We start from the raw sequence: 57671 nt of genomic DNA on the forward strand, positions 1-57671 counted from the left end.
ATGAATTGAATGTCGTCATCGAAAGCAGGTAGTCGAACTTCAAATGACTGTTGGCTGGAATATCTTCAATAACAGCGCGAACAAATTTTTTATCTTCTGCATTGACGATGATTTCTTTCCCGATCGGATCTTCTTTGCCAAACAGTTTTTCGGCCATATTTCTGCCAAGCACTACGCTATTCATTTCACTCAGTGCTTTGACCGGATCGCCAACGACCGGTTTTAATCCAAACACTGCGATTACAGACGAATCGGCCCAGTAACCTTTCGCTTCCATTTTTTTTTCAGGACCGACATTTACTACAGGTGATCCCGCATCAGCAAGGCGGGCAGTAGATGCTATTTCCGGAAAAAACTTTTGCATCTCGCCCGCAAGCGGTGGGTTCGATTTGGACCATTCGGTGGTCACCATACGAAAGATCCGCTCGTGTCCGGGAACGAATTTTTCATAACTCATTTCTTCTTTGATGTGCATGGACAATAGCAGCCCGCAAGCGATCCCGAGGGCAAGTCCGGTCAGGTTGAGAATACTGTACGTTTTCTGTCGGAATATGCTTCGTAATGCCGTCCGGAAGAAGTTTTTGAGCATAGCAGCCTGGTTTTGTCGAAATGGCGAAATATGGTCCGAAAGATTGAGCGGAAACAGTGCCAGACTTAGAATTCAATACCAGAGCGGGTTTCGGGAGTTGTGACCTGTTCGTACTGTCCGAAAACGGACAGTCAGTGTCCGATTACGGCAAGTTTCGTAGATGCGTGGAAATTTTATGAAACCTGCGCGAATCGTGTAAAAAACCGATGGCTGCCTGTTTTGATAGATTCGGTGACACACCTGGAATCTTTTCGCTCATGGCACTAACCCTTTCTTACCCTTAAATTGCTAAACTCATTTAATTGACATCAAAACTGAAATTTCGAATGGGAATAATGTTTATTCTTAGGATGCCTGTTGCTTGCGAACTTCCTCCGAACGCGAAAATTCACGACTGCATAAAATCTATAATTCTTCATGCGATTTCCGAAGATTTTTCAATTTCATGTGGATCTTTTGAAAAGTTCACTGGCTCATTTATAACGACTGTTACGATTTCTGATATCACCAGCGCAGAGAAATTTGAAAGAATGCTGAGTCAATGTGATCGGAATAATAATTCAGATGAAAATATTGACCCTGGAACTAAATTGACAATCCATTTTAATGGTGATGCAAAGACGGAAATTTGTTTTGACAGGTTCAACAGAATTTTCGAGGAAGGAAAGAGGGTATTCAACTTCGCCTGAACTTTGTCGTTATATCAGACATCTGGTTGATAAAAATATAGAATAATAAGTTGTATCTGTTTCCCTGTATATCTTTTACGCTAATACTTTCCTGGAAAATTAATTGGACACCAGTCGCAAAAAAATTGTTTCACTGTATACAATTTTTTTGCCGGATCCCTTACCTGTTGAAATTCAGCATCACACTGTGGAATCTTATTTACAGTTTCAGACAAAAATGTAGTTTCGGATTTATTTTTTTAACAACTCGTTTTGTTTATTATAAAATCTTATAACTTCATCATAACGCCTATTCATACATCCTTTTAAGTACACCGTTTTTCCGCTTACTTCTTTTAATTGTCCGACCTGTACGTTTGACGGTATTGGTTTTTATTTCTTGTATTTTATCAAAACTAAACGCTTGATGTATGAATGCACTAAAGCCATTGCTATCCTGTTTATTTCTTATTTTTCTTCCTGCTATTTTATTTTCTCAGTCAATCGGTTTTTCTCACCAACGTGGATTTTATGATGCGCCATTTTCACTGACGATATCGGGCGACGCTGGTCAGCAGATCAGATACACCACTAACGGTACTGCGCCAACGATAAACACGGGAACAGTCTACTCGGGCCCGATCAGTATTACCACAACAACAGTACTCCGCGCCATTGCTGTATCCGGAGGATCGGCTTCTGCAGTCCAAACGCAATCCTATATCTTTCTGAACAGTGTAATTCATCAGCCTGCCAATATTGCCGGCTGGCCTAATAAGCCTTATGCTTTGGGAAGCGGAACCGCAACTGCCATTCATGATTATGAAATGGACCCAGCCATTGCAGACAATCCGGCATACAGTGAAGATCTGATAAAGGGCCTGAAAGAAATTCCGACATTATCAATTGTTCTTGATAAGAACAGTTTTCAAACAATGTATGACGGTGACATTGAAGTACTGGCATCTGCAGAAATTATTTATGCCAACAGCCCGGGACTTAATGAGCAGTTTGAAGTAGGAATTGAAGCACATAGTCATCTGCGTTTAAAACGTTCTTTGCGTTTAACATTCGACAATGCTCCTGGTGGCGCAGGAGTTATCTCTAAAATTTTCAGGAATGCACCATTAAACAGTGCAACAGCCACGGATCAGTTCAATAAAGCCAAAGTAGTTTTACGCGCGGGCAATAACCGGTCATGGGCAAGGAACTGGAACCCCGACAGAACAGCGTACACACGGGATCAATGGTACCGGGATGCTCAGATCGCAATGACCGGCTACGGTTCCCACGGAACTTTTGTACATCTCTATGTTGACGGGTTGTATTGGGGACTTTATAATCCTTCGGAAAGGCCCGATGCCGGATTCCAGGCGAAATATTTCGGAGGAAATTTTGAAGATTGGTTGAGTTTCGACTCTGATGGGGTGCGGAGTGGTGATGCAACGCGTTTCAATTATCTGTCAGGTACGCTTGTAAATAAAGACATGTCCATTGCAGCTAACTACAATGAAATGCAGGGATACCTTGATGTAGAAAATTTTATCGACTACCTGATCCTTACCTGGTTTACCGGGATGACGGATTGGCCGCAGAATAATTTCCAGGGAGGTAACAGAAATGTTCCATCACCTACTCCAAATAAATATTTCGCATGGGATTGCGAATGGTCATGGGATGTAACCAACGGAAGTAACAATGGCGCATGGGTTCATCCGGATTTCAGAAGCAATCAAACAACGGGAACAAGTCTCCTGGCGAAACTCTGGCATTCATTGAGAAAGAATCCTCAGTTCATGAGTCTGTTTGCTGACAGGGTATCCAAACATTGTTTTAATAATGGAGCATTAACCGATGCTGCTTCTGTAAGCAGATGGACGACGCTGAATAATTTTATCAGCAATGCAATTATCGCTGAGTCTGCGAGGTGGGGCGATGCGCTGAATGATGGAGTCACCAGGACAAAAAATGATCATTGGACGCCTGAAGTGAACCGTGTGAAGACGCTTATGCAAGGTAATGTTCAGCGATTTGTCAATGCATTGATTGCTGAAGGATATTTTTCACTATTACTTCCTCCGTCGTTCAGTCGCGAAGGCGGAGCTACCGCCACACCCACGACGTTGACTATAACGAACCCAAATGCTGCCGGATCTATTTATTACACAAAAACCGGAAATGATCCGAAAAATGCAAACGGGTCAATTTCCTCAGATGCAGTTAAGTACTCCGGAGCAGTCAGTATTACAGGCGATTTTACTGTGATAAAAGCCAGGGTGTATGATGGCACCAACTGGTCATCGCTACATGAAGGCACGTATTTCTTCCCGCAGCTGAAAATAAATGAATTCCTCGCGAGCAATAGCGAGGGAATTGTTGACGAAAGCGGCGTACATGAAGATTGGATCGAGATTTACAACAAAGGAACGCAGCCAGTGAATATTGGTGGGATGTACATAACGGATCTTTTATCAAATCCGGTTTTGTACCAGATACCGAATACTGATCCTGCGAAAACTACTATTCCACCGAAAGGTTATTTACTTCTTTGGGCAGATAATCAACCAACGGAAGGCGTTTTGCATGTTAATGTAAAACTCAGCGCCAGCGGTGAATCTATTGGTTTGGCGATGATGATCGATGGTACTCCCACATACATTGATCAACTAAGCTTTGGAGCGCAGAGTGCAGATGTTTCTACCGGATCATTTCCTGATGGCTCTACGACTGTCAGGACTTTCACTACACCAACACCGGGAGCTGCCAATCTTATCACACAGATCAGTGGCGTATATATCAATGAAGTTGCAGCACTCAATACAAACGGAATTACTGATGAAAAAGGTGAACATGATCCCTGGATAGAAATATTTAATAAAAATGCATCCCCGGTAAATATTGGCGGACTGTACATCACAAATAATCTGTCGAACCAGCTTCTTTTCCAGATACCTTCAAATTCTCCGGCTTCTACGACAATACCGGCGAATGGTTACATTATTCTGTGGGCAGATAATCAACCGGCACAGGGTCCGTTACACATCGGGTTAACCTTAAATGCTACCGGTGGAAATATTGCATTAGTCAGCAACGATGGCGCCGCGCCATATGTAATAGATCAGCTGCAATATGGAAGCATTGCACCGAATACAAGTTTCGGAAGATATCCGGATGGTTCGACAAATCTAAAGTCGTTTGTAACACCTACACCAGCAAAATTCAATACAATTCCGCTGGTCACCGGGTTGTACATAAATGAATATCTCGCAAGCAACAATGCGAGCAATACTGATGAGTTTGGCGAATTTGAAGATTGGATTGAAATCTATAACTCGACAAGCAATGCAATTGATATTGGTGGATTATTCATCACCGATAATCTTTCAAATCCTGGAAAATGGCAGATACCAACAAACCGTCCGGATCTGACCGTTATTCCGGCAGGTGGATTTAAGCTTTTATATGCTGATGAACAGCCATCGCAGGGCGCGTTGCATGTCAATATTAAACTTGGTGCGGGAGGTGAAGATATCGGGCTGAGTCAGCTACAGGGCGGGGTTAGCTCCCTGATTAATGGTCTCACGTTTGGCGCTCAAACTTCAGACGTATCGGAAGGAAGAGTTCCTGATGGAGGCAATACGATCCAGGCTTTCACTAAGATTACTCCCGGCGCCAGCAATGTTACGATTGCTAATCAAAAACCAATAGCGAATGCTGGTGTTGATCAAACGATAACAAGTCCTGCAAGTAGCGTTAAATTAAATGGATCCGGTACCGATGATGGAAGTATAAAAACTTATACCTGGAGCCAGGCAAGTGGTCCAAACACTGCGGTATTCTCCGGTAAAACAATTGCCGCTCCTACGGTGAGTGGACTTGTGGTTGGAGTATATGTGTTCAATCTGGTTGTAACAGATAACCTTGACCTGGCGAGCGTTGCAGATCAGGTGACCGTTACCGTTAAGGCTGCATCAACGGGTACGCCATTGTTCCGCATTAACGCAGGCGGACCTGCATATACATCTGCAGGCATCGCCTGGCAGGCTGATCAGTATTTCACCGGTGGTGATGTTTACAGCAGCACCGATCCGATAGCCGGAACTACCAACGACCAGTTGTATCAGACTGAGCGTTGGGGTAATGTCAGCTATGCGATACCGGTGCCGAATGGTAAGTACACATTAAGATTGCATTTCGCGGAGATTTTCTGGACCGAAGCTGGTAGTAGGGTATTCTCCGTAAATATCGAAAACGGACAGGCATCTATACCAAACCTGGATATATTCAGTAGTGCAGGTGGAGCAAATACAGCGCTGGCCATTGATCGGGCGATCAATGTAACAGATGGTGTACTCAATTTCAACCTGGTTGCCGGTATTGAGAATCCTAAGCTTTCAGGTATCGAAATTCTTACCTTGGGACCTGTTCCAAATGCACGGCCGGTTGCCAATGCAGGTGTCGATCAGAAAGTTTTCCTGCCTGCAAGCACTTCTAAATTGATTGGTTCCGGTACAGACGATGTTAGCATCAAAGGATACACATGGAGCCAGGTAAGCGGGCCAAACACAGCGACATTTAATAGTAAGACTATTGCTGACCCGACGGTTGGCGGCCTTATTCAGGGTACCTATGTATTCAGCCTGGTGGTGACAGACAATCTTGGTCTGCCGAGTGCAGCTGACCGGGTGATTGTTACCGTCAGCAACCCTGCGCCGGTGGCGAATGCGGGCACAGATCAACAGATCATCGTTCCTGTAAGCACTACTAAGCTCAATGGATCAGGCACTGACAATGGAACTATTAAAACTTACAGCTGGACACAAGTCAGCGGACCAAATACGGCGGTGTTCAATAGTAAAATCATTGCCGCACCGACCGTAAGTGGTCTTGTGCAGGGCGCATATGTATTCAGTCTTATTGTTACCGATAACCTGGATCAACCAAGTGTGGCTGATAGAGTAGTAGTGTCTGTTGTGAATCCGCGACCGCTGGCAAATGCTGGTGCTGATCAGACGATTACAGCTCCGGTAAGTACGGTACAGCTCAATGGGTCCGGAACAGACAATGGTAGTATAAGAAATTATCGCTGGCGCCAGGTATCCGGACCGAATACGGCGGTGTTCAGCAATGCGACAGTACCCGCACCAACAGTCAGTGGACTTATACCGGGTTCATATGCATTCAGCCTTACCGTTGCAGATAACCTGAATGCGGCAAGTCTTCCTGATACAATGACCGTTACCGTTAGTGCAGCGACGGGAGCCATGTCAAGAACCGCGGTGGGCCTGAGCGCGGATGGCTCCGTACCATGGGAAGTAAAAGTGTTGCCGAACCCAAGCACGCATTACTTCAATATCAACGTCAACAGTTCAGCCAAAGATCGACTATGGGTGGGTGCATATGATGGAGATGGTAAGTTGATTGAAAAAATGGAAAGAGTAAATAATGGACAACAGTTAAGAATGGGTCAGAATTACCGGCCTGGTGTATATTATATTAAAGTGATACAGGGTGACAAGGTGAAAGTGCTCAAAGTGATAAAGCAATAATTAAAAAGAGGTGGCTAAGTTAACAGCCACCTCTTTTTTTAATTCCAACACGGCAAAACGATGTCGCGGATGTTCTTTGCGAAAGATTATTTAGGGAACTGTTTTTAAAGGCAAAAACTTTTTAGCTGTGCAAAATACCTGGAATAGCGTTGTTTTGACATTGTTATCGGATAATTCTGATGCTATTTTGTACTACAATAATTCATCGAATATCTTAGTTATCGTGGCTTAATAGTTTGTCAAACAGAATGGAACTGACTAAGCAAGTCTGCTTGCTCGCAGATAAACTTCCGCCTTCAGAAAGATTTAATCTCAAAAATCAAATTTGTCGCGCAGCGAAATATGCGTTAAAGGCACAAATCCGAAGAGCTGCAATTTCTGTCATTTCAAATATTACAGAAGGATCTTCGCGAAAATCGGTCGCCGATCGAAAGAGATTTTATGAAATAGCAAGGTCGTCGGCCATCGAAATCGACGCACAAATTGAAGCCGCAATTGCTTTGCAATACGTTCAATCCGAAATCACAGTTTCTGCAAAATCTGTTTTAACTGAAGTATTTAAGAGTTTGTCAAAACTTTCTTCATAACTGTTTCATTGGATTAATATTTGCAACCAGGTAATGCAGGTGAATATTTTTTAAAGCGCTGAGTTCCAGTTCAACTTTGACATTGAGGAACCATAAACTCAATACTATCAACTCCTATTGCCTGATTACCATTGCCTGGACTCACTCTGTTCGCAACGACTTCACCGGATTCGCATTCGCTGCGCGAACAGACTGCACTACAATCGTAATCATCGCGATAGCTAACGCTGCAACCGCGCACAACGGAAATATCCACCAGTTGATTTCAGTTCTATAACTGAAATCCTGCAGCCAGCGACTCATAATATACCACGAAGCAGGAGTGGCAAGTGCAATCGCAATGACGATGAGTTTCACGAAATCTTTTGATAAAAGCACGAGAATATCTGCTACAGATGCACCCAGGACTTTTCGTACACCAATCTCTTTCGTGCGTTTTACGGTGGCGAACAATACAAGTCCGAACAAACCAAGGCAAGCCACAAAAATGGCAACACCCGCAAATATGTTGAACACTTTCCCAAACAACTGATCATTTTTATACTGCCAGTTGAACCGATCATTCAGGAAAAAATAATCGAAGTGATTGCCCGGAAACATGGCATCATATTTTGCTTTAATCGCCTCAATCGTACCTTGCAGATTTTGTGTTGTTTTCAGTTTGAGCGATATGTCATTATAAGTTCCGTAAGAAGGAATAAACACAGTTGCTTCCATCGGATAACGAAGAGACTTCTGATGCACATCTTCCAGAACTCCGATAACTGTCCAGCGTCGCGTGCCACGCAGAATGTCTTTTCCAATAGCAGCTTCAGGAGAAGAAAAGCCCAGCAGCTTCACTGCTGATCTGTTGATCAACGTGTTTTTCAATTTTCTGCCATCAGGATCATGATCAGAAGGGTCAAAAGAACGACCTGCAATCACTTTCATTCCATACAGTGGGATAAAATCATGATCTGTCTGCATCACCCGAACAGTATATTTATTTGTAGATGCTGAATCCGCCTGGCGAACATTAAAACTTCTGCCCAGTTCATTTCCGAAAATATTACCTGAAGTAGCTGCGGCTGCAACAGCGGGTATTTGTTTCAGTTCCTGTTTAAGTATGTCTACTTTGTTGATAAAAGAAGAATCATATCCCGTGAGCATCGGTGGCTTCACGATCATCACCTGGTTCATGTCAAAGCCGAGATCTTTCTTGTTAAGAAAATTCAATTGCTTAGTGACAATAACAGCCCCAGCGATTAAAATCGCGGTTATGCAAAACTGTGAGATCACCAGAACTTTGCGGAGAAGTATGCCTTTGCTTCCTGAAGAGAATTGTCCTTTCAATACCTGGATCGGTTTAAAAGAAGATAATACAAATGCAGGATAGAAACCGGAAAGAAGCATACCCGTCACGATCAGCGTGACTAATCCGATCAGCAGTGCATATCCCTTCATTCCCTTGGAGAAAATGTAGGCCATCGACAGTTGCTGTTCAAGTAATTGATTGAAACCCGACTGCAACAGGTATACAAAAAGTACTGCCAGTCCCAGTGCAATCAAATTTACCATGATCGATTCAAAAAGAAACTGAGAAATAAGTTGTCTGCGAACACCACCAACTACTTTGCGTATGCCCACCTCACGGGCGCGTTCAGCCGAGCGAGCTGTTGCCAGGTTGATATAGTTTACCCAGCCAATTACAATAATAAAGATGGCAATAGTCAGCAATCCCCATACTGCTGTGGCACTGCCTGTTCTCCCGATCTCATATTCAAAATCAGAATATAGGTGAGCATTTGAAAGCGGCTGCAAATAAAATTTTTCATCGCTACCGGAAATCTTATTACCCTGGAAATGTTTTTTGGAGAAAGCAGCCATACCTGCATTAATCTTTTTATAATCCGTACCGGGCTTTAGCTGTACATAGTGCCAGAAATCCGATTGTGTGAAATCATAATCAGATTCTTTCCAGAAATGCATAAGGGTAGGGTAAGATACGATCATGGAAAATTCCAGGTGTGAGTTCTCCGGAACATCTTTTAATACCGCATCAACACGGTACGGCATGGAATCACGGTTAAGCACAATCGCTTTTCCGATAATATCTTCGAAATTGTTCCTGGGGAGATCAAATATTTTTTTTGCCAGGGTTTCAGTGATAACAATGGTGAAAGGCTCTTTCAGCATGTCTTTTCTGCTCCCTGCGATGATCGGATAGTCAAACATCTGGAAGAAAATATTCTCTCCGAAAAACACATGATCATCCTCAATTCTTTTTGTACCGTTGCTCAGGATGGTTTCACCAACGGTCGCCACTCTTGCATTCGCAATTACATCATCATAATCATCATTCATCGCTTTGCCCACGCCGGAATAAGTGATTGTTCCATGTTGAATCAGGTTGCCCTGCTGGTAACGATCATTTACCACACGATAAATATCTTTCGCATTTTGGTTGAACTGGTCGTAGCTCAGTTTGAAGCTGACGTACTGCAGAATCAGCAGGCATACCGTCATCCCGATGGCCAATCCGAAAATATTGATCAGGCTGAACATTTTGTGTTTCGCCAGGTTCCGAAATGCGATTTTGATGTAATTCGTGAACATATGAGTGGTAGGTTATAAGTTAATGGTTCAAAGTTTAAGGTTAAACGTATAACGCAGAACGTTAAACGTAAACATCCTGATGTTCAAATTTCCAAATCGGTCACCGCATAATATCTGTTGCCTGCTGCCTATTCCGTCCTCAAACTCTTTACAGGATTCATCATGGCAGCCCGGATAGACTGGAAGCTTACAGTAAGCAAAGCAATCGCGATTGCGGCGCATCCTGAAAAAACAAAAACCCACCATTCTATATCGACATGATACGCATACTCCTGTAACCAGCGATTGATTGCCCACCACGCGACAGGAAAAGCAATTCCATTTGCAATGAGTACCAATTTCAGGAAATCTTTGGATAACAGAGAACTGACATTGAATACAGACGCGCCCAGCACTTTACGCACACCAATTTCTTTTATCCTTTGTTCCGCAGAATAGGTTGCAAGTCCGAAGAGTCCTAAACAGGCAATGAAGATCGAAGCAAAAGCCATCCAGATCAGTAGTGTTTGGCGGCGCGCGTCTTCCGTATAAAACAATGCCAGCTGCTCATCCAGAAAATGATATTCAAACGGCTCTTCCTTGTCATTGCTTACCATGATCGCTTTCAGTTTCTCAAGCGTACCCTGGATATCGCTTCCGTCGATGCGTACGGAATAATAATCGATTAACTGTAATGGATTGTGATTGTAGGTGAGTACTAAAGGTTCGATCTTATCGCGCAGCGACTGAAAATGAAAATCCCTGACAATGCCCACTACAGTCGGCGTAAAGGGAACATTTTCGTTGTTCACGGGAGTGAATGTGCCTCCATACCTGTTGACTTCTGGAATCTCTACCGTCTGACCTGATGCAGTGGTAATCCCGAGCATTTTTGCAGCCGTTTCATTGATCAGGATGGAAGAGGAATCAGCGGGAGAACTGAAATTCCTTCCCTGTATCAATTGCACTTCAAACGTTTTCAGGAAGTCTTTATCGGCGCCGAACATGTAGGAAATCCCGGTCTGCTCTGTGTTCCCCTGTGTTCTTACCTTGATGGTCTGCAGTGTTTTCCATTCGCCGGGAACTCTGGAGGTTACAGACACATTTTTTACTGAAGGGATAGCGGCCATGTCGGATTTGATGGCTTCAAAGTTGGATCTGGCTTTGCTCGTATTTACATCAATTACAACCAACAGATCTTTATTGAAACCAAGATGGGTATTGTTGAGGTAACGCACCTGTTGCACAAGAACAATTGTGCCGATGATCATTACGATAGAAATAGCGAATTGAAAAATCACCAGGCCTTTCCGTAGCGACAAATCACCCTGGCTGCGCAGTTTTATGCCTTTGAGTAAAATTGCAGGCCTGAATCGCGATAACATCAGGGCGGGATAGCTTCCGGCCAACAATCCTGTACCCAAAGCAAATAAAACAGCCAGTAGCCATATCCGGTAGTCGGTGTATACCCCGAGAGAGAGTGCCTTTCCGGTGAATTGATTGAAAGCAGGCAGCAAAAGATTGACAAGCCCAATAGAAAAGATAAATGCAATGAAGGTTACCAGCAGGGATTCCAGCAGGAATTGCCGGGTGAGATGATTGCGGAGGGCGCCGATTGATTTGCGCACACCGATCTCTTTTAGCCGGCCGGATGCTCTTGCCGTTGTCAGATTCATATAGTTTATCCCGGCAATAATCAGTACAAAAAAAGCGACAAATGCGAAGATCCTGATGTAATAAATACTCCCTTTGGCGATGGGAGAGACGTTTGAATTCCGCGCGCCATCAATGATATTTTCTGAATAGAGATGGATATCCTTCAGCGGCTGCAGTGTATAGGAGAAACTGGTACCTGCAGGGGCGGTAAAGTTTTTCCGGACGAATTCTGATAATTGTTTCGATACTGATGCAGGCTTCGCATTGGGTTTTAAAAGTACGTATACAGAAAAATTATTGGACAACCAATCGCTTTCGGCAAGTTGTTTGAAAAAATCGCCATTAGTGAATGTCGCTTCTGACATCATACAGTTAAAATCCAGGCTTGAATTGCGGGGCATATTTTTGAATACCCCTGTAATTTTAAGCGGCGTTTCCAGGAAATTAAATGTCAATGATTTTCCCAGAAGATCACTTTTCCTGTTGAAGAGCCGCATGGCGAGATCTTCGTTGATGATAATTGAGTTCGGCTCTGTCAATGCACTAAGCCTGTTGCCTTCCACGAAAGGGAAATCAAAAATTTCGAGGAAAGAATTATTAACTGCAGTAACCGTCTCCTGGAAATTGACTGGATTTTCAGGATTTACCAGATTAGCCCGACCCATACGTATCATCCTGGCAGTATTCTCTACACCTGTCACCCGGGTCTTTGATTCTTCTGCAAGTTTGTATCCCGCACCAGCGGTGATGGTATTTTCGCCCTTTACCATTTTATCTTCGACTACACGATAAATCCTGTCAGCTTTACTATGCTGTTCATCAAATGTAAGTTCATCAAAAAGGTACAGGCCAACCAGTAAAAAACAACTGGTTCCGAAGCAAAGCCCGGCAATATTCAACACACTGTATAATTTATTACGTTTCAGTGTACGCCATGCGATTTTGATGTAATTCGTGAACATAGAGGTAGTAGGTTATAAGTTTTGAGTAATAAGTTAACGGTTCTATTTTTTAGGGTTGAACGTATAACGTATAACGTTAAACGTAAAAAGCCGGCCGTTCCCTATTGCCAATTGCCTTCTTACTATTGCCTTTCTTCCCTGTTCCTGTTTTCTGTTTCCGTTTCTGGTTAAGAGTTTCTAATCCATTAACTCTCCTGCCTCCTCACTCAAAGTAACCTCACTCTACACGTAAGCTTTTAACTGGATTCATCAACGCTGCTTTTATCGAATGAAAACTAACAGTCAGTAGGGTAATCAGCAATGCTGCCAGTCCGGTTGCCGGGAAAATCCACCAGGCAATCGTTGTTCGGTACTGATAATTCTGCAACCACTGATTCATGAAATACCAGGCAGTGGGTGTTGCGATCAGCAACGAAATGAATACAAGAATGACAAACTCTTTTGAAAGCATTTGCCAGACACTAAATACTGATGCGCCCAATACTTTCCTGATGCCAATTTCGCGTATTCTTTTTTCTGCCACAAATGAAGCCAGACCAAATAATCCTAACATCGAAATAAATATCGCCAAACCTGAAAAGAAGCCCGCCAGTTTGCCGATCTTTTGTTCTTCACCGAATTTTTTTGCGAATTCCTCGTCAACAAACTGGTAGGTGAAGGGGTTTAAATTATCCAGTTGCTCGTACACTTTTTTAATTGCAGCAATTGCTTCTGACGCCTTTTGCTCCGGTTTTATTTTAATGTTGGCAAAGGAGACTCTTTTTTCGTTTGGCACGAAAATCATTGGCCTTACCGGTTCATAAACAGATTGCATCACGAGATCTTTGCATACCCCTACAACTGTATAATCCTGCTCGTCGCCCCACCTGACAACAGTGCCAATTGGATTTTTTAAACCCATATATTTTACTGCAGTTTCATTCAAAACAAATGATAGGGAATCTGTGGCGAAGTCCTTTGAAAAGTCGCGGCCCTGTACAATCTGCCAGTTTACAGTTTTACCAAAATCACGCGTTACACGAAGTGTATTAAACTCTTCCTGCATACCCGGATCTTTTCCCGGCCACGTAAATCCACTGTTGGTAACATAACTGCTGCTCAGCCGGGTGTCCGTTGCTGTCATCGATTCAATCATACCTGTTGCAAGCAATTCATTACGGAATATATCAAGTCGTTTGACCATGTCAGGAGATGGCATGCTAACGGCGACGATACCCCGCTGATCATATCCGATGGGTCTGTCTTTAGCAAATTCGATCTGTCTGAATACGACCATGGTTCCGATGATCAGAATTGCAGAGACAGCAAATTGAGTTACCACCAGTATTTTCCTTGGCAAAGTAGCATATTGCCCAATGATCAGCTTTCCCTTTAAAACTTTCACCGGTTTAAATCCGGAGAGATAAAATGCAGGGTAGCTTCCAGCCAATAAGGCTGTAACCAACGCAAAACAAATGGTGCCTGTCCAGAACCATACTGAGTCCCATGGTAATGAAATTGTTTTCCCAGCAATATCATTGAACAGAGGGATCATCAGTTGTGACAATGCAATCGCTGCAACCAGCGAGAAAAAAGCAATGAGCATAGATTCCATATACAGCTGCCATACGAGCTGCCGACGGGAGGATCCGACGGTTTTGCGAATACCTACTTCCTTTGCTTTTTTCTCCGTTCTGGCTGTACTCAGATTCATGAAGTTGATACAGGCGAGAAGTAAAACGAAAATTCCGATGATGCCGAACATCCATAAATATTGAATTCTTCCGCCCGTATTTACACCATTTTCAAAATTTTCATACAGGCGCCATTTGTCCATGGGGTGAAGAAACAGCACAGGATTATTTATTGCTCCGCCGCCTTCGGTGCCGCGTACCCGATTCATTTTCGCGTCTTTGATAGCCAGGGAAGTTTTCGCCATATCCTTACCATCAGCGAGCTGTACAAAAACTCCGAACCAACTATTTCCCCAACCGACACGGTTGTCGAGGTCTTCATTCTTTCTATACAATTCCCAGGGTGAGAAGAACTGCAGCTCTCCAAAACTCGAATTTTCATCAATATCCCGGTAAACGCCTGATACTTTTACATTCATTTTTGCATCGATCTGCAAAACCTGGTTGATGGGATCAGCATCACCATATATCGCTTTCGCAAGAGATGACGAAATGATAATCGAATTCATGTCTGTCAATCCATTTGCGGAGCCTTTGATCATTTTCAGACTAAGCATATCCGTTATAGAAGGTTCCATGAATACACCTTTTGGAGTCAGTTTCTTGTCTCCCGAAATTAGCAGGTGATTACCCCAACCACCCTGCAATGAAATATTTTTGAATAGATGACCGTAACTGTTTCTTAATTCGGGACCCAGTTGCATAGCCTGCGTATTCCAGGTTCGTATCACACCTTCAAAATTCTGGTTCTGATAAACCCGCGCTATTCTTGAATGATTTGGAAAGGAACTATTGTACGATAATTCATCTTTGATCCAGGTACCAATCAGTATCGCAACCGCCATTCCTACGGCAAGTCCTGTAATATTGATTGCAGTTGAAAATCTGTTTTTCTGCAGACTTCGGGCAGCTGATCTTATGAAGTAAAATATCATGTTCTTTAGCGATTATAAAATTCAGGGTCTAACGTTCAACGTTAGACGTTAAACGTTATTCCGTTCTAAGGCTCTTCACCGGATTGGCCAGCGCTGCCCTGATTGACTGATAGCTGATGGTGAGAACCGCGATAACAATCGCCAGTATTCCTGAAATTGCAAAGACCGTCCAGCTCAAATTGGTTTTATATGCAAAATCTTCCAGCCATTTACTCATCATATACCAGGCGATGGGAATCGATATCACCATGGCAATAAAAACGAGAAGAAGGAAATTGCCGGCAAGCATTCGAACTACAGAAGGTACAGAGGCTCCCAATACTTTGCGTACGCCTATTTCGCGAATTTTCGTTTGTGCGGTATAGGTAGCCAGTCCAAATAAACCAAGGCAGGAAATAATAATAGCTATTCCCGCAAATATGTTGAAAAGTGTACCCGCCTTTTGTTCTGAGATATAAAGGCGGTTGAACGTTTCATCGAGGAAAGCATAATCGAATGCAAAATCCGGATTGTATTTTTTCCACAGGGCGCCAGCGGCATCAATCACCTGTGGAGCATCTTTTGCAGTTGTTTTAATATAAATTCTGCGTGCACTTTTTGGTTCAAAATAAAAGACAGCAGGTTCAATCTTTTGCTTCATCGAAGCGAAATGAAAATCTTTTACCACTCCAAGAATGGTTGCATTATTCTGCCACAACCTAAACTTCTTCCCGATAGGATCTTTTATACGCGCCACTTTCACAGCAGTTTCGTTGAGTATCACATAATGCGAATCAGCAGGTGTACGTGTGAAATTTTTTCCTTCGGCAAGCTTCATCGAGAAAAACGGCATCAGGTCGGCGTCCGTAGCCATTATTCTGAGCATCATGGTTTCTCCCTGCATTTTGCCGTCCCACTCGTTATCACCCGTCTGACCGGCCATGCGTACGATATTCGAACTGGAACGCGCAACACCCATTACACCTGGCTGCTTTTCTAATTCTGCTTTGACCGCATCATAGTGGCTGGCCATATCCCGCATGAAAAAGGAAAGCACATGCTCTTTATCATAACCTAAATCTTTTGAACGGATATATTTTAATTGATTGCCGATGATAATCGTTCCCGCGATCAGTATAATGGAAAAGGAAAACTGAATAACTACAAGTACTTTCCTGAACATTGTATCGCTGAGACGTGCGGATATCTTCCCTTTCAGTGCTTTCAATGGTTCGAAAGAAGAAAGTAACAATGCCGGATAGATGCTCGATGCAATCAACGTACCGGCGACGGCGGGAACGATGATCTTCCACACGGCAGGATGAGAAATGTCGAATTTAAAATCCTTTCCCGACAATTCATTAAAGTAGGGTAGAAGTACATAAAGCAATGTTAATGCAAAAATCGTGGCAACCACAAACAGTACAGCAGTTTCAACGATGAACTGGATAAACAACTGTGCTTTTGCAGCGCCTGCAATCTTTCTGAGACTTACTTCTTTTGAACGAAGCATTGATCTCGCTGTAGATAAATTGACGTAATTAATGCACGCGATGATTAGTATTACGAGGGCAATAATGGAAAAAATCCGTACTGTACCGATTCCACCATCTGAACCATCGGATTTATACAGATGAATTTTTGCCAAAGGCTCGAGCATATAGCCAGCATCCGTGTCTTCAGGCTTAATTCTCAGGTGAATTTTTTCCAGCTTTTTACCAAGTGCTTTAAGGTCAGTACCTGGTTGAAGTTGTACAAAAGATTCATTGTTGAATTGATTGAAATCATCGTCTATATTTTTCCCGCCCGTTTGGTCTTTGTATATTTTGGTTAGTAAACTAATCGGTGTAAGCAGGTTGAATTTGATATAGGTATTGTGCGGAAAATCTTTCACCACACCAGTTACCGTTAGATGCATTGTGTCGTCTGCAGTAATAATTTTGCCAAGCGGTTCATCATTGCCAAAATACCTTTTTGCAGTGGATTCTGTAATGATCACAGAATGTTCGTCTTTGAAAGGTTGTGCCGGATTTCCTTTCAGTAACGGATAGTCGAAAAGTGAGAACAATGCGGGGTCGGTGAATACAACTCTGTCTTCATTAAAAATCTTATCGCCGGATTTGTACAGGGAGAAATAACCGTTGTATGAAAGACGTACGTATTCTTTTACTTCCGGCAGTTCTGCTTTGGCAAGTTTCGCAATCGGGGCAACCGTGCTTGTCCAGATCTGTTTGCTATCGCCGGTGCCGACCATATTCTCGATCTTAAAAATTTCGTCGCCTTTGGAATGCCAGGCATCGTAGCTTTTTTCGTCGAGCACCCAAAGCAGGATCAGAACTCCAACGGCGAGGCCTACGGTAAGACCGATGATGTTGATGGAGGAATAAAATTTATTCTTCATCAGTGAGCGCCAGGCTGTTTTTACATAATTGCGGAACATGGGAGTAGATGGTTATATCTTGATTATGGATAAGTCTTTAAAATAACTGTTGCTTATTCAGTCCCCGGAACAGGTTTCTGCAGCGACAAGTCAGGAGTGGGATTGTGTTCCGCGGCTTCGGGCCCCTGAATCTATCTGCAATTGTGCCAGAAAGAAAAACCTTGCCTATGGCGGGTTTTAGCGGAGGGTTAGGGGTTCTGGTGTCCGGAAATGGACGGTTGGTGTCCGGTTGAGGGGGCAACCTGGGAGGTCTTAGACCTCCCAGGTTTGTAAGACCTGCCAGGTTTAAAACCTCCTAGGTCTAAGACTTACTAGGTCTTTAAGACCTGCCAGGTTTTAGCACCTGCGAGGTCTAAAACTTGCCGGACTATCATTACGAGTGACAAAGCTTTCCTGGAAACGCAACCTAGGAGGTCTAAGACCTCCTAGGTCTTCAAGACCTGGCAGGTTTTAACACCTGCGAGGTCTAAGACCTTCAAGGTTTTTTAAACAGGCCCTACTGCCTGCCAATAAACTTTCCTGAAAACGCAGGGGTCGCTTTCTGATCCTGATAAACGATCCGCCCGTTTACCCAGACTATTGAAATTCCTGATGACAATGCTTTGGGATCAGCAATGGTTGCATTGTCACGGACCTGGTCAGGATTAAACAACACCAGATCTGCAGGATAACCTTGTGCGAGGATGCCGCGGTTTTTGATTCCAAGATGTTCGGCCGAGAGAGCGGTCATTTTATTTATTGCGGTTTCGAGCGGCATGATCTTCTGATCGCGAACATAAAATCCGAGCATCCGGGTAAAGGCGCCATAGCCGCGTGGATGCCCTCCCTCACCTCCGTCAGAACAAAGATTCGTGTGGCTCCATTTCAGCAGATTGACAATATCGGGTTCGTACATCGACACTCCGATAATTGTTGCGTGTTGTTTCGATCTTTCTGATTCGCTGATAATCCTGAGTAATGCTTTGTCAGCAGATTCCTGATTGATGTTTCCAATCTGTATTAATGATTTTCCTTCGAATCTTTTGTCAGAAGGAAATCCTGTGATTATAGACTCAGCCGGATCGATCAGATTATTTACAGCGAAAATGGCGCTCGCAGTATTTGTGAAATCCTTTTTTGGAAAAAGTACCCGAGGTGTTGACGACCACATCCGGTATGGATAAACATCTGCAGTAATATTGATGCCTTCTGTACGTGCAGCTTCAAGCCTTGCAAGCAAGTCAGGCGCAATTCCCCATCTACTTCGCATTGCAATTTTAAAGTGTGAAATCTGTACAGGGATTTTCGTTTCCCGACCAATCTGGATAATTTCTTCAATCGAATTTTCAATATGTATGTCCTCGCTTCGGATGTGGCTGATATATCTTCCATTATATTCAGCCGCTGTTTTTGCCAATGCTATTACTTCATCACGCGTAGAATAAAAAGCATCCTCGTATTCGAGGCCGGTTGACAGACCTAGTGAACCTTTTTGCATTTCTGATGCAAGTTCTTTTTTCATTGCATCGATTTCTGGTTGAGTTGCTGCACGAGACAAATCACCCTTCATGATTTTATCACGCAAACTTCCCTGGCCTGTATACGTCGCCACATTTACATTGGGAGGACGTTTTGCTATCTGAAATTTCAAGCTGTCGATAGCATCAGAGCTTCCATCCTGACCCGCAACAATTGTTGTGATGCCCTGGCTTATCGCTGCGAGCGCTTCAGGCTTTTCATCAAGGCTGCCATATAAATGACTATGGCTATCGATAAATCCCGGTGAAAGCACTTGTCCCTCACCGTTAATAACGGTTTCGCCGGCAAACGGAGTCAATGGCCCGATGTCCTGTATACGATCATCAACGATTCGTAAATTTTCTTTCCTGGGTGTTGAACCCGTTCCGTCAATAACTACAACATTATTGATCAATGTAGTTTGCGGAAGATGATACGGATTGCCTTCGAGAATATTTCTTACTATCGAATGAACCCAATTGTTTCCCGAATTTTCCAGAGTGATATAAGTTTGTCTTTTTTCATAATATCGATGTATGTAAGTTGTAAATGCAACCCAGCCACCTGAATGTGTGGATTCACCTGCCTTCCTCACGCTCCAGCCAAATCCATAGTTGATAAGTGAATCATTATTAAGTTTACCCGAACTGATCGCTTCTTTAAACGTTTCTGCTTTGACCAGTTTTGATGTGTACAAAGCCTGGTCCCACAAATACAAATCTTCCACTGAAGAATAAATATTTCCATCTCCTACAATTCCGTCGAGTTGTTGCAAATCATCAGGAACAGGTTTCTCTTTTTCATAGTGAAATCCAAAAACGCGGGAAGCGGGATAACTGTGCATCGTGAGATTGTAGACGTATGTATTTTTTAGTCCGAGAGGTCTGACAATACGTTGATCGAAAAATTCAGCACAACTCATTCCAGCTAGTTTTGAAATAACTGAAGCCAGCAAAATGTAATTGGTATTACAGTACTCGTACTTGTCGCCGGGTTGGAAGACTACTGCTGGTTTGTATTTAACCAGCATTGCAAACATCTTCTCGTTGTCAAGTGTGTCGACAAGGGTCATATGTCTTTCTGCGAGTGTGAAATATTCCGGCAGTCCGGAGGTATGGTTAAGTAAATGTCGAATCGTAATGCCTGTGTAAGGAAATGATTCCAGGTATTTTTGTACAGTCTGATCATACTCGAGTTTGCCCTGCTCTTTCAGCATCATGATCATCATCGCAAAAAACTGTTTCGATACAGATGCGAGATTGAATGCGGAATATGTACTCAATGGCCGTCCGCTGGTGTCGGCTATGCCCAGGGCTTTTTTATAAATTACTTTACCATTTTCTCCGATCAGTACAGCGCCATTAAAGAGTTTTCGGCTATGGAGGTAAGCGAGTACGGAGTCAACTGTTTTGATTTTTGCTTTCCACTGCCCCGAAACCAATTGCGGAATCAGGATGAACAGGAATAGTAATTTTCTCATATGCCGATGTATTCATTCCACTATCGAGAATTCAACAGATGGTAACAAAATAGAGAAAATTACATTCTGGACGGGTATTATTTATCTCATTTGACGAAGCGTCTACGCGAAGATGATGGAGAGAACAAGAACGACATGTAAAAATCGAATCGATTAACTTTGACCATTCCTTATACAACAAAGAAAGAAAAAGTCTACGCAGGATGCACGGCAGAGTATCAGGTAATAGTATACGTGTTGATTTTTTCGGCTTGTTTTGTTAGAAGTTAATAGGAGATCAAGTGAAATATATCCGCAGATCATTAGAATAATCGGAAAGATGATTGCTACGCCGAAAAATGCTGGTGCCTTTTCGATGCGGGATCAATTTTTAAAATTTTAAAATCCGAAACTCGTTTCTCCGCTACCAACAGTGGGCCCTCCCTCGCCCTCCCCCGCCACCACCTCCTTTGAGGGAGGTCGGATATGGCAGATTTTCCCGGGCGCGCCCAGGTTGTCTACCATATCCATCTGCCTCAGGCAGATGTTAGCTAACATCGTTCACCGGTATCCGCCGATGATCAGGAATCACACATGTATAAGACGTTTCAAAAGTACAATCATCACCCAGTCAATTCCAAGTGTAAAACATCATTTTGAGAGGGGAAAATAACATGAGAGGATAAGGCAATGTATGCCCTGGTGCCCTGCAGATGGGCAAGCTTTTTTCAACTAATACTATATAAATGCTTTGTTAATCACAATGAAAATTTATAAACTAAAAAACTCCAGACTCTCTGGCATCAGTGAATCCAGTACTCGTGAAATTCACTTTATAGTAATCGCTTAAAATATCATTTTAATCAAACAATCTTTTAGTAAATCGAAATTTTCAAGCCACACGTATTTCGGATGAAATGTGATTAATCCATACTTCTCATCGATATTTTCAACTGTTCAAAGTTCACTAATATTAATTGCACTCCTGATCTTTACCCACCAACCCTCATGCCTCACTCCTGCCACAAAACTTTCTCCATTATTCCGAACGCAGGCTCTTCACCGGATTCGCCATTGCCGCTTTTACCGACTGAAAACTAACAGTCACCAATGCAATGATTATGGCTACCATTCCTGCCAAAGCAAAAGTCATCCAGCCGATATCAATTCGGAAAGTATAATCTTCCAGCCATTTGTTCATCGCGTACCATGCAATCGGACTGGCAATAAGAATGGAAACCAAAACCAATTTTATGAAATCTACAGATAACAATTTCGCGATGTTAAATACTGATGCGCCTAAAACTTTTCGTACACCAACCTCTTTAATTCTGTTTTCAGCCATATAAGCCGAAAGTCCAAAAAGACCAAGGCAGGAAATGAAAATGGATAGAGAGGCGAAAAGAAAAGAAAGTGTTTTGGTTTTCTCTTCGCTTGCAAAATTCCTCGCAAATTCTTCACCAGTGAATTTGTATTCAAAAGGATATGAAGGATTGTATTTATTGAAAATCGTTGCAGCTTTTGCGAGCTGCCCGGATGTAGATGCATTTGTATTTAGTTTGATATGCATCGACCTGAATGCTGCAGCAGGTCCTTGTATCACCATCGGTGGGATTTTTTCGTAGGGTGAATTGATGATATAATCTTTTACTACACCTACAACTTTCCATTCAGAATTATCTGAAGGCTGAGTGATAATCTGTCCTATTGGATTTGCAAAGCCCATGGTAGCAACAGCTGTTTCATTAAGCAAAACGGCATTTGAATCGGAAGGATATTTATTTATATCGATGTCGCGGCCCTGCAAAAGTGTGAGACCTGCAGTTTTGATCAGATCAGCGTCGGCATTGAATAAACCAATAGTCGGATTTTCATCTTCTTTACGTCCCTGCCAGCGAAGTCCCCAGGTATTACTTCCCTTTGTAGTAATTGAACCCATTGTTTTAGTTACAGATGATGCAATTCCCTTGTTGATCAATTCCTGCCTGATCAAAGGATAGTTTTTTTCAATATCACCAGCGAAATCAACAAAGAGTAGATTATTTGCAGAGTATCCTTTTTCCTTTTCGGCACCAAGTTGTATTTGTTTTTGTACAACGATCGTCGCAATGATCAACATAATGGCGAAACTGAATTGAAGTACTACGAGTATTTTTCTGGGTGCAAAAACTGTCTGGGCGTCTTTAAATTTCTTTTGAAAGATACTGATCGGTTTGAAGGAGGAAAGGAAGAATGCCGGATAAATTCCAGCCAGAATTCCTGTCAAAATTATAAAGCCAGGAGCCAATATCAAGAAGCCGGGCTCAGTCAGCGGCATAGTCATTTGAGTCTCGATCAGGTTATTGAATAAAGGCAATGTAAATTGGACAAGAAGGATTGCAAACACGCCCGCGACTGCTGCAGTTAAAATTGATTCTGCAATGAACTGACCGATAAGCAATCCTTTGCCTGAACCTGCAACCTTTCGGATACCGACTTCTTTTGCTCTTTTCTCACTACGCGCAGTAGACAAATTCATAAAATTGATGCAGGCGAGAAGAAGAATAAATGCTGCGATCACAGCAAAGAGTTTTACTGTTTCAATTCTGCCTCCAACTGCCTTTCCGTTTTCAAACCTGATGTACAGGTGCCACTGATGCAATGGAAAAAGGAAATGCGTCCATGCCTTCTCGTTTTTCGAATAGCGTCGTGTAATATCCTGTATTTTACTGTTGAACGCTTTCAGATCGGTTCCTTTTTTTAGCAAGACGAAGCTCGAAATATTATTGCTGAGCCAGCTATCATTATTCCAGCCCAGTTTCTTCAGATAAGGAAAGGGTAGGAGGTATTCAAAATCAAATTTTGAATTTGATGGAAGGTTTTTGAGTATTCCTGTTATTTTAAAATGATCAGTTGAATCAATCTGAATGCTTTTATTGATCACATGTTCACTGCCGAATAACCTATGAGCGAGCGATTCTGTAATTACGATTGAATAAACGTTTTCTGCAAAATCTTGTACACCTTCTTCAAGAGGAAAGCTGAACATCTTTAAAAAGGATGGATCGACAAATGCGCCTTCAACACCATTCAACTTTTTCTCATTGGCAGTAAAAAGGAAACTACTCACAGGAGCAAACCGCGTAGCATTTTCCACTTCCGGAAAATCCTGCTTCATCGCAGGAACCAGGGGTTGTGAGGTCTGATCTATGGTGAACAGTTTCCCTTCAACATTCGTCAGTCCATAAACTTCATGTAATCTATCCTTGTTATCGTGAAACTTGTCAAAACTGATTTCATGATGTAACCAGAGAATAATTAATGCAGCGCCAGCCATACCGACCGCCAGGCCGGAAATGTTTATGACGGAAAAGGATTTTCCTTTTAAGAGGTTTCGCCAGGCGGATTTGAGATAGTTTTTTATCATAGTAAGGAGTTAGGAGATTGGAGGCAGGAGACTAGTAGCCGGTTTTTAGTGTCAAGCTTTAAATTCATGAGTTGCCTCCATTTGTGATTATTAATTTGACCTCTTTCAAATGATTTTTTAATGAATTAAATTACAATTTGTCGCCATCAGGATGCTTTTAGCTATGAACTACAAACTAAATCTCCTGCCCTGTCGGCAGGCGGGCTCCAATCTTCTGCCTCCTGCCTATTCCGTCCGTAAAGCTTTCAATGGGTTTGCCAGCGCCGATTTCAGCGCCTGATAACCGACGGTTACAATTGCAATGATTATCACAATCAATCCCGCCAACGCAAACATCCACCAGCTAAGCGTGATATGATAATCCAGTTTTGTTAAAACCTTATTCATTACAAATCCCGCGAGAGGAGTCGCAATAAGAAAACCCAGCAATACAGGTTTCAGAAAATCTTTTGAAAGCGAAAACAACAATGTATTCATTCCTGCACCGAGAACTTTACGAATGCTGATGTCCTTTGCCCTTCTTTCTGCAACAAATGCAGCCAGCGCAAATAATCCCAAAATAGAAATGATGATGGCGAGAATACTCACCACGCTTGTGGCATTTGATGCTGCTTCAATGCCTTTGAATTTTTCTTCATAGTTCGCTTTCGCAAAATGAAATTCAAAAGGATATCCCGGGTTGGTATTTTTGAAAACAGATTCAATGCTATTGAGTGTGTTTCTCCAGCCTGCTTTGTTTTCAAGCCTGACAAAAATATGATTGATGTTCTGCTTTCCTAATTGAACCACCAAAGGTTGTGGTGCTTTTTCCGGCGAGTTGTAAACGAAATCCCGGAACACACCAATCACACGACGATCACTGATCGGCGTCCCCACCACCGGAGATTTCAATTGCATTTTCTTAACCGCAGCTTCATTCAATAGTATACCAAGGGAATCTGTTCCATAAGCTGGTGAGAAATCGCGACCTTCTACCAGCGTGAGGCCTCCTGTGTTGATCCAGTCGTAGTGTGCATCGGTTACACCTATCAGAAAGTTTTGTTTCGGTGTTTTTCCTGGCCAGGTGAAACCGTCTGTCTGACCGCCAAACTGAACCATATTGGCTGTACCTGCAGAAACTGATTTCACGCCTGAGATGCGCAGCAGATTATTCTTTAATACATCATATCGCTGCGCAACATCGCCGCGAACAGGAATTTCAATGAGATTTTCATTGTCGTAGCCAATGGGACGATCCTGCGTATGCTTTAGCTGTCTGAATATCACAATTGATGCAATGATAAGGAATACGGATACTGCGAATTGTGTAGTTACTAGTACTCGTCTTAAAAGAGGACTCCCTTTTGCAGAACCTGTATTTCCTTTGAGAACTTTAACAGGTTTGAATTTCGAAAGATAAAATGCCGGGTAACTACCTGCAATAAGTCCAGTGATCAATCCAAGTATAAGCAACATTCCCCACAGTTGAGGATCGAAAAAATTGAAATGCATATCCTTGCGGATAAAAATATTGATCGGAGGAAGAACTATTGAAACGATCGACACCGCAAGAACTAAAGCGGGTATCGTCATCAGGATTGCTTCGCAGAGAAACTGAAAGATGAGTGATTTTCTCTCCGCCCCCATCACTTTTCGTACACCCACTTCTTTTGCTCTTTTTTCAGAACGGGCGGTAGCAAGGTTCATAAAATTGATACAGGCGATAAAAAGAATGAAAAATCCGATCACTCCCATAATCATCATCGCGTCTCCACGGCCACCACCAGGTTTGCCGTTGGTGAATTCGCCCCAGAGGTGATATCTCGCTAATGGATAGGCGAAAAGTTCAGATTTGGGATTCTCTGTTCTTTCTTTATAGATTTTATCAACTTTCTGGTTAAATGCAGCAAGGGGAACTCCAGGTTTCAGTTCAGCCCAGGTCTGCAAAAAATTCTGACCCCAGTTGACGGCATAATCCGGGTTTACCCGTTCGAACAGACTGAAAGGAAGGGCCATGTCAAATCGTACCGAGCTGTTCATCGGAATGTCTTTCAGTACTGCACCTACAGTCAAAGATTCGTTATTATTCAGTCGCAATGTCTTGCCAACTGCATCTTCTGTATCGAATAATTTTTTCGCTGCTTTTTGTGAAAGAACAATTGAAGTTCCGCTTTTCAATGCAGCAACCGGATCGCCATCCAGTTTTTCAAACTGGAGTATGTTGAATAATTCGGGGTCAGCATAGAATCCGTTTTCGTAGAGAGATTTATCGCCGCTCCCGATAAGAAATTGCGCATTATACGTCATGCGACTGATATTGCTGATCTCCGGAAGATTTTTTAGTTCGACCGCGAGCGCACCTGATGTTGATTTAAATGTACTGATCTGGCCACCGTTATCATCATGCTTCATGAACACGTGTATACGATCCAGTTTCGGTTGAAATTTATTAAAGCTGAGATCATCTTTAATAACCATGAGCAGTAAAACCGCAATGGCCAAACCAATGCTTAATCCACCAATATTGATTGAAGTGCTGAGTTTGTCTTTTGCGATATTCCGCCACGCGATTTTGAAGTAATTTTTTAACATAGTAAGGAGTTAGGAGTAAGAAGGCAGGAGAATTAGTGGCTGGTGTTTAGTGACAAGCTTCAAATTCACTGGTTATCTCCGTTTATAAATAATATTAATCTGATTTCTTATTAGCAGATTTTAAATGAATTAAATTTAAATCTGTTCCAATCAAGGCTGCTTTTAACTGTTAACTACAACCTAAATCTCCTGCCTCCAATCTCCTGCCTCCCATCTATTCTGCCCTCAACGACTTCACCGGATTCGTCAACGCTGCTCTCACTGACTGCCATATCACCGTAATCAACGCCACACACAAAATCATCATCAACGGTAATAAATAAAACCACCACTGTATCTCAATATGAAATGCATATTTAGACAGCCACCGCTTCACAATAAAATTCGCGACAGGTATTCCAATCAATCCGGAAAATGCAATCAGTTTTAAATGATCGACAGTCATCATTTGCGTCAGCTGTATCATCGATGCACCCAATACTTTCCGGATACTGATTTCTTTACTGCGTTTAGCAATCGTATATAAGGAAAGACCGAATAAACCGAGACAGGCAATCACGATTCCGATCACTGTAAACAACCAGAGTACTGTTGCAAAAAGCTGGTCATTTTTATACTGAAGATTGTAATATTCATCAAGAAATAAATAGCGGAACGGACTTTCAGGAAAACTCGCCTTCCATTTTTTCTCAGCAAATTCTATCAGCTTAGGAACGTTGGCCGTGCTCGTTTTTATTGAGTAATTTCCAAAATCCTGCGCGTCTCCGGGATACATAACGATAGGATCGAAACTGTATTCAAGCGACTCCTGGTGAAAATCTTTTACTACCCCGATGATATGATAAAGTTCAGATCCGCCGGTAGTGAGATTTTTGCCAACAATTTCTCCAGGCTTGCTGAAGCCGAAAATCTTTGCCGCTGTTTCATTTAAAATCACATTTGTGATTTCTGATGAATCCCGGGCTGCACGGTCGGTGGTAATATTGCGACCTTCCATGACCGTTAGTTTATAGGATGGAATGAATGCACTGTCAATAGCAAGTATCCGGCACCGCTTCTCCGAATTCGAATTTTGTAATTGAAAGCCAGCTGACCCTCCAACTTCACCACCTGGAATGGAACTGGACACTGTTACGGAATTCACTCCAGGAAAGGTTTTCAGTTCATTAATCAATGCAAAGTGTTTTGGTATATCTGCACTATCAAGACCGGTGGATTGTTGCAGTACCAATGTCTGTTCTATATCAACACCCAGATCACGGGACTGCATGAATTTCAACTGGCGATAAAAACCAATGGCGGAAGAAATCAATATAATCGCGGCAACAAACTGAATTACCACGAGCGATTTGCGCATCATATTTCCAGTGCTGCGTCCGCCGGCAATGGCGAAATTATTTTTGAGAGAACGAATCGGCTGAAAGGAAGAAAGAATAAATGCAGGATAGAAAGCTGCAACCAGACTACCTCCAATAAAAATTGAAAGACAGAATACCCAGAATTTCCAGTTGGTTGAATATATATCTGACACTTCTTTACCGACTAGACTGCTGAAAGATGTTTGAGTTACTTTAAAAACAACAACGCCTATGATTACTGCGCCAAGGTTCAGGATCAATGATTCACTGATGAACTGAAGGATCAGTTGAAATTTACCTGCACCAACGACTTTACGCACACCTACTTCGCGTGCACGTTCCAGTGAGCGGGCTGTGGCGAGGTTGATATAGTTGATCCATGCGATGAACAGGATAAAAATTGCCGCAATCGCCAGGTATTTCAGGTAAGTGAGATTTCCATTGCCTGGGAATTCATAATCATAGGAAGAACGTAGGTGAATATCTTTTATCGGTTGCAGTTTGTACCAGATCTTAAATCCATCCGCTTTCATATCCGCTCCCTGGTATTTCTCTGCAAATGCTGGAAATTTAGATTCAAAAGCTTTTGGATTTGTGCCTGGTTTCAGCAAAACATAAGTATAAAAATCCGACCACCCCCAGCTCGTGTTGGCGCGACCGTTAGTCAGTGCGATGTACTTATTATAATTGAGAAGAATATTGAACTGGAAATGCGCATTCGCAGGCTGATCGGCAATAACAGCTTTTACAATATGGTCCTCATCACGGTAACGAAGCGCTTTACCAATAGGATCCTCGCTTCCAAAATATTTATTTGCGGTGCTGGCGGTGATGATCGCGTCATTCAGCTCCTGCATTGCGGTAGCTTCGTTTCCTTTGAGAAACTCAAAAGTGAAGACTTTACTTATTTCCGGATCCACATAATAAAGATTCCCTCCTTCGGGAATATGCTGATCCTTGTAACTCACAATTCCTCCCTGTCTGCGCAGGCGAATCACCTGTTCAATCTCAGGAAAGTCTTTTTTCATAGCGGGTGCAACGGCTGGATAGGTAAAGGCGAAAGTCTGCTCTTTGCCATCCTGTTCTGTAATTACCATCGGGATGCGGTAGATGCGATCCTTGTTTGTCTGAAAATCATCATAACTGTTTTCAAAATGCAGGTAATTGGTGATGAGCAAAAATGCAGCGGTGCCAAGTGAGAGACCGGCAATATTGATGGCGGAGAAAGTTTTGTTTTTCCACAGGTTTCTCCAGGCGGTTTTGATATAATTTCTGAACATACGACTGAGTTAAAAGTTAAAAGTTCAAGGTTTACAGTTGAACTTGTTCGTAAGTTTCATGATCTAGGTTTTTTGAACCACAAAGTTCACATCAGGTAAGTTAGGCACATAGCTTTGATATCTGTTTTCTTGTTTTGTTCAATTGGGTATTCTTCTTTGTACTTAACTGTTTCTTATCTGCTTCTTCTGTGTGTCCTGTGTTCCTATGTGGTTCAAATCGGGTGTCGCCATAACCGAACAACAAACCGCAAAGAAACAGCCAAGTGATTCGCAAAGGAACAGCCAAGTACTTTGTATTTCCTTTGCGGGCTGTTTACTTTGCGCGCTTTGCGGTTTGCCTTTAAAAGAACTCTATCACCTCGATACGCTTACGTTCTACGTTCAACGTGTTACGTTAAACGTTCTACTCAGTTCGCAACGCCCTTGCAGGATTCGCCCTCGCCGCTCTCATCGCCTCCAATCCTGCTGCCACGAAAACTACGGCTACGCCTGCCAGTAAGGCCAGCACATATACCCACCACTGCATATCAATCCTGTACTGGAAATCCATCAGCCACTGATATACAAAGTATCCCGCGACCGGGAATGCAATCAATGCCGCAATCAACATCAGCCACACAAATTCGCCGGAGATCAATCTTGCAATATTGCCTGATGTTGCACCCGAAACTTTCCGTATACCTATTTCTTTATACCTGCGTTGAACAATGAATACGGACAGGCCATACAATCCAAGACAGGAAATCAGAATTGAAATAATTGCCGCTGCACTGATCAGCATCGAAGTTTTCTGCTCCTGTTGAAAGAAAGATGCAATGCTCTCATCGAGAAAAGTATATTTAAAAGGCTGATCAGGATAAACGGATTTCCATGCGGCTTCGATTTGTGCAATTGTTTCTTTTGATTTTTTCAGATTTTTATCGCGCAGCCGTACGGCAATATCCCTTGGATTTTTAGCAACAGTTATAAATGTCGCCGGCATTTTTTCGTGCATGCTCAGCTGGTGAAAATCTTTGATCACGCCGACAATCGGGTAGGGGCGTCCATGCCATTGCACCATCTGGTTGATCGCACTATCAGGTGTACTCAAGCCCATTTTTTCAAGGAAACTTTCTGAAACCACCAGCTCACGTGCGGTATCTGATTTTTCAAGATCCCTTCCAGCGATGATTTTCATCTTGTAAAATGAAATGAAATTGTCAGCGCCCATTTTGTAAGCCGCGCCAATGTTTTTTACTTCTTTTCCTTTGTAGATTAAGTTATCGACTCCGAAGTTCTGGCCCATCGGTTCAAAAATCTGTCGCGTTGCATCTTCTACTCCAGGTATCGATATGATTTTTTCGAAAAGCACAGGCGTTTTCACATCGCGTATGCGTGGCGCATGTATCGTGAGTACCGCTTCAGACTGAAAGCCGAGATCCTTATTACGCATATAATACAACTGCTGTCCAACGAAGAATGTACCTACTATGAACACAAGTGATACTGCGCATTGAAATACGATCAATCCGCGACGCAGGTAATTGCTGCCTGCCACCTGTGCATTTTTCCCTTTCAGCGTATTTACGGGAAGCATGCCTGAGAGTACCAGTGCCGGGTACACGCCGGCAAGTAAGGTGGTAATGCCAAGTACACTGATCAGGAAAATACCATTCTGCGGCGAAAACCGGAACGCTACTCCCGCAGGAATATAATCTTTAAAAAGCTCCAGCAGGTAGGGCACTAACGCTATCGCCAGACCGATGGAAATGATGGTAATGATAAATGTTTCAGTCATGAACTGCATGACGAGTGCTGCGCGGTTGCTCCCAAGTACTTTGCGTACGCCCACTTCCTTCGCGCGCTGGAAAGATTGTGCTGTAGCGAGGTTAATGAAGTTGATCACAGCGATGATCAATATGAAAATGGCGATTCCCAGCAATCCGTAGAGTGTGGGTTTATGCGCCTGTCGTGAATAATTATCGCGCAGCTCAGCGTTGAAGTGCAGATCACTCAGCGGCTGCAATTCAGGAAGGAAATTGAAATCGCCGGTGAAATGTTTTTCGTTGAAGGCCTTGAACTTCTGGCTCAGGTCTTTTGGCTTGCTCCCTTCGGGTAATACGACAAAGGCCTGCGAGGCCGACCAGTTATCGTTCCATTCGTTGATATTGATAAAATTCTTCGCATAACTCACCGGGATGGAGCTGTAAGAAATGAAGTCGGTAAAGGTCAGATCAGTATTGCCTTTAAAAGCTTCGACAATGCCCGTCAGTCTTGTGCGGATGCTGTCGTGGTAAATGATCTCCTTGCCTAGCATTTCCGAATTAGAAATATTTCCGAAATATCGTTCCGCCTTATCACGTGTAAGTACAACAGAAAAGGGTTCGGTAATGGCGGTCTTAGGATTGCCGGCGACCCAGTTGTATTTGAAAATGTCGAAGTATTGTGGTTCGGCGAAAACAATCTGTGCAGGATCTACACCATGTTCACGCGAATCGAATTTACGTGGTGCTTTCTCGCCGTCAGGTATCAGCACTGCAGTTTCCGTGTTCACAAATGCCGCAACGGATTTAAGTCCGCTGATCTCTTCACGTAATGCTTTGGCTACGGCATAGGGCAGGAACCCCACAGGAATGCGTTCACCCTCTTTGAATTTCATTTTACCCGTGAGCCGGTAGATATTCTCCTTGTTCGGGTGAAAGCGGTCAAAGCTCAGCTCAAAACTGGTAATCAGATAGATAACGATGCAGAGACTGAGCCCGATCGTCAGTCCAAAAATGTGGATGAAACTTCCGGCCTTTCTTCTCGTCAGGTTGCGCCAGGCTATGGTTAAGTGATTCTTCAGCATATGATCGAGATAAGACCTAACAGATCTGTCGTAATTGAGACCTAACAGGTCTGTTTAAAAGTTTTTAAAAAATCTAATCGTCTTTCCAGACCTGTTAGGTCGGATGTCTTTTTCCAGACCTGTTAGGTCTACCGGAATTGTGCCAGAATGAAGATGCAGGCTGGGAGCGGGTTTGAGCGATTTTACCTACGGCAGGGTGTACGGAAATGAGACGGTGGGTGTACGTCATGGAATGCTTGTTATCTGGTCTGCCATGACATGAGTTCAGGTGAGATATTGAATCGCTGTTTACAAGAAGTAGTTGTTCTGTCATGCGTATAAATTCAACTGAGCGTAGGAACTGGTGGAGGACTGGAGTCCCTGTTTATTGTATTATGATATGATCAGATTCCCTCTTGAATCCGAAAATTTACCGTGAAAAATTAAAATGGCGTTTTAAATTTTCACGGTGCGGGGTGGAAGATTGTGGTTGGTGGCTGGTGGAGAGAGTTCAGGAATGAGCGTAAGACCTAACAGGTCTGTTATTACCTCTTGTAAACCCTGTTAGGTCTGAAAAATGATTATCTATGGTTTGATCTAAAATGATTATGATTAGTTCGCAATAATAGTGTCGGATAAAATTAACGAGCGAATATCTGTGCATTAAATACAATTCCGATGTTTGAATTGAACCCTTGAATCGCCCGGACCCGTTCATTTCCATCTTTTGCTGAAACATTCATAACATTTTTCAGATCGGCAAAAATTTGAAAATCGTTGTATTGAAATACCACCTTAATTCCCCATGAACTAATCATACTTGGTAGTTCCTCATCTCCGAAAACGCTACGATAGGCATTATTATCTTCATTAGGAATATTTACAAAACTTAAATAAGGAGAAAGCGAAAAGCTTGCATCATCCTCATATCGATGCATCGAGAATTGAATTCTGTTTCCAAATGTGTACATCAATGTTGAGAAATACAGATCCTCAGTATCGCTTGCGTTCGCTTTGCCTTTGATCATTTTATTGGCAAATTCAAAAAACGGTATAGAGAAAAACATGTTAATCTGATCTCTTCCACCGGTATATTTACGCCGGGGTGTGCCTAATAAGAAAGCCCATTCCAAAGTGCCTGCAAAAGAAGATTGACCTACATCAGGAAACAGGAATGTTGACGCAAGAAGAGAGTCGCTGTTGCTTGCATTTCTGTTATAGGAGAAGAAAGCAGTAGCGAAACTTTTTGGTGAGCTGAACAACCGAAAATAACCAGCAAGTTTTCCGGATCCATTTAATTCTTCAAATTGTTGTACTGTATTCAAATTGCCAATTCCATAAAGAGCGAAAGTTGGCATATTTGAAAACAAACTCGGTGACTGATTTTCGCTTTGTTTTCTGAACTCTTTTCGATCCTTTTTGCTTTTTCCTATATAGTCAATTGTGTTTTTAAAATAGGCTTTTATCTGGTTACTGTCCAGCCCGGAGATTGGAATTTTTTGCGTGAATGCCTGTTGGCCTTGCGCATTGTTAATGATCCAGAATACGGCAAGAAGTGTTAGATGTATCCTTGAAATCTGCATAAAATATTTTTTTGAAAAATACTTGTCAGAGAGTGCCGACATCAAGAGTAAAAGGACTTCTTTTAGTGAGGGTGTTTACACCCGGGAATAGATGTGATTTGCTTTCAAATTTTTATGTAGTCATTGTAATTTTCTCTTCAATCTAGTGTGTTTCTTCTCCTGTACCAATAATATACACATGCTCCAATCTTGTATGTTCCTTTGAAATCCGGAAGCCTTTTTTCGGTGTCGGTTTTTCGCGAACTTTATTCTTTTCTTGTGAATCCATCCCATTTTATTATAATTATGCTGCCTTTGCGGATAGAGGTAAAATACTTCTTCCTTTTGAGCCATTTTTTTTTACAAAAGTGTTTTCCCAGCTTGTCCGGATTAAAAAGCCTGCCTACGAAAAAGTCCCCCTGTATTCCTGAAAGTCAATAGATAGGGTTCTTGATATGCCATAATTATCCATGAAAATCGAACATTCAATTTTCGATTTTCATGGTAAAATCGTAATAAGAGACCGGAAGGGCTGGTAGATTGCTGTTCCGGAATTTATCTACGTTAATACTCCAACTCACAACTCGTGCTCAATCCTTATCAAATTCCCATCATACTTGTGCCTGAGCTTTCATCAAAAATGAAAGGAAGCAGAATTGAATCGGGATTGACATTCTTTAAGTGAAGACCGGCGCGTACATATTGCGAGTGAGAGACAGCACGCTCCATCGACATCCAACGCCGCTCTTTTCAGAAATATCTGTTCATCCATTGCTCTTCCGGCAGTTCATACAACGCTGTAAAATTAAGCGCCTGTTTTTTTGGTGAACCCCGCGGTCAATCTTCGTATACTGAAAACGTATGGAGCCGGTGGGCGATGATTTTTTATCGGGAATGTTTTCAGTGGATGAAATCATTTCCTTATTACATGCAATCATCAGCAGGAAAAAATAAAAGGAATGAAAGAGGAGTAGTTTTTTCATGGTGTAGTTTTTGATCCTATTAGGTTCGCGAATTCATTCTGAAAATGAATTGTTATAGTTCTAAAAACCAACCAATATATACCAGAGATCCTATGACATAATATATAAATTCCTGTGTTTTTATTTGAAAAATCTGGTCCGTATTCTAGCGGTATTATGGTATACAGAAATGAAATTACCGACTTTGCAGATAAGCTTTTTTCTGCTGTGAAACCAAATACTCCTGCACCGCCTCCACATCCTTCTCCTTCAACGAATTACCAAAACTCGCCATCCCGTATTTCGCCAGCAATCCACCCAGTACAATCTCTTTAAATAACTTATGCTTCGCCTCAGGCAGACGTAACAAATCCGGATGTAAGGTATTCGTGCCGTCACCACCCACACCGTGACAGGTTTCACAATACTGGTAATACAACTGTTTTCCTCTCGCCACTTTTGCTGTGTCTAGTTCCATCGTGGGAGGAGCAGGTATGGGTGGAATATTTCTTTTCGCTGGCAACGGTGTAGCACTGCCGCCGAGTTTGAATACGAGTAATCTTCCTTTGTTTTCATACTCATGAAAGACTGCATCACCGTAATAGCAACAGGTCGGTGCACCACCGAAAGCAGCCATCACAGCAACATATTGTACGCCGTCAATCTTATATGTATTCGGTGAAGCCATAATTCCTGTACCCGTGAAAATTTCTTTGAGCAGTTTTCCTGTTTTTGCATCATGCACGCGTAAGTAACCGGTACGTGTACCCTGGAATACGAGTTCGGGTGTCGACAGTGTCCCTCCATCAGGTGCACCGCCTTCTATTTTCCTTGCTGCTTTCTGTTTCACCGGATCCCACGCGAGCAGACTTTCCGTCATCATCGTATCCTGCGGTGATTTGATCTGGTCTTTTACCAAACTCCAATTGCTTGAGTTCGCATAATCGAGAGCGGTATTGTCTTCATCGGGTTTCCATTTGTAATTGTCATAACTCTTGTACACCTGCGGAATCGTGCGCTCGGGAATGTACACGAGACCAGTTACAGGATTGTACGACATCGGTGGCCAGTTGTGTCCGCCACCGAGATAGGGGATGACGAGTTTGGGTTCATCTTTGTACCAGCCACCATTTTCCGTGAGCACAGGTCTTCCCGTTTTCAGATCGACATGACTCGCCCAGTTGACACGCGTGTATTTTTCTGCAGAAATCAGTTCACCGGTTTCCCTTTCAAGTACATAATAAAAACCATTCTTCGGCGCCTGCATGATCACTTTTCTTTTCTTACCATCGATCTCTAAGTCAGCAAGAATATTATTCATCGTTGCTGTATAATCCCACAATTCACCAGGCGTGGTCTGGTAATGCCATTTCAATTTTCCATTGTCCGGATTGATCGCGAGTATCGATGAAAGAAAAAGATTGTCACCGCCGGAAGGACTTCGATACCAGATTGGATAGGGCGTTGAATTGCCGGTGCCGACATACAGTAAATTCAGTTCAGGATCATACGCAGCTGCGCCCCAGACTGTGCCGCCGCCGCCAGTATTCCAATCAGAATTCGGATCCCAGGTTTTTGCGGCCATCTTCATTTCTTCATGTTCGTATGGAAATTTCGGATCGCCGGGTACGATGAAGAAACGCCATTTCTGTTCGCCGCTGTTGAGATCATATGCAGTGATATAACCTCGCACACCGTATTCGCCTCCTGAGTTGCCGATCATGACTATATTTCCCGCCACCTGCGGCGCACTCGTAATCGTGTATGCTTTCGTGCGATCCGTGAAAGAATCTTTTCTCCATAACTCCTTGCCGTCTGCAGCGTTTAAACAAACCATATAACCATCCAGCGTACCGACATATACTTTTCCTTTCCATACCGCAACACCGCGATTGACAACATCACAACAGGCCCTGCGTCCATAAGAGGCATCGACATTCGGATCATATCTCCAGATCTCTTTTCCTGTTTTTGCATCGAGTGCATATACAAAACCCCAGGCACCGGAAGTGTACATAACGCCGTCGACAACAATCGGTGTTGATTCCAATCAGCGGTGAACTCTTCCGATCGTACTGATGGCATCATACTCCCATGCATAGCCTAAGTTTTGTACATTGGATGCATTGATATCATTTAGCGGAGAATAATACTGCATCTGCTGGTTGCCCCCGACAGTGAGCCATTCATCGGGAGTTTGGTTTGTTGAGCCGGGCTTCGTATATCCAGCCGGGTGGGGTTTGTTTGCAGGCCGCCAGAATTGTAATAAAGAATAGTAACGTCGAAAGTTTTCTCATTTTGTTAGTCCGGCATGTGTGGTTGAATGTAATGAATATCTGTGAATAGAGAAAGCGCGAATGCTGGCTTCCTTGTCAACACTTGTCGGTGTTCGCCTGTGAAGCTTTTAAGGGAAAATTTTAGGTGTCCGGCGAAACACCAACAAATAAAAGACCTCAGCGCACCACATATGCCACATCAAAAATTCCTTTTTCAATTTTTACCTTCCCTCCGTCATAAATGTTTTTGAGTATTCCGGTGAAAGTTCCCTGTAACCGCTGATTTGATTTTGACAATAGGGTCAATGTGAAATCGTCATAATTGCTGGTTGCAGAATAACCATCAGCAGTACTTACAATGTTTCCCGAAGCATCTGTATATTGTCTGCTTCCAAATGTATAATCTAACTGTGCATTGAATGTGCTATTGCGATCGAAAGTAAATGGTAAAGGAATTGAATCAAGCTTCAAATTATAAAATAAAATTCCTGCCCATTGCTCCTGGTTAGCCGGATTTCTTCTGATCATTGCTGTCCAATTCATATCGGGCCTGTAGTAGCCACACATCCATTCATCAGGATTTTCGTAAGTAGCAGTAAAATCGACCTGCTGACGTTTCGTGGGTTCCGAAGGTCGGTCGGGATTGATTTTATAAAACTGGAAACGGATGCTGCCGGTTGTATAAGGCTCTGTAAATGTTTCGTTGAATGGCGGAAGAATATCCTCTTTTTTACATGCATTTATACAGGTACAAAAAAGAAGGAGTAATAATAGTTTATGGTGTTTTCTCATGGCGCTTGAATCTTACTATTTTAAACCTGATTTGTCAATAAAAAAGCAGGTGATTATCTCAGTTCATATTTCACATCGAAATCCCCATTTTCAATTTTCATCAGGTAACCTCTGTATTTATGTTTTATTGTACCGCTGAATATACCCTTCAGGTGATGGTTTGACTTTGACAGCAATGTGATTTTGAAATCATGCTTAGTTTCTCCGCTGTAAACATCATAATCCCCCGCGAATTTTCCGGTTGAATCATAATATTCTTTATAGCCCAGGCAATATCCCATCCGTGCATTTAATTTTTTATCTGCGGAAAAAACGAAAGGGATGGGTAGTGAGTCCAGGTTGATATCAGGAAAGAAAATACTTGCTCTGACATCCTGTTTGTCTGCACTGGTACGGACGATTCCCATCCATCTGCGCTCTGGCCAGAAAAATCCGCACATCCAACGTTCTTCCGGTAAGTTATATAATGTAGTAAAGTTGACCTGTTGCTTCTTTACAGTATCGCCAGGATTAATGGAATAATACTGAAACCGGATGCTGCCGGTTTGATAATTATCATTCTCCGGTTTGTTGAGGAAGGAACTATCTTTTTCCTTGTTGCAGGAAAAGGTCAGGAGTGATGCAAAAATGAGTACAAAGATCAGTGGGTGTTTTTTCATTGCTGGTGTTTTGGCAACAACAATTTCGTACAATCATTTTTAATGAATTGTTATAGTTGATAAAAAAGTAGGTAGTAGGTAGAAAGAAGTAAGAAGGGAACAGCCAGCCTTCGTTATCGCGAATCACAGACTGTTTTTGCGAAAGCCTAAATAACTCTTCAGAACTTGGCCAGGTTTAAAAAATGTAATGGTCTCAGCAAACTGCGCACTGCCCAACCTCAGTCCACCCGCTTGATCTTATAAACATTCGTTCCTCTCTTCTGATCAAAGCCATCAATCTTATTATTATTGTCCTTCGTAAAACTAAAGGTCGATTCAGGTGATTCGAATAGGAAAAAATCAGTATCAGAAATAAAATACATGTTCATTTTATTATCACCCTGGAACAGCACCAGGCCATCACTTTCAGCGGTGATCAGTAAGTCGGAATTTCCTACATGGTATTTGCCTTCATAGCTTTGCAGTATTTCACGGTTAACCTTAACCGTTTTTTTTGTCTGCGGCGCATAGAATCCTTTCCAGTCGTACACCTTTGCTACACTGTTGACGATTTCATTCAGTATACCCGTATTGTAACTATTGACCATCACCACCACGCCATTTCCGTTTTCCATACTCCCGTAGTAAACCGAAACAAATCCTTCGTCAACGCCGCCATGCTGAAAATAACGCTGATCGCCTTTCTTTACAATGAAAACGCCAAGTGCAGCACTGCTGTCGATATAAGGAGTTAGTCGAAGTTTTGTAGTTTCTGGTGATAATACTTTCGATGATTTTCCGGCAAGTGCGAGTTGTGTTTCTATAATGTACGCTGCAAGATCTGTCGGGTTGGTCCACAATCCTGCGGCGCCCATTTCAGGATAAATATGATATTGCCCCTTCACCGGTTTACCATCATTGTAATAGGCTGTTGCCTTCCATTTTTCTTTGTCTGTTGATGTCGATTGCGAATATGTACTGTTGTTCATGCCCAGTGGTTTCAGAATATTATCAAACATCCACACTTCATATGCTTTCCCTGTGATATCTGCCAGCATCAACTGCGAAATCGTTGTTCCTCCACCGGAATACTGAAATTTCAATCCGGGCTCGAAAGCAGAGCGTACCGCTGCTGTGTTGACCTGCGGTTTCTTCCCATCGAGAATATCAGGAACAGAGGGGATTGTTGTACCGTTTTCATATCCCGGAAATCCATGTACCGTTAATCCGGCGGTATGACTGAGCAGATTTGCCGTAGTTATTTTTTTACCCCTGGAAACGGAATCATATGGAAATTTCCATGTCTTCAGGTAGCCGTTGATGTCAGCATAGAGATCCAGCTTTTTATCCTGCGCAAGTTTCAGTACACCTACACCATTCAATGATTTGCTGATGGATCCTGCCTGGAAAAGCGTCGCGTTTGTGACGGGAGTTTGTTTAGCACTATCGGCCCAGCCATAACCTCTTGCCCATTCGAGTTTATAATTTTTGATCACAGCAATACTAACTCCATTGATATGATAGAAAGCCATCCGGTCCTTCAATGAATTTTTATTCGTTGCCCCTTCGATCTGTACCCAGAGCCCGAGATTGTTCTCTACTTCGTTTATCTTTTTTTCTATTTCATCGGAATATTTTTTTTCCTGGCTGCTGGCTGTGTTGACTAACTGTACAAAAAGAAATAGAAGTACGATGTGAAGTTTTGCTATTTTCCTAAACATGACTAAATGGAGTTTACTGAGTGTAATAATCGGGACGCGTTGAATTTACTGAAGGCAGGTCAGTATTTCAAAAAAGCGATTTTAAATTCCACAGACAACCCGTAAGGCGGAAAAGCGGTAAAGTGTGGCAAAGAAAAGCGGAACTGAGAACCAATAGCTGAAAACTATTTGAAGTTTTTTTCAACGAAGATCGAAAAACGAATAAGCTACTTTCCTGTAAAAATGCAGCGAACGATGAGGGGCGAAATATCTTCCCGCAGATTTTCGCAGATTGAATACACGCAGATTCCGCGGAGGAACCTGCGTGTATCTGCACGGATGTTAGCGTGCAATATTGAGTGAGTAGTAAGGTGCTATTAATAAAAGTTAGTATCGATCAATAGCTCCTCGATTTTTCCTGCTTTTTGTCCAGCACTGTTTTCATTTTAGCTACAGCGTCCTTCAAGGCATCAAATTGCTTATCAGCATGTGTAGTCACTGCAAGAGGGGCAACACCTTCGAGTTTTACTTCGATCATGCACCGGATATCATTGCCCCCTTGTTTGTGGCTGTTTTCATCACCCATGTGGATCTCAATTCTCCTGACATCCTTAAAACGGTCAAGCTGTTCTTTAACATAGGCCTCCATAGGTTCGGTATGCTCACGATTTCCTGAAATAATATTGTCAGTGTTGAATTGAATAATCATTACAAATTGATTTGTTGTTCAGAAGTAGTATAAAAACTCGTGCCAAAAGAGAAACAGAATACAGGAACAGAATACAGGGTTTAGGATAAAAGAGGAAGGGTTAAATTTCGATTAGAGAATTTAGTTGTATTTAGGAATGTTGAAAGCCTTGCGTTTTTGATAACTGATCAATTTTTGGGATGCGAATATCTGTGATTTATCTGTCTCCCGCTGTTGGCTGACCGCTGTTTGTTTCCACATGTTTATTTCATCTGCTTTTTAGATAGCTAAAAATTACGGTGCGCAGTGAATGATGAACATTCCGGAATGTGTCTGCTGCTTTGTAACTGGCTTTTACCGGGAAGTCGCCAGCGCTCAAGGTTGCTCAAGGCCTGCTTCGGGCTGCCTTACTTTCTTTAAACCTTAGAGGCTATTGGCAGGATGATCTATGTTATTTTTTTTAGAAGGCTCTTCTAAAGATATTCATGTTCCTTTGCCTTGAAAATCCTCTCCGTATTAAACTGAGCTTTGTCCTGGTCTTTCCTGCGTGGAAGAGACTTAGCGGGAAATGGTTTGATCTTTTCATCATTACCGGCATCTTCCAGAGGAATCACTGAAAGGGGAGCCCGGTTGATGATGGCCGCCTTTGGATGGTCTGTTAGTAGAGGCATAGGAAAGAGGTTTAAAACCCATGATGCCCAGTTATACTGTAGCATCATGGAATGCTCATTCATCGGTAAGACTCATTCGTCTGATGCTGATGAACAACAAAAGTAGCAATCAACTGAGGCGGATTTTATTGACGATTGTCAATAGGAGAGATGAATTATATCAGGTATGGCAACAATCCGAAAGTCAAAACACAAAGAAATGGCTGCGTATTCACAGAGAAACAGCCGGAGAAAAGGCCGAAGTCAGCATTGTGAAGGCCGAATACAAAGACTGTAAATTTTGTGTGATAATAGAACCCGCAAGAGATGAAGTTACGACGTAACTACCCCAAAAAACTACAACTTTCTGTATTCCCTCTGCGGGCTGTTCCTCGGTTTTCCTTTGTGTTTTGACTGTAATTGATAGCAACAGGAAAGCTATACGGAAAAAATAGCGAAGGCTCAGACCTAAAAGAGCTAACTTAAAACCGACAACCTAAAGCCTGCCTGCCGCCCGCCTGTCCGGTCGGCAGGGCAGGCAGGCATATGACCTACCTGAACACAATGCCCGCAACCAGCGCAATAAACCCAATAATATTTACCACCTGCCTTTGCTGGTAAATATTCAGCCATTTCAATCTTACATCTTTCCAGTTGCCGGGAATTTTTTCGGATGTCCATTCGTTAATGACTGCATTTAATGGCATGTTTCCTTTAACCATCAGTAAGGTATCAATCAACAATGCTGTCATCGAAATTGTGCTTGCAATAAAAAGGGTTCCCGAATGTCTGCCGAGTAATAAAACAACCAGCAGCAGATTTAATATCAGTGAGCCATACACCACAATTGAATATTTACTTCTCATATTCGCGTCGATAATTTTTCTCATCTGTGTGTATGCAGCCACATCGAGATCCAGTGATAGATTTCTCAGGGCGAGTATATACATAAATGACTGACTTACGATCATACTATAAAAGATGACAGTAAGAAGGAGTATAATGTTGATAAACATATGTTGCTGTTAAGGGTTAATATTTTTTGTTCTGATTATGCTTACGCCAATGAAAGTCATCCAGATCAGCCAGAGTGTACTCCCGATAAAACCAGCTGGTTCCCACACAGGCATATTCCTGACAACAGTCGCCAGTAGTTCGGCCTGGGCGAGAAAATAAATGACAGCACTCACAACACCAAATATCCCGATCCATTGGGGAAATATCTTCCATTTTATAAAATTGATCGACATGATCAGCGTCCAGATAACGGTAAAGAGCTGACCCAGATGTTCACCCAATAATACACCGCCAAACTGGTGGATGGTGTTGAAAGACATGATAGCCGCAGTTTTCAACGATGGATCCGATGTTGCTACAAAACTGTCGGACAGTACAGGTACCACAAACACCCATCGGAGTAATCCGATCATTTGTACGATCAGGCCGGTAGTTCCCATTTTGGTGGCTACCCGAGCAAAGCCGGACTGGTTTTCAAGACTTTTTCCGAGAAGAATATATGCCGGCAGCAGCGGAAGACCAGCTAAGGCAAAGGCAAGCCATGTAAAGATCAGCCTGTTTCCACCTTCATGAAATTTAGTAAGAATGATCCCGGTTTCCCAGCGAAGAATTCCCGGATATTCAAAAATCGCAGTAAGTATAGTATAGGGAATCAATACGCCAACAGCGCCAATGATCATCAGCCATCCGATTGTTTTGGAAGATTGCATGAATATCACAATTAAAGGATGATTGAATAGCTGACGCCGGGAGCAGGATTAACCTTGAGTGAATGATCTTTTGCACCAACTGCAATTGCGCCGAACCTGAAATTGATGCCTTTCCATATCATCCATCGGAAACCTGCTTCAAAGGAAAATGCATTTGTTTCATCATACTCACGATTGATTCCACGGAGGTAAGAAGCGCCGGCAAAAAAGGATGAGGGTATTGGTTTTTTGTCCACGGGAAGAAACCAGGCCGTTATTCCGACTTTAATAAATTTAGTGGTTTCTTCAGCCTTAAACGCTGTCATATAGTAGCCGGTATGTACTGATACAAACTTGTGGCGGAATTCCAGGCCTATCGATGGGTTGCGGAATCCGTTGATACTGAATTCGTTTTTAGGGAATCGGCTTTGAGAGAAACAGAGAACAGTTGCAAGGATGAAGATAGATGTCAGCGTTACATTTTTCATGTCGTCTAGTTTTGATTTTTTAACGACACAAAATTGCAAAGCAGCAAAACCGCCGCACCGGACAAATGTCCATAAATGACATCCTCAGATATTATTCCGGATCCTGCTCAGGTGACGTGGCGTAACGCCCAGAATGGAAGCCAGGTATTGCAAAGGAATCTGTTGCAACAGCCCCGGCTCTTCTTTAAGCAGTCGCTCATATCTTTCCTCTGCAGTCATGATGAGCAGGTTGCTTCTGCTTTCATCGATCCCCACCATCACCTGTTCGACGGCATTGATATAAAATGATTTGAACGCTTCATTTTCAACTTTCAGTTTCGCGAGATCTGTATAATGGATCTGCCATAATTCGGAATCGATCAGAGCCCTTACATATTCTTTACAGGGCTGCTGTCGGTAAAAACTTGCCACTGAAGCAAGAAAAGTATTTTCGCCGGTAACATACGTAGTCAGTTCCTTTCCATCTTTGAGGTAATAGTATTGAAAAAATCCCTTCGTGATAAATGCCAGGTATTTACTTGTTTTTCCTTCTTCAGCAAAGAAATTCCCCTTCGTGATTTTTGTAAATGAAAATGCATTGGTGATCGTTTCAATATCACTTGCAGGAACACCGCTGGCGAGGAAATAGGAAAAGAGGGGATTCAGGAAAATTGTGTTTAGATTGAGAAATTGAACCGTCACTAAATATACCAAAGAGTTTGTTTGTTATATAAAACAATCAAGAGGTGAATCTCTCTGCGTGTCTAATAAAATCGAACTTATCACAGATGCTGTGTCTGATTTTATTTCTGGTGACTATGCTCTGCTCCAGGTAAGGTTTGAATGGAGCCATAAACCGACGACTATCAAAACTCTATAATAAATCCAAGCGTTGGCAAAACACTGGCTTCATCGTTGGGTAAAATCAATGGGATGGCATTGCTTCCGTTTTGCTGGACAGGCAAACCATCTGTGGTTAAAAAATCGGTATTATCAGCATTTCGTTTGAACGTATAGTTAGGTAAGCCTGGGTTTTTTGACACATACCAATTCGTTACGTCGAGAAATATATCAAGTGTGAAATTTCTGAAATTCCATTTCTTATCTATCCTTACATCACTTGCATGAAACGCCCTGAGACTATTGGTATTCGCTCTTCCAAAATCATATACACCCGTCCCAAGCGTAAGGTAATTCTGCCGGCTCAGAACCTCGTCAAACGGTGTATAGGGTGCTGAACCCTGGTACCGGAATTTAAGACCCAGTTCCCAGTTGCGTTTGAATTTATAGCCCCAGGTAAAACTCAGCAAATGACGATTGTCCCAATTCGCCCGGGTGTAGCGGTTATCAATACCCGTAAATTCGGATCTGTAAAAAGTATAGCTCAGTATTCCGAAAAACCTTTTGGTTAGTTTTTGCTGCGCGAAAAATTCAAATCCGTATGCCCGTCCCTTGCCATTCTGAATTATTGGTTCATTGCCTACCGCTCCGAAGTCGGTCCCTTTGTTGGCAAGACTGATTTCATCATAAATACTTACCGGATAGTTACCGTATTTCTTGTAAAATCCTTCGAGCGTAAAACGCGTGGTTGTTGAAGGCAGAAATTCTACCCCGGCTACATAATGCGTGCTGCGGATATATTCGCCGGGATTTTGAAAGATTGTCCCGCCCTGTGTTTCCCTGAAGGCCAGCTGCGGATAACCGGGAAGCCTGTAATAGATGCCGACGCTGGCGCTGATATTCCATTGATCAGTTAAGGAATAGCTTGCACTTACCCGCGGACTGAACTGCTTCAGAGGGTTGCTTTCGCTATTGGATAATCCGTTTCCATCTATCCGGATACCTGCGCTGAGCGACAGCCTGTTTTTTAAAACCCTTTTTCCTGCCTGTACAAATGCGCCGTAACGGAGAAAATCTGCACCGGCAACACTTGCGAATGTTTCAGCCTCCTGAATGATATTTCCCTGATCATCGGTTAACTCAGGCCTGTACACCTGGTAAAATTGATTATCGAACTGCACATACTGAAGACTTCCGCCCCAGGTGATTTTCAGATCATCAAAATTCACGGTCTGATCAAAACGCAGTTTGTTTTCTGTCTCTTTACTGTTGATGTTTAAAGTCTGTTCATCCTCTACTGGGTTTTCGTTGTCTTGATATTTTTCTGCCTGGTTATTTAAAGTGTTTCGGCTGAGTGATAAATTCCAATACCCTTTTTCTGTCAGGCGACGCAGCGTAGCTCCGACAGTGTAGCTCCATTGGTTAATAATCGGATTACTGTTGATGGCGTACAGTTTTTCCGGTGTGGCATCTTTTGGTGCAGTAAAACGGAATTCATCAATAGCGCCGATTCCAAGTATACTGAGTGTGGTCTTATCATTTATTTTAGTGGTGGTCTTGAACTGAAAATCCCAGTAATTTGGTCTGATCGGAAGATCCAGTACCTGAAAAAGGAGTTGGAGATAGCTACGTCTGGCACTGGCGATAAAAGTAGTGTTTTTTGAAAGAGGGCCATCGAAAGTGGCAGCCAGTTCAGTAGCAGACAGACGCAGATTACCCTGCAACCGGTTGGGATTGCCATTTTTCTGCCGGAACTGAAATACGCTGCTCAGTGTATTGTCGTATCGCGCATCGAAGGCAGAAGTACTCAGCCTGACATCTTCAATAAAGCTCACATTTAAAATACCCTGCGGACCACCGCCCGAACCCTGGGTGCTGAAATGATTGATGATCGGGACCTCAATTCCATCCAGGTAAAACACATTCTCAGAAGGTGCACCTCCCCGGATGATAATATCGTTCCTGAAACCGCCACCGCCAACGCCGCCTCCGACCCCCGGAAGCGATTGTATTACTTTGCTGATGTCAAAATTTCCTCCGGGGTTGGCCTTAATGTCTTCGGTAGTCAGTCGCTGCACACTTAACGGACTTTCGATGCTGGCTGCCCTGGCCGAATTCCTGCGACCGGTAATGGTGATATTTCCGAGCTCGCTGACCGCTCTTTCCATTTCAATAGAAAGGTTGTTTTCATTTCCGCTGGTGATGACCAGATTGGTAAGCGTCCTTGTTACAAATCCCAGCCCGGAAACGGTAAGATTGTAGGTGCCGGGAATTATTTCCTGCAACCTGAACCGACCCAGCGAGTCGCTGATGACGGTTTTTGATCCTGGGCTCAATTCAATGGTTAATCCAGGTGCAGGCAGAAGAAATTTTTTATCCGTAATCGTACCACTCAGGCTTCCTGAAGCCTGTGCATGAAGACCTGAATCCAGACACAAGGCTAGGAGAAAAGTGAACAGGAAGGAAAATACACCGATTAACTTCATGATTTATTTTTCTGGCTTTTCGAAAATTCCTTCGATAAAACCATTTAAAATCAGAATAGTTCATCTTCATGCAAAAAAGTACCGGTGAATGTTTATTCTCCACCCCCTGTTGATAACACCTTCGTTTAAACGAAGTTTTTTCAGTTATTGATCAGTGCATGTAAAGAACATGACGACAGAAAGGACAGCAAATTGTAAGTTCGTGTATGATCGATTTACGGCAACCCATCAGTTTTGAACATCTGGATCTCATTAGTCCGGATACACTTTTTGTATTCGCACTGTCAGCGGAAGCCGCAGAAGAATTTGAGCTTGTGAATAAACTGATCATCGGAATAGGGAAAGTAAATGCTGCTTACGGATTAACAAGGGCAATTCATCAGAAAAAACCCGCTATGATTGTTAATCTGGGTTCTGCAGGCAGCAATCATTTTAAACGTGGTGAAGTGGTATGTTGTACTCAATTTATTCAAAGGGATATGGATGTACGCGGGTTAGGATTTGAGTTGTATGAAACTCCTTTGTCCGGTATCCATCCAATTCTGAAATACGGAATCAAAATAAAAAATCTGCCGGAAGGTATCTGCGGTACAGGTGATAGTTTCGAAATGAGTCATAGCGTGACTGCCTATAATGTTGTCGATATGGAAGCGTATCCACTTGCATTGATTGCAATGAAAGAGCAGATTCCTTTTCTCTGTTTAAAATATATTTCTGATGGTGCAGATGGAGCTGCAGCGGATGACTGGGCGGTGCAGGTGCATAATGCGGCTGTCGCATTCAGAAAACTTTTTGAAGCAGGAACTGATATTGATGAGTAACCTGCACTATCGATTCGCATGTTGATGGTGGGTAAGCATCATTGATTAGCTATGCTCAGTTTCACAATCGATAACGCCTTTTTATAAGGATTATTCTTCATGCCTGTTATGGGGATGGAAGTACGTGACCGTGCATGGAACAATAGCGCTGGCGGGTTCAGTACCACGCTTAATGATATCCGGCTTTCTTCTTTTGCAAAATCCAGCCATTCATCTTCTGTTCACGCAAAAAATAGGTGTTTTTACGGTCATCGTTTTTACCAGTACGAATTAAATTCATTATTCGACGGTTACTGATTTTTTTTAGCATTTGTAAACCGACACCAACATTCATCATCAACTTTTGCAAGTCTATGTTTCACTTTATTCCACCTGTCCTGCTCGCGCTGATTCTTGTAGGGTTGGCGCTTTTGTATCTGAAATATATTCATAAATACATAGTAAGGTTTTTTATAGATATCTATGCGCTGCCCCAGGGTGTTATCAGGGAGAAAATCATTTTTACCACTTTTTTCAGGGTGATTTACCTGAACTGGTATACTTTACTGATGCTGATTTTCATTTCGTACCTGATGCTTTCCCAGGATGTCGGGAAAGATATGATCGAGGATTACATATCAAAAATGGTGGATTATAATTTCGGCATCATCTTTCTTTCATTAGGATCGCTGTTTATCACTTTTTTTCTCCTAGCTCTTGCAATCTGGGTGATTCCTTTTTTTACCTACAGCGAAGACAGGAAAAATGAGGTGATGAAGATATATGATTCATTTTATCTCGCCACTAAATATAAAGCACTACTTGCCATATTGCCGTTTGCCATTGTTGGTACAGCTTTTTTGCAGAAAGTTGTTGAAGAAAATTTACCTGCGGATGATCTGAAAAAAAACAAAGTTCTGGCCATAGTCATTTGCAGTGTTTTATTCATTCTTTTATTTTATGCGATTCAGGCGATCGTCAAATTCATTATCAACTCGAAAATCGGCCGATCAAGAATCTTTGATCTCAGGTTAATCAATAATAAATACCTCAACATATTAGTATGGGTGATTATCTGGCATATCATTTTGATTTCAGGATTTGCATTAATCTTATATTTCCTTGGGAAGGATTATGACAGAAGTTTGTATGTCTATCCTTTTTATATTCTGATCAGCAGTGCAATTGTCTTTCACATGCTGTTCTTCACTGATGATTCCAGATTAACCGAAGATGAGCTGAAGAAACTGGTTTGTGAGATGATATCTGAAAACAACCAAAACGCGTCCCGTAAATTATATCTTTCTGTTGCTGCAATTATATTTTTATTCTTCTCTTATTATTTTGTTGTTCCGTCGTTAACGGCTACCAACTCGTTGTATGTTTTACTTGTAGTTTTAGCATTAGTAATTATATACCTGGATCTGGCAAGAAATTACTATAGAAATTCGGATAAAGACTGGGTAAAACTATTGGCTTTGGCTGCTATTTTACTGGTCCTTGTTTTGCCTTTCAGAAGAGTTGAAAGACAGTTCAGCGTTCCATTGGTTTCCAATAAGTCTGCGGCGGATACGGGCATTTCCATGGATGTTGCTATTCAGAAGAGAATGGCATATATCAATGCTGATACCAGTGTAAATAAAAGTATTTATATCATCTGTGGGATGGGTGGTGGAAGCAGGGCTGGTTACATCACCGCAAGTATGTTAAGTCTTTTGGAAAAGAACATCCCTGATCTATGGAACAAGACTTTGTTCTGCAGTACAATTTCGGGAAGTTCACCCGGTATTTATCACTATTTAAAATACAAGGAATATGCAGGACCTGCCAAAGAAGAATTTCTGAAAATTATTTACCAGAGAAACTATAATTCCAGTGGTGTATTCGGATTTCTGTTTGGCGATGCATTTGCAGCCGCTTTTGGGAGTTGGCCTTCATTCCCTCTGCCATTTGCCCGGGATAGTGTTCCCGGGACAGGATTTCGCGACAGAAATTTCCGGATACGGATGGAATATGAATTCGCGCTGAAACAGGCGATGGCGAATGGAGAAGTGCCGGATTACTGGCAGAGCACATTTTCCAGGAGAGAACGTGCGTCGGGATATGAGCCAGACTATTTCAAGGATTTTTTTGAAAAAAGAATTGGCACGGTACCCATCCATGTGATAAATACATTCGCTATTCACAGCGGCCGACGGGTAGTACTAAGTCCGTTTTATGTAAATGACCAGCGGGTGTTTACGAATTCCATCTTACCTCTGCAGGAAAGGATATATCACGATAGTGTCGCTTTTAAGGATATAATGTATAGAGACGCAACCAATCTTTCCGAATTGTTTCCATTTTTGAGTGGCGCTTCAACCATCGGTTCCAACTCGAAAGAACAGTTTGTTGATGGTGGGTATTTTGAAAATTATGGACTGGCAACAGCACTGGATCTGTATAATTTAGTCAGGAAACTGGACTCATCAAATGCCAAACGGATCAAGTTCATTCTTATAAAAAATTCCTTACAGAATGCAAAAGACAGTGTTGAGAATCTGGCAGTACAACTGACTGCCCCGTTGAGCGGTGCGATGAGCTCGCCCTTCACCGGTCATGCGAATCATTTTCTTCAACTATTCGAAAATGAATTTGGTAAAGAAAGGTTCAGGGTCTTCACGTTCGACGACGAACGATATAAAGTTCCGCTCACGAGAGCATTAACACGGCGACATATAAAAAGCATGGACGATTTTATCCAGGAATGCGCGGCAGATTCAACCCGCAATGGCAAAGGATTTTAATAGTTGGGTTTTAACGCAGATTATTAAAGAAATACTACACGCTTCGGGTAACCGTAAACACTTATTGAATAGTTTCAGCCCATTGTTGGGAATGAAGAAATTTAATCGGCCATTTCTCCCGCTGCGGGTTTAAAAATGATGCTGGTATATTCGCTATTTAAGTTTCTCTAAAAACTGTATACTCTTCTTCAACGCCGTCTGAGGATTTGCAACCATATCCTGCTCAACAATAAAATGCTTAACACCATTATCCTTTGCGACCTTAATTATTTTCTTCAGATCGAGTACGCCCGATCCTGCAGTCGTCATTAACGGAAATAATTCGATCCATTGTTTTGAATCACCACCGTCACCGGAAAAACGAGCCTGCTTTGACATATCCTTTATATGCATCAGGTGATAACGGTTTTTGTAAGATTGAAACAACTCAACGGGATCAGCGCCTCCCGCGACCGTCCAGAAAATATCCATCTCAAAAAATACCAGTTCAGGATCGGTGCCATCTAAAATTAATCTCAATGGAATTTGTCCATCCATGGCTGTCAGTCCATAACCATGATTATGGTACGCAAATTTTACCCCCTGTTTTTTGGCAGATTCTCCGATAGCATTGAAATCCGATGCGATCTTTTTGTAATCGTCAAGCGTCTTTCGTTTCTCGTCAGGGATTGCCGGAAGTACAACATATTCCGTTCCTGTTTTGTGTGCAGCTTCTGCCAGTTGCGACATATTATTTTGAAGTGTGTCCAGGTCCGTATGCATTGAAGGTGCAGTAAGGCTATGGGTCTTCAATTGTGCAGCCATCTCTTCTCCTGAACGACCAAAATATCCGCTGCCACTAAAACCGAGTGCGGGAGTAACCGAAGCCCATCTCGCTTTTGCCGCTTCGGTGCTGAAAGGATAGGGGCCGTACAATTCGACTTCCCGGTAACCCATCCCTGACAACATGGCCAGCACGTAAGGCAAATCTCTTTCCGACGCCTTCGGAACTGAAAACATCTGAATGCCAATATTGTTAATGAGTGGCGGCTGTGCAAAAAGATTTTCTGAAGTCATGAGTCCAGCTGCTGTAAGTGCGGAGGTGTTGCGGATAAAGTTACGCCTGTTCATATCGGCATTATTGAAAATTGATCACTGGCCGGAGTTGTCGAATAAAACTTTTCAAAAGTCCCTGCAAATTTTACTTCGCCGGAATTTTTCCGCCAGGTATCCGATCCGCCGCGGCGGATCGGATACCTGGGAACTTTCGTCAAGTTAAAATCGCTTTTTCGAAATAACAAGTGAAAAAAACTTTTTCGGTATAGAAAATTCTGCTGTCACAACGATTTTTCCGCAGCTATGAAAGTCGTTTCAAACGATAAAGCAATTGTTTTATTCCTTCCTGGAATTCATCAATTATTGACTGAGAGAAAGATTCAGAAAAGATCTTCCTGGTTTCTTCAACATGCGTGTAGAACTTCTCAATATGATCGATGTATTTCTCAGGCTTTATTGTTTCTGGCACCACAATGTCCAGTGTACCTTCTATTGCAATAGTCGTCTCAACAAGGCGATCTGTAACATCTCTCAAAGTATCAATAGCCTGATCCAGCGAAATATGAGTTTCATAACTACCAGGTCCCGTTATTGACCAATGGATAAGTTTCAGTGATTGACGAAATGAAACGAGATCTCCTAAAAACTTTGCGGTTTTACCTGCTTGTTTATTTTCCTTTTTTGCCATAAAAAAATATTTAAAACCTTTGAATGCTATTTTCGGTACTAAAGCTACGGTTTCCCCAGGCAATTCTGATGTATAGATACATCCATTTATTTGCCAGTTCCCGCTGTAATGGCCAGATGCTTGGATTTTGTTACGATCTTTTTTATTTTGTGCGATAACAGCACAGCAGGAGATCCCCCGCCCGGCTTGCTGCCAGCATTTCAACTTCCCACAGCGTTTTTTGCCAATGACTATTTATAATTATTTGTATTGCCGGGTGAAGAGTTTCCTGCCTTCAATTTTTATATTGCTCTGTATTTCCACCGAATGCTACTCACAAACTTACCTTATCCCTTACCGTGAAAAGGATCAATGGGGTTTCGCAGATACTAACGGAGTAATCATTGTTAAGCCAAAATATGACGGTGTGGACTTTTTCTTCAGCGGGCACGCGCAGGTAAGAAAAGGCATGTCGAAAGGTTTGATCAATGCCCGCGGACTTGAAGTCCTGCCAACCGTCTATGACGAAATTGGAACACCATATCAGGACTACATTTCAGTAGAGAAAAACGGTAGATCCGGAATCGCCAGCGCAGTCAATGGAAAACTGATCCTTCCATTACAGTTTGAAGAAGTGAGAATGATGGCGGCTTCTCATTTCGTTGTACGGGATATCAGAGGAAATATCGGCGTTTTTAATGCAAAATCCGGGAAATGGGACATGCCTTTGATGTATGAAGCAATCGAGTATTCAGGGAATCGGGACAATGCTGAATGGTTTATCGCAGTAGTTAAAAAAGACACGCTTGGATTTACCATAGATGAGAAAGGCATTCTTCAGAAAAACAAACGAATACCTATCAAAGCATTCGCTCCTGCCCAGGAAACACAAATGGACGACAGGCTGCCTGAAGTGGAAATGGTTGAAACAACAGGAACTGCTGCTATCATGACTTCTTATTCATGGCCAATAAGGGCAAATGATAAACAAGGTTGGGTTGCCTGGATGAAATACGATGGGGTAATGATAAGATACGATAGCATACCCGCTGTATATGACACCATTTATCGCGCGCTCACCAACGACAGTTTGTTTGTCGTCGGGAGAGACAATAAGAAGGGAATAGTCAATTTAAAAAATGAAGCGCTCATCCCGTTGGAATATGAGGATGTACAACCGGTGGATAGTTCGGCTATACATGGAATTTATATTGTAAAGTCCGGTGGGAAGTACGGTCTGCGGACAAAGGATTCAATGGTTCTTGCTTGCGAATATGATCATATCGGCTGGGTATCCTACGATGCCCGTGGGTTTATCCTGAATAAAAATGGGAAGTCCGGAATTTATGTGTACGACAGTCAACGGAAAATCTTCAATGTATTTATTCCCCCGGTGTATGATTATATTCTTGGATTCAGCTCAGTGAGGGCGGCTGATTTTGATCGGTCAATACCATATAATTTTAACACTCAGGATGGATTTAAACACCTGCTCCATGTAAGTAAAAATGGAAAAAAAGGGTATGTAGATATGACCGGGAGGGAATTTTTTGAGTGAGTGGTAGTAATAGGTAATAAGTGCCAGGTAGTAAGTAATAAGTGAAAGGTGGTAGATAGAACAGCCTTTTTTTCCTAAAACAGAAAAAGGAAAACTGTATGCTCTGTTATGGAGAGAAGAAATAGTTGCAGCAGGCAAACATTCAATAGTAATCACTAAAAAACATTATTAAAAAAAGGAAAAACGGAATTTCTGCTTCCGCTTTTCCTTTTTTGTATACGGTAAAAAAGCAACACGATTGAAACCAGGTCTGTTGATGTATCTGACTTCTGCTGTCTACCGTCTATTTTAAATATTTATCAAACCACGCCAGGTATCTTTCAAATCTGTCTCGCTGATAAGCCGGTAAGGAAATGCCATGAAACTGACCGGGATAAACGATAAGTTCTGTAGGAGTTCCGATGGATCTTAGTGCCTGGTACATCTGCTCACTTCCTACTGCAGGTACGTTGAAATCCTTTTCCCCTGTCATAAAAAGTGTAGGTGTTTTAATTCGATCTGCATGCAGAAACGGGTATGACATTTTCAGATATTTCTCGTAATTGTTGTCTTTCCAGGGTTGCCCCATTTCATTATCGAGTTGAAGAATATACATATCAACGCCATATAAAGAAAGTTGCAACGCACTACCGGCGCCACTTACAGCCGCTTTGAAACGTGTATCAGACGCGATGCAATAATCTGTAAGGATGCCGCCATAGCTCCATCCGCTGATCGCCATTCGGTTTTGATCGATTACTCCTTTGCTTACCAGATGATCAACGGCCCCGTGAATATCGAGTACTTCTTTATTTCCCCAGTCTGCGTAAATAGCTTTGCTGTAATCGATACCGCGACCATTACTTCCACGATAGTTAACACCAACAACCGCATATCCTTTTGCAGCAAACATCTGCCGGGTAAGGTCAAACGAAAATTCATCCTGGGCTACGGGTCCCCCATGTATGTAAAAAATTACAGGAAGATTTTTCCCCGTTGAACCTTCAGGCAGATACAAAAGACTGGATACGGTATTTCCATCTTTGCTTTTGGAAACTACTTTTTCCACTCTGGCAAGTGAAAGATTCGCAACGAATGAATCCTGCACTTTGGTCAATCTGCGAAGGCTTCCATTTTCTAGTGCATAAAACTCATAAGGAAGTGTTGGGTCAGACATTGTCGTGAGCCAGTTGCCACTCGGATGCAATTCAAGTGATCCGAAAACACGGTTTCCACCAATTACTTTTGTCATTTTTCCGCTGGCAACATCGTAGTTTACAACATAACGTTCACAGTCATCCGAAACTAACGCGGCAATGCTTTTTCCATCTTTGTTCCATTTGGCTGAAGAGATCGGGCGATCCAGTGATTTGCTCAGCAATTTGACTTCACCACCGGAAACCGGTTGCACGCAGAGAATGGCCTGATCGTACATAATGAAATTTTCGGCAGATGTACTCCTGGTGTATGCAATCGTTTTTCCATCAGGGCTCCATTGCGGAGAGCCGTCGCGACCGGCCCAGGTAGTGAACTGTTTTGCTACAGCACCTGGTTTTGCATCGATAATAAAAATATCAGAGTTGCTGTTTTTATCAGGATCTTCCGTATGATTACTTACAAATGCAATTGAATTTCCATCCGGACTCCATTGCCCATCGTTTTCATTATACTCACCTTTGGTAAGTGTGTCCAGTTTTTTTGTAGTTACATCGAAAAGATAAAGATGCGTTTTGCGTGTGTCGTACTGGTACCCGCTTACATCTCTTTTGAAATTATATTTATTCAGAACCCATGGTTTTGCGCCTTTCTTTTTCGCAGTATCCTCATAATCTTTGATGGTCAGCAATAATTTTTTCCCATCAGGGCTCCATTCATAATCATTCAGATCTCCTTTTACATCGGTGAGTTTTATCGCTTCTCCACCGAGGCGATTTAACAAAAACACCTGGCTTCCGCTGAGGTTACGGGAAGTGGTGAATGAAATGTATTTATTGTCCGGGCTCCATTTGGGATTGTTTTCACCGTCGGGTGAACTGGTGAGCTGAATATTATCGGTACCATTCCAGCGCATCATCCAGATATCAGTATTGCGCCTGTCTTTCGCAGAATCGGTAGTCGTGAGTGTGTAAAGCATCCAGTTTCCATCGGGAGATATTTGTCCGCCACCTGTTGATTGCTGGCGATAGAGATCACCTGGGCGGAGGGGTCGTTTCTGCGCAGAGGCGCATAGAACAGCGGAAAAAAGAACCAGGGTCGTTAAAAGAATTCTCATGTGCATAGGTGGAAAGATTTTCGCCGAAGATAGTCATGAAATGTGAAGAGTGCTGATCACAGGAACAAGGAAATTATGATATCGCAGTGATTCGTATCAACTCCTGTATAGACATCCAGACGGTTAGGTTTTACATGTTTCACGAATCTTTAAGAAAGCGCGGGCAATATTGTTTTTCGCTCTCTGTTAGTGGAGATTGAACCGGATCTGATGAAATCGCTTACCATAAACCATCACTTATGATGACCATACACTTTCTGCCTTTCAATATTCAATTATTAAAGATGACCACAACCATCGCTTTCTTTATGTTGATTTTCACAATTCCTTCGATGGCTCAGAAAAAGAAACCCCGGGCAGAAGGTGATGCTCTGTGTTTTTCTTCTCCTGTTCCCGCCACTGCCAAAGTAATCGTTCCGGAAAGCCCTTCAAAAACCCTGAGAAACCTTCCAATTAAATCGACGCGTTTTGCGTCGGATCAATCATTGCCGGTAAAATCGGTTTCAGATGGAAAAGTGGTAAGTGTTTTTGATATTGAAGGATCTAACAATGTAGTACTTGTCAGGACCGGATCGCATTATATCTATTATTCGAATATTACAAATCTTACAGTTAAGAAGGGAGACAGGGTTTCAACGGCACAGGTTATTGGATCAGTCGATAAAGGCGACGAAACTTACGAACTGGATTTTGGGATTTATTTTGGAAAAATGGAACTTGAGTCTTCGCAGTACCTGGCCCTGAATGCAAAAAAGTAGCCGGTACTGGAGACTCAACACCGTTTTATTTCCCTGGCTCCCCTGCAGGTGTTCATGGATTATTAGTTGAAATTTGTTCCTATCAATTAAAACGGCATGACCTGGAATCCTAAAAAGTACAATGAGTTTACATCAGAAAGGGAACAGCCGTTTTTTGATTTAATCAGTCATATCGATTATAAGCCAAACATGAAAGTTCCGGACCTGGGCTGTGGAACCGGGGCGCTAACGGCTGTACTGGCAGATCGTCTGAGTAACGCGACAGTACTTGGAATTGATTCATCCAGGGAAATGCTGGAGAAAGCCCGGTAAAGAAGAGTTTGGAATTTAAACAACGAGAGATAGAAGAACAGATGGAAACAAATGATAAATGGGATCTGATCGTTTCAAATGCCGCAGCAGACGGAAAATGTTTTGAATGTAATATTGTCTGACCTGGCAAATGAAGAGCCATTTGCAACAGCATTGAATCATTGGAATCGTCCTTCGCCCGTTCTGACGCTCGAGGAATATGCAGGTATTTTATTTGAGCAGGGAGAAACAGATCTCGTGATGTATCAGAAAGTGTATCCGATAATTTCAAAACGTAGAGATGATTTTTTTCAATTTATATCCTGTTCGGCGTTGACGACGTATTTGCAGAAGATTGATTCAGGCTTTAAAGTGTCTTTCATTGGAGAATTCAAAAGAAGAATTCATAAGAAATTTCCAAATGTGAATTCTATTTATGCGTTTAAGAGAGTGATTGTTTATGGACGTTTCTGAAAGTTCATTTTTCATAGCTCATTATTCACAACAGTTTTTAGTTTATACCTGGAACTGCAAAACACAGAGTCAGGAGCCGAGTGGTCACAGAGCAATGGCCAGGACATAATGAGGATGACTTAACAGGTTTCGATAACCTTTCAGTTCAGAAAATGTTTATCTCTGTATTCCTCCCTGTGCCGTTCCTCGGCTGTTTTTTCTCCGTGTTTTGCCTTTACAGTATAAGGCACTTCACATGTATCCTGAATTCCGTATCCTGGATCCTTATAAATATGCTATCCCATCAATCTCAATT

35 protein-coding genes and 1 pseudogene (2 of these 36 running past the window's edge) are annotated in these 57671 nt (G+C 42.4%); 8 read left to right on the forward strand and 28 right to left on the reverse strand.

Features of this window, described 5'->3' with window-relative positions; translation table 11 throughout:
- Positions 1-589, reverse strand: partial view of an FtsX-like permease family protein gene (locus P2W82_RS20165; protein ID WP_336517739.1) — the beginning only. 1793 nt of this gene lie to the left of the window's left edge; 589 of the gene's 2382 nt are visible here — the first part of the coding sequence; its start codon is at positions 587-589; the stop codon falls past the left edge of the window.
- 1099 nt (positions 590-1688) lie between these two features.
- Between P2W82_RS20165 and P2W82_RS20170 the strand changes: the two genes are divergently transcribed.
- Positions 1689-6806, forward strand: coding sequence for a PKD domain-containing protein (locus P2W82_RS20170; protein WP_336517740.1), 5118 nt, complete (start codon positions 1689-1691; stop codon positions 6804-6806).
- 248 nt (positions 6807-7054) lie between these two features.
- Positions 7055-7393 (forward strand): four helix bundle protein, encoded by a 339-nt coding sequence (locus P2W82_RS20175; protein ID WP_336517741.1) that lies wholly within the window; start codon positions 7055-7057, stop codon positions 7391-7393.
- Between the two features lie 141 nt (positions 7394-7534).
- On the opposite strand, the gene P2W82_RS20180 is transcribed toward P2W82_RS20175, so the two are convergent.
- From P2W82_RS20180 to P2W82_RS20285, 23 genes and pseudogenes are all read right to left on the reverse strand, one after another.
- Positions 7535-9988 (reverse strand): ABC transporter permease, encoded by a 2454-nt coding sequence (locus tag P2W82_RS20180; protein ID WP_336517742.1) that lies wholly within the window; start codon positions 9986-9988, stop codon positions 7535-7537.
- Positions 9989-10116: 128 nt separating this feature from the next.
- The gene (locus tag P2W82_RS20185) at positions 10117-12585 is read right to left on the reverse strand and encodes an ABC transporter permease (protein WP_336517743.1); all 2469 of its coding nucleotides are present in this window, start codon (positions 12583-12585) and stop codon (positions 10117-10119) included.
- A gap of 217 nt (positions 12586-12802) precedes the next feature.
- Complete coding sequence (locus tag P2W82_RS20190) at positions 12803-15193, reverse strand: ABC transporter permease (protein WP_336517744.1); 2391 nt, start codon at positions 15191-15193, stop codon at positions 12803-12805.
- 55 nt (positions 15194-15248) lie between these two features.
- Positions 15249-17612 carry an ABC transporter permease gene (locus P2W82_RS20195; RefSeq protein WP_336517745.1) on the reverse strand — a complete coding sequence of 788 codons (2364 nt, stop codon included), beginning with the start codon at positions 17610-17612 and terminating at the stop codon, positions 15249-15251.
- Positions 17613-18108: 496 nt separating this feature from the next.
- On the reverse strand, positions 18109-20589 hold the full coding sequence (locus P2W82_RS20200) for a serine hydrolase (protein WP_336517746.1): 2481 nt from the start codon (positions 20587-20589) through the stop codon (positions 18109-18111).
- Between the two features lie 1018 nt (positions 20590-21607).
- Entirely contained in the window at positions 21608-23974 is a 2367-nt protein-coding gene (locus P2W82_RS20205; protein ID WP_336517747.1) for an ABC transporter permease, read from the reverse strand.
- A 225-nt stretch (positions 23975-24199) separates the two neighbouring features.
- On the reverse strand, positions 24200-26545 hold the full coding sequence (locus P2W82_RS20210; RefSeq protein ID WP_336517748.1) for an ABC transporter permease: 2346 nt from the start codon (positions 26543-26545) through the stop codon (positions 24200-24202).
- A gap of 214 nt (positions 26546-26759) precedes the next feature.
- Entirely contained in the window at positions 26760-29183 is a 2424-nt protein-coding gene (locus P2W82_RS20215) for an ABC transporter permease (protein ID WP_336517749.1), read from the reverse strand.
- Positions 29184-29586: 403 nt separating this feature from the next.
- On the reverse strand, positions 29587-32010 hold the full coding sequence (locus tag P2W82_RS20220; RefSeq protein ID WP_336517750.1) for an ABC transporter permease: 2424 nt from the start codon (positions 32008-32010) through the stop codon (positions 29587-29589).
- Positions 32011-32630: 620 nt separating this feature from the next.
- Positions 32631-33572: a hypothetical protein gene (locus P2W82_RS20225; protein ID WP_336517751.1), complete on the reverse strand. Its 942-nt coding sequence runs from the start codon at positions 33570-33572 to the stop codon at positions 32631-32633.
- Positions 33573-33714: 142 nt separating this feature from the next.
- The gene (locus P2W82_RS20230; RefSeq protein WP_336517752.1) at positions 33715-33840 is read right to left on the reverse strand and encodes a hypothetical protein; all 126 of its coding nucleotides are present in this window, start codon (positions 33838-33840) and stop codon (positions 33715-33717) included.
- Positions 33841-34709: 869 nt separating this feature from the next.
- Complete coding sequence (locus tag P2W82_RS24885) at positions 34710-35150, reverse strand: c-type cytochrome (RefSeq protein ID WP_473741693.1); 441 nt, start codon at positions 35148-35150, stop codon at positions 34710-34712.
- Positions 35145-36686: pseudogene (locus P2W82_RS20235) on the reverse strand (PQQ-dependent dehydrogenase, methanol/ethanol family); the annotation flags it as partial. The gene P2W82_RS24885 and the pseudogene P2W82_RS20235, both read right to left, overlap by 6 nt.
- 280 nt (positions 36687-36966) lie before the next feature.
- Entirely contained in the window at positions 36967-37581 is a 615-nt protein-coding gene (locus P2W82_RS20240; protein WP_336517754.1) for a hypothetical protein, read from the reverse strand.
- Between the two features lie 53 nt (positions 37582-37634).
- Complete coding sequence (locus P2W82_RS20245; protein ID WP_336517755.1) at positions 37635-38240, reverse strand: hypothetical protein; 606 nt, start codon at positions 38238-38240, stop codon at positions 37635-37637.
- A gap of 218 nt (positions 38241-38458) precedes the next feature.
- The gene (locus tag P2W82_RS20250; RefSeq protein ID WP_336517756.1) at positions 38459-39940 is read right to left on the reverse strand and encodes a serine hydrolase domain-containing protein; all 1482 of its coding nucleotides are present in this window, start codon (positions 39938-39940) and stop codon (positions 38459-38461) included.
- Between the two features lie 376 nt (positions 39941-40316).
- The gene (locus tag P2W82_RS20255) at positions 40317-40628 is read right to left on the reverse strand and encodes an HPF/RaiA family ribosome-associated protein (RefSeq protein WP_336517757.1); all 312 of its coding nucleotides are present in this window, start codon (positions 40626-40628) and stop codon (positions 40317-40319) included.
- A 452-nt stretch (positions 40629-41080) separates the two neighbouring features.
- Positions 41081-41278: a hypothetical protein gene (locus P2W82_RS20260; RefSeq protein ID WP_336517758.1), complete on the reverse strand. Its 198-nt coding sequence runs from the start codon at positions 41276-41278 to the stop codon at positions 41081-41083.
- A gap of 530 nt (positions 41279-41808) precedes the next feature.
- Complete coding sequence (locus P2W82_RS20265; RefSeq protein ID WP_336517759.1) at positions 41809-42273, reverse strand: hypothetical protein; 465 nt, start codon at positions 42271-42273, stop codon at positions 41809-41811.
- A gap of 9 nt (positions 42274-42282) precedes the next feature.
- Positions 42283-42984, reverse strand: coding sequence for a DUF4386 domain-containing protein (locus P2W82_RS20270; protein ID WP_336517760.1), 702 nt, complete (start codon positions 42982-42984; stop codon positions 42283-42285).
- Between the two features lie 11 nt (positions 42985-42995).
- Positions 42996-43451: a hypothetical protein gene (locus P2W82_RS20275; protein ID WP_336517761.1), complete on the reverse strand. Its 456-nt coding sequence runs from the start codon at positions 43449-43451 to the stop codon at positions 42996-42998.
- Positions 43452-43535: 84 nt separating this feature from the next.
- Positions 43536-44144 (reverse strand): Crp/Fnr family transcriptional regulator, encoded by a 609-nt coding sequence (locus P2W82_RS20280; protein WP_336517762.1) that lies wholly within the window; start codon positions 44142-44144, stop codon positions 43536-43538.
- A 152-nt stretch (positions 44145-44296) separates the two neighbouring features.
- Positions 44297-46756, reverse strand: coding sequence for a TonB-dependent receptor (locus tag P2W82_RS20285; RefSeq protein WP_336517763.1), 2460 nt, complete (start codon positions 46754-46756; stop codon positions 44297-44299).
- A gap of 206 nt (positions 46757-46962) precedes the next feature.
- Between P2W82_RS20285 and P2W82_RS20290 the strand changes: the two genes are divergently transcribed.
- Positions 46963-47577 (forward strand): 5'-methylthioadenosine/S-adenosylhomocysteine nucleosidase family protein, encoded by a 615-nt coding sequence (locus P2W82_RS20290; protein ID WP_336517764.1) that lies wholly within the window; start codon positions 46963-46965, stop codon positions 47575-47577.
- A gap of 353 nt (positions 47578-47930) precedes the next feature.
- Positions 47931-50342 (forward strand): hypothetical protein, encoded by a 2412-nt coding sequence (locus P2W82_RS20295; protein ID WP_336517765.1) that lies wholly within the window; start codon positions 47931-47933, stop codon positions 50340-50342.
- 153 nt (positions 50343-50495) lie between these two features.
- On the opposite strand, the gene P2W82_RS20300 is transcribed toward P2W82_RS20295, so the two are convergent.
- Positions 50496-51452 carry a sugar phosphate isomerase/epimerase family protein gene (locus tag P2W82_RS20300; RefSeq protein ID WP_336517766.1) on the reverse strand — a complete coding sequence of 319 codons (957 nt, stop codon included), beginning with the start codon at positions 51450-51452 and terminating at the stop codon, positions 50496-50498.
- 226 nt (positions 51453-51678) lie between these two features.
- A complete protein-coding gene (locus tag P2W82_RS20305) occupies positions 51679-52269 on the reverse strand; it encodes a DUF5856 family protein (RefSeq protein ID WP_336517767.1) in 591 nt (196 codons plus the stop codon).
- Positions 52270-52291: 22 nt separating this feature from the next.
- Between P2W82_RS20305 and P2W82_RS20310 the strand changes: the two genes are divergently transcribed.
- Positions 52292-53602: a WG repeat-containing protein gene (locus P2W82_RS20310; protein ID WP_336517783.1), complete on the forward strand. Its 1311-nt coding sequence runs from the start codon at positions 52292-52294 to the stop codon at positions 53600-53602.
- Positions 53603-53885: 283 nt separating this feature from the next.
- On the opposite strand, the gene P2W82_RS20315 is transcribed toward P2W82_RS20310, so the two are convergent.
- Complete coding sequence (locus P2W82_RS20315; protein WP_336517768.1) at positions 53886-55853, reverse strand: S9 family peptidase; 1968 nt, start codon at positions 55851-55853, stop codon at positions 53886-53888.
- 239 nt (positions 55854-56092) lie between these two features.
- Here P2W82_RS20315 and P2W82_RS20320 point away from each other — a divergent pair, with 239 nt between their 5' ends.
- The 3 genes from P2W82_RS20320 (at position 56093) to P2W82_RS20330 (ending at position 57376) form a co-directional block, all read left to right on the forward strand.
- Positions 56093-56611: a M23 family metallopeptidase gene (locus tag P2W82_RS20320; protein WP_336517769.1), complete on the forward strand. Its 519-nt coding sequence runs from the start codon at positions 56093-56095 to the stop codon at positions 56609-56611.
- A 96-nt stretch (positions 56612-56707) separates the two neighbouring features.
- Positions 56708-56923 carry a methyltransferase domain-containing protein gene (locus P2W82_RS20325; RefSeq protein WP_336517770.1) on the forward strand — a complete coding sequence of 72 codons (216 nt, stop codon included), beginning with the start codon at positions 56708-56710 and terminating at the stop codon, positions 56921-56923.
- 78 nt (positions 56924-57001) lie between these two features.
- Positions 57002-57376 (forward strand): hypothetical protein, encoded by a 375-nt coding sequence (locus P2W82_RS20330; RefSeq protein ID WP_336517771.1) that lies wholly within the window; start codon positions 57002-57004, stop codon positions 57374-57376.
- Positions 57377-57640: 264 nt separating this feature from the next.
- Here P2W82_RS20330 and P2W82_RS20335 read toward each other — a convergent pair whose 3' ends face one another.
- A protein-coding gene (locus P2W82_RS20335) for a RidA family protein (protein ID WP_336517772.1) crosses the window boundary here: on the reverse strand, positions 57641-57671 show its 3' portion. The gene runs 371 nt beyond the window's last position; 31 of the gene's 402 nt are visible here — the last part of the coding sequence; the start codon falls outside the window, past its right edge — the gene reads right to left on this strand; its stop codon occupies positions 57641-57643.

Source organism: Pollutibacter soli, from assembly GCA_029269725.1.
Taxonomy (GTDB): domain Bacteria; phylum Bacteroidota; class Bacteroidia; order Chitinophagales; family Chitinophagaceae; genus Pollutibacter; species Pollutibacter soli.

Coding starts and splice junctions, on each gene's coding strand:
- P2W82_RS20170 (WP_336517740.1), top strand. CDS start 1,689: ATGAATGCACTAAAGCCATTGCTATCCTGTTTATTTCTTATTTTTCTT.
- P2W82_RS20175 (WP_336517741.1), top strand. CDS start 7,055: ATGGAACTGACTAAGCAAGTCTGCTTGCTCGCAGATAAACTTCCGCCT.
- P2W82_RS20180 (WP_336517742.1), bottom strand. CDS start 9,988: ATGTTCACGAATTACATCAAAATCGCATTTCGGAACCTGGCGAAACAC.
- P2W82_RS20185 (WP_336517743.1), bottom strand. CDS start 12,585: ATGTTCACGAATTACATCAAAATCGCATGGCGTACACTGAAACGTAAT.
- P2W82_RS20190 (WP_336517744.1), bottom strand. CDS start 15,193: ATGATATTTTACTTCATAAGATCAGCTGCCCGAAGTCTGCAGAAAAAC.
- P2W82_RS20195 (WP_336517745.1), bottom strand. CDS start 17,612: ATGTTCCGCAATTATGTAAAAACAGCCTGGCGCTCACTGATGAAGAAT.
- P2W82_RS20200 (WP_336517746.1), bottom strand. CDS start 20,589: ATGAGAAAATTACTATTCCTGTTCATCCTGATTCCGCAATTGGTTTCG.
- P2W82_RS20205 (WP_336517747.1), bottom strand. CDS start 23,974: ATGATAAAAAACTATCTCAAATCCGCCTGGCGAAACCTCTTAAAAGGA.
- P2W82_RS20210 (WP_336517748.1), bottom strand. CDS start 26,545: ATGTTAAAAAATTACTTCAAAATCGCGTGGCGGAATATCGCAAAAGAC.
- P2W82_RS20215 (WP_336517749.1), bottom strand. CDS start 29,183: ATGTTCAGAAATTATATCAAAACCGCCTGGAGAAACCTGTGGAAAAAC.
- P2W82_RS20220 (WP_336517750.1), bottom strand. CDS start 32,010: ATGCTGAAGAATCACTTAACCATAGCCTGGCGCAACCTGACGAGAAGA.
- P2W82_RS20225 (WP_336517751.1), bottom strand. CDS start 33,572: ATGCAGATTTCAAGGATACATCTAACACTTCTTGCCGTATTCTGGATC.
- P2W82_RS20230 (WP_336517752.1), bottom strand. CDS start 33,840: ATGGATTCACAAGAAAAGAATAAAGTTCGCGAAAAACCGACACCGAAA.
- P2W82_RS24885 (WP_473741693.1), bottom strand. CDS start 35,150: ATGGCTGCTTTCGGTGGTGCACCGACCTGTTGCTATTACGGTGATGCA.
- P2W82_RS20240 (WP_336517754.1), bottom strand. CDS start 37,581: ATGAGAAAACACCATAAACTATTATTACTCCTTCTTTTTTGTACCTGT.
- P2W82_RS20245 (WP_336517755.1), bottom strand. CDS start 38,240: ATGAAAAAACACCCACTGATCTTTGTACTCATTTTTGCATCACTCCTG.
- P2W82_RS20250 (WP_336517756.1), bottom strand. CDS start 39,940: ATGTTTAGGAAAATAGCAAAACTTCACATCGTACTTCTATTTCTTTTT.
- P2W82_RS20255 (WP_336517757.1), bottom strand. CDS start 40,628: ATGATTATTCAATTCAACACTGACAATATTATTTCAGGAAATCGTGAG.
- P2W82_RS20260 (WP_336517758.1), bottom strand. CDS start 41,278: ATGCCTCTACTAACAGACCATCCAAAGGCGGCCATCATCAACCGGGCT.
- P2W82_RS20265 (WP_336517759.1), bottom strand. CDS start 42,273: ATGTTTATCAACATTATACTCCTTCTTACTGTCATCTTTTATAGTATG.
- P2W82_RS20270 (WP_336517760.1), bottom strand. CDS start 42,984: ATGCAATCTTCCAAAACAATCGGATGGCTGATGATCATTGGCGCTGTT.
- P2W82_RS20275 (WP_336517761.1), bottom strand. CDS start 43,451: ATGAAAAATGTAACGCTGACATCTATCTTCATCCTTGCAACTGTTCTC.
- P2W82_RS20285 (WP_336517763.1), bottom strand. CDS start 46,756: ATGAAGTTAATCGGTGTATTTTCCTTCCTGTTCACTTTTCTCCTAGCC.
- P2W82_RS20290 (WP_336517764.1), top strand. CDS start 46,963: ATGATCGATTTACGGCAACCCATCAGTTTTGAACATCTGGATCTCATT.
- P2W82_RS20295 (WP_336517765.1), top strand. CDS start 47,931: ATGTTTCACTTTATTCCACCTGTCCTGCTCGCGCTGATTCTTGTAGGG.
- P2W82_RS20300 (WP_336517766.1), bottom strand. CDS start 51,452: ATGAACAGGCGTAACTTTATCCGCAACACCTCCGCACTTACAGCAGCT.
- P2W82_RS20310 (WP_336517783.1), top strand. CDS start 52,292: ATGACTATTTATAATTATTTGTATTGCCGGGTGAAGAGTTTCCTGCCT.
- P2W82_RS20315 (WP_336517768.1), bottom strand. CDS start 55,853: ATGAGAATTCTTTTAACGACCCTGGTTCTTTTTTCCGCTGTTCTATGC.
- P2W82_RS20320 (WP_336517769.1), top strand. CDS start 56,093: ATGATGACCATACACTTTCTGCCTTTCAATATTCAATTATTAAAGATG.
- P2W82_RS20325 (WP_336517770.1), top strand. CDS start 56,708: ATGACCTGGAATCCTAAAAAGTACAATGAGTTTACATCAGAAAGGGAA.
- P2W82_RS20330 (WP_336517771.1), top strand. CDS start 57,002: ATGCCGCAGCAGACGGAAAATGTTTTGAATGTAATATTGTCTGACCTG.